Source organism: Janthinobacterium sp. GW821-FHT03A03 (assembly GCF_059421435.1).
Genome location: NZ_JBWKUZ010000004.1, coordinates 233,565 through 291,235, shown reverse-complemented (window position 1 = coordinate 291,235; position 57,671 = coordinate 233,565). Strand labels below are relative to the sequence as shown.

49 protein-coding genes, 1 pseudogene and 2 riboswitches (1 of these 52 only partly in view) are annotated in these 57,671 nt (G+C 59.4%); of the genes and pseudogenes, 40 read left to right on the top strand and 10 right to left on the bottom strand.

Going from position 1 to position 57,671, the window contains the following annotated elements:
* The 3 genes from gcvP to gcvT form a co-directional block, all read right to left on the bottom strand.
* On the bottom strand, nt 1-2,419 hold the 5' portion of the coding sequence (gene gcvP / locus AC07VI_RS12150) for an aminomethyl-transferring glycine dehydrogenase (RefSeq protein ID WP_086145249.1). 482 nt of this gene lie to the left of the window's left edge; only the first 2,419 of its 2,901 coding nucleotides appear in the window; its start codon is at nt 2,417-2,419; its stop codon lies beyond the left edge, outside the window.
* A gap of 118 nt (nt 2,420-2,537) precedes the next feature.
* Nucleotides 2,538-2,918 (bottom strand): glycine cleavage system protein GcvH, encoded by a 381-nt coding sequence (gene gcvH, locus AC07VI_RS12145; protein ID WP_086145248.1) that lies wholly within the window; start codon nt 2,916-2,918, stop codon nt 2,538-2,540.
* Between the two features lie 71 nt (nt 2,919-2,989).
* Nucleotides 2,990-4,111 (bottom strand): glycine cleavage system aminomethyltransferase GcvT, encoded by a 1,122-nt coding sequence (gene gcvT, locus AC07VI_RS12140; RefSeq protein WP_086145247.1) that lies wholly within the window; start codon nt 4,109-4,111, stop codon nt 2,990-2,992.
* Between the two features lie 73 nt (nt 4,112-4,184).
* Nucleotides 4,185-4,291: riboswitch (glycine riboswitch) on the bottom strand.
* Between the two features lie 28 nt (nt 4,292-4,319).
* Nucleotides 4,320-4,406, bottom strand: a riboswitch (glycine riboswitch).
* Between the two features lie 169 nt (nt 4,407-4,575).
* Here gcvT and AC07VI_RS12135 point away from each other — a divergent pair.
* The 7 genes from AC07VI_RS12135 (at nt 4,576) to def (ending at nt 14,654) form a co-directional block, all read left to right on the top strand.
* Nucleotides 4,576-5,148: an ATP-dependent Clp protease proteolytic subunit gene (locus AC07VI_RS12135; protein ID WP_226935576.1), complete on the top strand. Its 573-nt coding sequence runs from the start codon at nt 4,576-4,578 to the stop codon at nt 5,146-5,148.
* A gap of 162 nt (nt 5,149-5,310) precedes the next feature.
* Entirely contained in the window at nt 5,311-5,946 is a 636-nt protein-coding gene (locus AC07VI_RS12130) for a phosphatase PAP2 family protein (RefSeq protein WP_492993739.1), read from the top strand.
* A 190-nt stretch (nt 5,947-6,136) separates the two neighbouring features.
* Nucleotides 6,137-9,664, top strand: coding sequence for a chromosome segregation protein SMC (gene smc, locus AC07VI_RS12125; protein ID WP_086145244.1), 3,528 nt, complete (start codon nt 6,137-6,139; stop codon nt 9,662-9,664).
* Entirely contained in the window at nt 9,661-10,836 is a 1,176-nt protein-coding gene (locus AC07VI_RS12120; RefSeq protein ID WP_086145243.1) for a cell division protein ZipA C-terminal FtsZ-binding domain-containing protein, read from the top strand. The genes smc and AC07VI_RS12120 overlap by 4 nt, the downstream gene beginning before the upstream one ends.
* A 14-nt stretch (nt 10,837-10,850) precedes the next feature.
* On the top strand, nt 10,851-13,202 hold the full coding sequence (gene ligA / locus AC07VI_RS12115) for an NAD-dependent DNA ligase LigA (RefSeq protein ID WP_086145242.1): 2,352 nt from the start codon (nt 10,851-10,853) through the stop codon (nt 13,200-13,202).
* A 25-nt stretch (nt 13,203-13,227) separates the two neighbouring features.
* A complete protein-coding gene (galU, locus tag AC07VI_RS12110) occupies nt 13,228-14,121 on the top strand; it encodes a UTP--glucose-1-phosphate uridylyltransferase GalU (protein ID WP_086145241.1) in 894 nt (297 codons plus the stop codon).
* Entirely contained in the window at nt 14,118-14,654 is a 537-nt protein-coding gene (gene def, locus AC07VI_RS12105) for a peptide deformylase (protein WP_086145240.1), read from the top strand. Before galU ends, def begins: the two co-directional genes overlap by 4 nt.
* A 135-nt stretch (nt 14,655-14,789) precedes the next feature.
* Here def and AC07VI_RS12100 read toward each other — a convergent pair whose 3' ends face one another.
* The 4 genes from AC07VI_RS12100 to map form a co-directional block, all read right to left on the bottom strand.
* Entirely contained in the window at nt 14,790-15,554 is a 765-nt protein-coding gene (locus tag AC07VI_RS12100; RefSeq protein ID WP_086145239.1) for a flagellar brake protein, read from the bottom strand.
* 130 nt (nt 15,555-15,684) lie between these two features.
* Nucleotides 15,685-16,434, bottom strand: coding sequence for a pseudouridine synthase (locus tag AC07VI_RS12095; RefSeq protein ID WP_086145238.1), 750 nt, complete (start codon nt 16,432-16,434; stop codon nt 15,685-15,687).
* Between the two features lie 47 nt (nt 16,435-16,481).
* Complete coding sequence (locus tag AC07VI_RS12090; RefSeq protein WP_086145237.1) at nt 16,482-19,049, bottom strand: [protein-PII] uridylyltransferase; 2,568 nt, start codon at nt 19,047-19,049, stop codon at nt 16,482-16,484.
* A gap of 35 nt (nt 19,050-19,084) precedes the next feature.
* Nucleotides 19,085-19,897: a type I methionyl aminopeptidase gene (gene map, locus AC07VI_RS12085; RefSeq protein WP_086145262.1), complete on the bottom strand. Its 813-nt coding sequence runs from the start codon at nt 19,895-19,897 to the stop codon at nt 19,085-19,087.
* Between the two features lie 390 nt (nt 19,898-20,287).
* Between map and rpsB the strand changes: the two genes are divergently transcribed.
* From rpsB to AC07VI_RS12005, 16 genes are all read left to right on the top strand, one after another.
* The gene (rpsB, locus tag AC07VI_RS12080) at nt 20,288-21,040 is read left to right on the top strand and encodes a 30S ribosomal protein S2 (protein ID WP_086145236.1); all 753 of its coding nucleotides are present in this window, start codon (nt 20,288-20,290) and stop codon (nt 21,038-21,040) included.
* 158 nt (nt 21,041-21,198) lie between these two features.
* The gene (gene tsf, locus AC07VI_RS12075) at nt 21,199-22,110 is read left to right on the top strand and encodes a translation elongation factor Ts (RefSeq protein ID WP_086145235.1); all 912 of its coding nucleotides are present in this window, start codon (nt 21,199-21,201) and stop codon (nt 22,108-22,110) included.
* Between the two features lie 148 nt (nt 22,111-22,258).
* Nucleotides 22,259-22,975, top strand: coding sequence for a UMP kinase (pyrH, locus tag AC07VI_RS12070; protein WP_076569768.1), 717 nt, complete (start codon nt 22,259-22,261; stop codon nt 22,973-22,975).
* A 176-nt stretch (nt 22,976-23,151) separates the two neighbouring features.
* Nucleotides 23,152-23,712 (top strand): ribosome recycling factor, encoded by a 561-nt coding sequence (gene frr, locus AC07VI_RS12065; protein WP_076569771.1) that lies wholly within the window; start codon nt 23,152-23,154, stop codon nt 23,710-23,712.
* Nucleotides 23,713-23,811: 99 nt separating this feature from the next.
* The gene (gene uppS, locus AC07VI_RS12060; RefSeq protein ID WP_099420456.1) at nt 23,812-24,579 is read left to right on the top strand and encodes a polyprenyl diphosphate synthase; all 768 of its coding nucleotides are present in this window, start codon (nt 23,812-23,814) and stop codon (nt 24,577-24,579) included.
* A complete protein-coding gene (locus AC07VI_RS12055) occupies nt 24,579-25,412 on the top strand; it encodes a phosphatidate cytidylyltransferase (RefSeq protein WP_086145233.1) in 834 nt (277 codons plus the stop codon). The genes uppS and AC07VI_RS12055 overlap by 1 nt, the downstream gene beginning before the upstream one ends.
* A gap of 10 nt (nt 25,413-25,422) precedes the next feature.
* Complete coding sequence (gene ispC, locus AC07VI_RS12050; RefSeq protein WP_492993746.1) at nt 25,423-26,607, top strand: 1-deoxy-D-xylulose-5-phosphate reductoisomerase; 1,185 nt, start codon at nt 25,423-25,425, stop codon at nt 26,605-26,607.
* Nucleotides 26,604-27,965 carry an RIP metalloprotease RseP gene (gene rseP, locus AC07VI_RS12045; RefSeq protein ID WP_492993748.1) on the top strand — a complete coding sequence of 454 codons (1,362 nt, stop codon included), beginning with the start codon at nt 26,604-26,606 and terminating at the stop codon, nt 27,963-27,965. The genes ispC and rseP overlap by 4 nt, the downstream gene beginning before the upstream one ends.
* Nucleotides 27,966-28,047: 82 nt before the next feature.
* Entirely contained in the window at nt 28,048-30,384 is a 2,337-nt protein-coding gene (bamA, locus tag AC07VI_RS12040; RefSeq protein WP_086145230.1) for an outer membrane protein assembly factor BamA, read from the top strand.
* Between the two features lie 51 nt (nt 30,385-30,435).
* Nucleotides 30,436-30,954 (top strand): OmpH/Skp family outer membrane protein, encoded by a 519-nt coding sequence (locus AC07VI_RS12035; protein WP_076569785.1) that lies wholly within the window; start codon nt 30,436-30,438, stop codon nt 30,952-30,954.
* A gap of 151 nt (nt 30,955-31,105) precedes the next feature.
* Nucleotides 31,106-32,161: a UDP-3-O-(3-hydroxymyristoyl)glucosamine N-acyltransferase gene (lpxD, locus tag AC07VI_RS12030; protein WP_086145229.1), complete on the top strand. Its 1,056-nt coding sequence runs from the start codon at nt 31,106-31,108 to the stop codon at nt 32,159-32,161.
* Entirely contained in the window at nt 32,158-32,640 is a 483-nt protein-coding gene (gene fabZ / locus AC07VI_RS12025; RefSeq protein WP_086145228.1) for a 3-hydroxyacyl-ACP dehydratase FabZ, read from the top strand. The genes lpxD and fabZ overlap by 4 nt, the downstream gene beginning before the upstream one ends.
* Nucleotides 32,640-33,431: an acyl-ACP--UDP-N-acetylglucosamine O-acyltransferase gene (gene lpxA / locus AC07VI_RS12020; protein WP_086145227.1), complete on the top strand. Its 792-nt coding sequence runs from the start codon at nt 32,640-32,642 to the stop codon at nt 33,429-33,431. The genes fabZ and lpxA overlap by 1 nt, the downstream gene beginning before the upstream one ends.
* The gene (gene lpxB, locus AC07VI_RS12015) at nt 33,415-34,590 is read left to right on the top strand and encodes a lipid-A-disaccharide synthase (protein ID WP_099376068.1); all 1,176 of its coding nucleotides are present in this window, start codon (nt 33,415-33,417) and stop codon (nt 34,588-34,590) included. The genes lpxA and lpxB overlap by 17 nt, the downstream gene beginning before the upstream one ends.
* Nucleotides 34,591-34,634: 44 nt before the next feature.
* On the top strand, nt 34,635-35,273 hold the full coding sequence (rnhB, locus tag AC07VI_RS12010) for a ribonuclease HII (protein ID WP_086145225.1): 639 nt from the start codon (nt 34,635-34,637) through the stop codon (nt 35,271-35,273).
* The gene (locus AC07VI_RS12005; protein WP_086145224.1) at nt 35,270-36,052 is read left to right on the top strand and encodes a TrmH family RNA methyltransferase; all 783 of its coding nucleotides are present in this window, start codon (nt 35,270-35,272) and stop codon (nt 36,050-36,052) included. The genes rnhB and AC07VI_RS12005 overlap by 4 nt, the downstream gene beginning before the upstream one ends.
* A gap of 52 nt (nt 36,053-36,104) precedes the next feature.
* Here AC07VI_RS12005 and ppsR read toward each other — a convergent pair whose 3' ends face one another.
* Complete coding sequence (ppsR, locus tag AC07VI_RS12000) at nt 36,105-36,953, bottom strand: posphoenolpyruvate synthetase regulatory kinase/phosphorylase PpsR (protein ID WP_086145223.1); 849 nt, start codon at nt 36,951-36,953, stop codon at nt 36,105-36,107.
* 152 nt (nt 36,954-37,105) lie between these two features.
* On the opposite strand from ppsR, the gene ppsA reads away from it, so the two are divergent.
* The 6 genes from ppsA to AC07VI_RS11970 all read left to right on the top strand — a co-directional run bounded on the left by ppsA (nt 37,106) and on the right by AC07VI_RS11970 (nt 44,138).
* On the top strand, nt 37,106-39,535 hold the full coding sequence (gene ppsA, locus AC07VI_RS11995; RefSeq protein WP_492993753.1) for a phosphoenolpyruvate synthase: 2,430 nt from the start codon (nt 37,106-37,108) through the stop codon (nt 39,533-39,535).
* 169 nt (nt 39,536-39,704) lie between these two features.
* Nucleotides 39,705-40,202, top strand: a complete 498-nt coding sequence (locus AC07VI_RS11990) for a Dps family protein (RefSeq protein ID WP_086145221.1) — start codon at nt 39,705-39,707, stop codon at nt 40,200-40,202.
* Nucleotides 40,203-40,516: 314 nt separating this feature from the next.
* On the top strand, nt 40,517-40,933 hold the full coding sequence (locus AC07VI_RS11985) for an NfeD family protein (protein WP_099376084.1): 417 nt from the start codon (nt 40,517-40,519) through the stop codon (nt 40,931-40,933).
* Between the two features lie 15 nt (nt 40,934-40,948).
* A complete protein-coding gene (locus AC07VI_RS11980; protein WP_086145220.1) occupies nt 40,949-41,893 on the top strand; it encodes an SPFH domain-containing protein in 945 nt (314 codons plus the stop codon).
* A 627-nt stretch (nt 41,894-42,520) separates the two neighbouring features.
* Nucleotides 42,521-42,829 carry an H-NS histone family protein gene (locus AC07VI_RS11975; RefSeq protein ID WP_076569808.1) on the top strand — a complete coding sequence of 103 codons (309 nt, stop codon included), beginning with the start codon at nt 42,521-42,523 and terminating at the stop codon, nt 42,827-42,829.
* A gap of 340 nt (nt 42,830-43,169) precedes the next feature.
* Nucleotides 43,170-44,138, top strand: a complete 969-nt coding sequence (locus tag AC07VI_RS11970) for an IS1595 family transposase (RefSeq protein WP_492993756.1) — start codon at nt 43,170-43,172, stop codon at nt 44,136-44,138.
* 71 nt (nt 44,139-44,209) lie between these two features.
* Here AC07VI_RS11970 and smpB read toward each other — a convergent pair whose 3' ends face one another.
* Nucleotides 44,210-44,659 (bottom strand): SsrA-binding protein SmpB, encoded by a 450-nt coding sequence (gene smpB / locus AC07VI_RS11965; protein ID WP_492993758.1) that lies wholly within the window; start codon nt 44,657-44,659, stop codon nt 44,210-44,212.
* Between the two features lie 93 nt (nt 44,660-44,752).
* On the opposite strand from smpB, the gene AC07VI_RS11960 reads away from it, so the two are divergent.
* The 9 genes and pseudogenes from AC07VI_RS11960 (at nt 44,753) to AC07VI_RS11920 (ending at nt 53,232) form a co-directional block, all read left to right on the top strand.
* The gene (locus AC07VI_RS11960) at nt 44,753-45,184 is read left to right on the top strand and encodes a type II toxin-antitoxin system RatA family toxin (RefSeq protein ID WP_076569812.1); all 432 of its coding nucleotides are present in this window, start codon (nt 44,753-44,755) and stop codon (nt 45,182-45,184) included.
* Entirely contained in the window at nt 45,177-45,467 is a 291-nt protein-coding gene (locus tag AC07VI_RS11955) for an RnfH family protein (protein WP_086145218.1), read from the top strand. Before AC07VI_RS11960 ends, AC07VI_RS11955 begins: the two co-directional genes overlap by 8 nt.
* A 145-nt stretch (nt 45,468-45,612) precedes the next feature.
* Nucleotides 45,613-47,073, top strand: a complete 1,461-nt coding sequence (gene guaB / locus AC07VI_RS11950) for an IMP dehydrogenase (RefSeq protein WP_076573220.1) — start codon at nt 45,613-45,615, stop codon at nt 47,071-47,073.
* A 170-nt stretch (nt 47,074-47,243) separates the two neighbouring features.
* On the top strand, nt 47,244-48,854 hold the full coding sequence (gene guaA / locus AC07VI_RS11945) for a glutamine-hydrolyzing GMP synthase (RefSeq protein ID WP_071324006.1): 1,611 nt from the start codon (nt 47,244-47,246) through the stop codon (nt 48,852-48,854).
* 324 nt (nt 48,855-49,178) lie between these two features.
* Nucleotides 49,179-49,553, top strand: coding sequence for an Arm DNA-binding domain-containing protein (locus AC07VI_RS11940; protein ID WP_226935580.1), 375 nt, complete (start codon nt 49,179-49,181; stop codon nt 49,551-49,553).
* On the top strand, nt 49,513-50,196 hold the full coding sequence (locus AC07VI_RS11935; RefSeq protein WP_226935582.1) for a tyrosine-type recombinase/integrase: 684 nt from the start codon (nt 49,513-49,515) through the stop codon (nt 50,194-50,196). The genes AC07VI_RS11940 and AC07VI_RS11935 overlap by 41 nt, the downstream gene beginning before the upstream one ends.
* 51 nt (nt 50,197-50,247) lie before the next feature.
* Nucleotides 50,248-50,388, top strand: a pseudogene (locus tag AC07VI_RS11930) (transposase); the annotation flags it as partial.
* A 491-nt stretch (nt 50,389-50,879) separates the two neighbouring features.
* On the top strand, nt 50,880-52,466 hold the full coding sequence (locus AC07VI_RS11925) for a sensor domain-containing diguanylate cyclase (RefSeq protein ID WP_172404718.1): 1,587 nt from the start codon (nt 50,880-50,882) through the stop codon (nt 52,464-52,466).
* Between the two features lie 397 nt (nt 52,467-52,863).
* Entirely contained in the window at nt 52,864-53,232 is a 369-nt protein-coding gene (locus tag AC07VI_RS11920) for a cupin domain-containing protein (protein ID WP_086145217.1), read from the top strand.
* Between the two features lie 325 nt (nt 53,233-53,557).
* Here AC07VI_RS11920 and AC07VI_RS11915 read toward each other — a convergent pair whose 3' ends face one another.
* Nucleotides 53,558-53,920 carry a hypothetical protein gene (locus AC07VI_RS11915; protein WP_139842451.1) on the bottom strand — a complete coding sequence of 121 codons (363 nt, stop codon included), beginning with the start codon at nt 53,918-53,920 and terminating at the stop codon, nt 53,558-53,560.
* A gap of 1,379 nt (nt 53,921-55,299) precedes the next feature.
* Between AC07VI_RS11915 and AC07VI_RS11910 the strand changes: the two genes are divergently transcribed.
* Nucleotides 55,300-56,790 carry a PAS domain-containing sensor histidine kinase gene (locus AC07VI_RS11910; RefSeq protein WP_172404717.1) on the top strand — a complete coding sequence of 497 codons (1,491 nt, stop codon included), beginning with the start codon at nt 55,300-55,302 and terminating at the stop codon, nt 56,788-56,790.
* Nucleotides 56,787-57,446, top strand: coding sequence for a response regulator (locus AC07VI_RS11905; protein ID WP_086145213.1), 660 nt, complete (start codon nt 56,787-56,789; stop codon nt 57,444-57,446). Before AC07VI_RS11910 ends, AC07VI_RS11905 begins: the two co-directional genes overlap by 4 nt.
* Nucleotides 57,447-57,671: the final 225 nt, after the last annotated feature.

Genomic DNA, 57,671 nt, shown 5'->3' with positions numbered 1-57,671 from the left:
GCACCGGGTAGTGCGGCGCCAGGCGGCGCGCGATGTAGTTCGCCGCCAGGATCGCCGTCTCGGTCGCCGCCGTCAAGCCTTCCGCGCCCATCATGGCGATGTACATCCACGAAATCGGCAGGATGCTGGCCGAGCCGAATGGCGCGGCGCTGACGGCGCCGATGCCCGCCGCGTCGCGCTGGTAGCCCGACGAGCGCTGGTTCGGCAGGAATTTCGCCAGGTGGGCGCCCACGCCGATCGGGCCCACGCCCGGTCCGCCGCCGCCGTGCGGGATGCAGAAGGTTTTATGCAGGTTCAGGTGCGACACGTCGCCCCCAAAACTGCCGGGAGCGGCCACGCCGACCAGCGCATTCATGTTGGCGCCGTCGATGTAGACCTGGCCGCCGTGCGAGTGGATGATCTCGCACAGTTCCTGGATGCCTTCTTCAAACACGCCGTGGGTGGACGGGTAGGTGACCATCACGCAAGCCAGGTTGGCGCTGTGCTTTTCCGCTTTCGCCTTCAGGTCGGCCAGGTCCACGTTGCCGTTGGCGTCGCAGCTGGTGACGACCACCTGCATGCCGACCATGTTGGCCGATGCGGGATTGGTGCCGTGCGCCGACGAGGGAATCAGACAGATGTTGCGGTGGCCTTCGCCGCGCGACTCGTGATACGCCTTGATCACCAGCAGGCCCGCGTATTCGCCCTGCGAGCCGGCGTTCGGCTGCAGCGAGACGGCCGCGTAGCCTGTCAGCGCGCACAGCATCTCTTCCAGCTGCGAAATCATCTCGCGGTAGCCGACCGTTTGCGCGCTAGGTGCGAACGGGTGGATGTTCGAAAATTCCGGCCAGGTGACGGGAATCATTTCGCTCGTCGCGTTCAGCTTCATGGTGCACGAGCCGAGCGGGATCATGGTGCGGTCCAGCGCCAGGTCCTTGTCGGCCAGGCTGCGCAGGTAGCGCAGCATTTCGTGTTCCGAGTGGTAGCTGTTGAAGACGGGGTGGGTCAGGTAGGCGCTCTCGCGCGCCAGGTTGGCCGGCAGCGCGCTGGTCACATTTGCTTCAACGGCATCGAGGTCCGGCGCGGCAGGCGCGTTGGCGACGCCGTCGGCGAAGACGCTCCACAGCAGCGCGATATCGTCGCGCGTGGTGGTTTCGTCGAGCGACACGCCGACGTGGGTGGCGTCGATCTTGCGCAGGTTGACGCCGTGCTTCAGGGCCGCCGCGTGCAGTTTTTCCGCATCGCCGACGTTGACGGTCAGGGTGTCGAAGTAGCTGGCGTTGACGACCTTGTGGCCCAGGGTCTTCAGGTTGGCCGCCAGCACGCCCGTAAAGCGGTGCACGCGCTGGGCGATCTGCAGCAGGCCGGCAGGGCCGTGATAGACGGCGTACATCGAGGCCATCACGGCCAGCAGCACTTGCGCCGTGCAGATGTTCGACGTCGCTTTTTCGCGGCGGATATGCTGTTCGCGCGTTTGCAGGGCCAGGCGATAGGCCTTGTTGCCCTGCGCATCGACGGTCACGCCCACCAGGCGGCCCGACATATTGCGCTTGAATTCATCGCGCGTGGACAGGTAGCCTGCGTGCGGGCCGCCGAAACCAAGCGGCACGCCGAAGCGCTGGCTGTTGCCGACGACGACGTCGGCGCCCCATTCGCCCGGCGGCGTGAGCATGGTCAGGGCCAGCAGGTCGGCCGCGACGATGACCATGGCGCCATTCGCGTGCAGTTTTTCCACGCCGGCGCGGTAGTCGCGCACGACACCGTTCACGCCAGGGTATTGCAGCAGCACACCGAAGCAGGCGTCCAGCGACTCGATTTCAGCCGGATCGAAGGTGCGCACTTCGATGCCGATCGGCTGGGCGCGCGTCTGCACCACTTCCAGCGTTTGCGGCAGCACGTCATTGGCGACGTACAGCACGTTCGACTTCGACTTGCCCACGCGCTGGATCAGGGTCATCGCTTCGGCGGCGGCCGTGCCTTCGTCCAGCATCGAGGCGTTCGAGATGCCCATGCCGGTCAGGTCGGTGATCACTTGCTGGAAGTTCAGGATTGCTTCCAGGCGGCCTTGCGAAATCTCAGGCTGGTAAGGCGTGTACGCCGTGTACCAGGCGGGATTTTCAAAGATGTTGCGCAAAACGACACCAGGGGTAAACGTATTGTAGTAGCCTTGGCCGATCAGGGATTTGAGCACCTGGTTCTTGCCGGCGATGGCTTTCAGGCGCGACAGCGCTTCCTGTTCCGGCATCGGCTGCGAATACGCGCCCAGGGGCAGGGCGCCCTTGTTGCGGATGTTGCTTGGCACCAGGGCGTCGATCAGCGCGGCGCGCGATGGATAGCCGAGGGTCGCCAGCATGGCTTGCTGTTCGGTGGCGGAAGGGCCGATGTGGCGGGCGATGAAGGCATCGCGTGCTTCGAGTTGGGTCAGGCTGGTGCGGGTCATGATATAGAGGCCAAAAAAGACTGAAAAACCGGGATGCGGCGCGCGGGCGCGGCGGCGGGTTATAGCTACAAAATTAAATGCAAACGGGCCGCAATTGCGGCCCGTGAGTCAAACGCGATCAGGCGCTGGTGGTGGCGCCATAGGCGGCAGCGTCGAGCAAGCCGTCCAGGGCCGACACGTCTGCTGGCTTGATCTTGAACAGCCAGTTGGCGTAGGCGTCGGCATTGATCGACTCGGGCGAGTTGACCACGGCGTCGTTGACGGCCACGATTTCGCCGGCGATCGGCGCGTAGATGTCACTGGCGGCCTTGACCGATTCCACCACGGCGGCGTCGTCGCCGGCGCCGTAGCTGTTGCCCACGGTTGGCAGTTCGACGAAGACGATGTCGCCCAGGGCGTCCTGCGCGTACTCGGTGATGCCGACGGTGACGGTGCCGTCGCCTTCAAGGCGTACCCATTCGTGGGAAGCGGTGTACTTCAGGTCTGCAGGAATGTTCATGTGTGGCTCCAGATGGTAAGTGTTCGTTATTGATTATAGTTGTACGGTCTTGCGGGCGGCTCTATAAAACCTTACGCAGCCAGGATTTTACCGTTACGCACGAAAGGCAGCTTGACGACGGAAGCGGCCAGCTGCTTGCCGCGGATTTCCACGTGCACGGTGTCGCCCACTGCCACGCCGTTGGGCACGCGCGCCAGGGCAATCGCTTCCTGCATGGTCGGGCTGAAGGTGCCGCTGGTGATTTCGCCCGTGGCGTCGCTGCCGGCGATGATGACTTTTTGATGGGCGCGCAGCACGCCGCCTTTTTCGCGCAGGATCAGGCCGACGAATTGCGCGTTCTGGCCTTTCGCCAGCAGGGCTGCCTTGCCGATGAAGTCGCGCTCGCTGACCAGGTCGATGGTCCATGCCAGGCCCGCGTCGAGCGGGTTGACGGTCTCGTCCATGTCCTGTCCGTACAGGTTCATGCCCGCTTCCAGGCGCAGGGTGTCGCGCGCGCCCAGGCCGGCCGGCTTGACACCGGCGGCGATCAGGGCGTTCCACAGCGCTTCCACCCGGGTGGCCGATACGCCGATTTCAAAACCGTCTTCGCCCGTGTAGCCGGTGCGCGCCAGCATGACTTCGCCGAAGGCCGTGTCCTTGACGATGACGACGTTGAACGGCTTGATGGCTTCGGACGCGGCTTGTGTTTCCGGCAGCACTTGCCACACCTTGGCGCGCGCGTTCGGGCCTTGCACGGCCACCAGGGCCATCGGATCGTTGGCACTGCGGCGCTCGGTAATCGTCAAGCCGCTGTTGGCGGCTGTATTTTGCTGCTGCATCCAGGCCACGTCTTTTTCAGCCGTGCCCGCGTTGACGACGAGGCGGAACCAGTTTTCGTTGAAGAAGTAGACGATCAGGTCATCGATGACGGTACCTTCGGCATTCAACATGCACGAGTACAGCGCCTTGCCCGACACTTGCAGCTTGTCAACGTTGTTGGCCAGCAAGCCGCGCAAAAAGGCGCGCACGTTCGGGCCTTCGATATCGACCACGCACATATGGGACACGTCGAACATGCCGGCGTCGCCGCGCACGGCGTGGTGCTCTTCGATTTGCGAGCCATAGTTGACGGGCATGTCCCAGCCGCCGAAATCGACCATGCGGGCGCCGAGGGCACGGTGGGCGTTGTTGAGTGGGGTCGCTTTGAGCGTCATGGAATCCTCGGGACGAAGGTAAAGGGGAAGTTAACAGAACACACAGAGCCCAACACGGCTTTCCGGCGTGATCACTGACCCCCCTGTCCTTTGTACCTGAGAGATTACGGGGGCTTGCCCCGTGCGCCCCTTCGGTGGGCCGCCGGCGTAAAGCCGCGGCCGCTCTCCAGAGTTGAGCTGAAACATGTCGCCAAAGCAACAGCTTCAGTCCGCCTGATCGGTCCTTTTGCCTGAGAGTTTTTGGGTAGTGCCCCTTCGGCGGCAACGCTGGATTGCCCTCTCCCGATCAAGTGGAGGGAATATATGCCAGCAGGGTGTTTCTGTCAATCTGTAAAGACGTTGCCAAATTGCAGCAAAAGCCCCGGTTTGCGGGGCTGGCAAGGGGGCTGTTCCGCTGCAAAAGGGCGCCCGGCCGCGCAGGAATGCGCTATGATGAAATCCTGGCTTTCTTGCGGGTGCCTGCCATGAATACTACACAAAGCGAGACGCAAAACAACACCGAGCAGCATGGGTACTTCACCCTCTCCGGCGACGTCAACAGCGATATGGTGCGGCGCGTCTTCAATGCCGCCGCCGACATCTCGGAAGACAAGCTCACCACCGCGCACATTTTGATCCAGTCGAACGGCGGTTATGTCAGCGACGGCATCTGCCTGTACAATTTTCTCAGCAAGTTGCCGCTCGACATCATTACCTATAACGCGGGCGCCGTGGCCTCCATCGCCGTGACCCTGTTCCTGGCGGGGCGCCAGCGCCACGCCAGCGACACGGCCCGCTTCATGGTGCACAAATCGCATGCCACGGCCTCGCCCGGTTCGCGTCCCGATGCCCTGAGCATCATCGTCGAAGGCTTGCGCGCCGACGACATGCGCACGGAGCGCATCCTGCGCGGCCACGTCAGCCTGACGGACGAGCAGTGGCAGGTGCACGCGTATTCCGACCTGCACCTGACGGCCGACCAGGCGCTGGAGGTGGGCCTGATCGCATCGATCCGCGATTTTGCGCCGCCCAAGGGCAAGCGCCTGACGAATATCTGACGCGCCGCCCGTGCGGCTGCCGCGAGAATGTTTGCATGCGGCAATTTCAAAGATGAAAATTGTAATGGAATGTAATTCTTGCCCGTCGTTGACGAAAACCCGGGCGCAAGCGGGGCCAGTCGTGGCATAGTGCACGCTGATCATGAAATAAGTGCAGGCACGATGACTTGGTGGAATGGGATTTCTTTTGCGGCCGATATGGCCGTCATGGGGCCGGCGGGGGTGGCGATCGCCGTGTGGCTGCTGGTGTCGCGCCAGTGGAAGCTGGTGCTCAGATGGAGCCTGTGGTACGGCGGCGGCCTGGCCCTCGTGGTGCTGTCGAAGCTCGCCTTCATGAGCTGGGGCGTGGGCAGCAGCGCGCTCGACTTCACCGGCTTCAGCGGCCATGCCATGCGCGCCGGCGCCGTGTTTCCCGTCCTGATGTACGTCCTGCTGCAGCGGGCCGATGGCCGCTGGCGCCATGCCGGCGTGCTCGTCGGCGTGGCCTTTGCCGTGCTGGTGGCCATTTCCCGCGTGGTCGTGCATGCGCACAGCGTGTCGGAAGCCGCCAGCGGCTGCGTGCTGGGCCTGGCGGTGGCGCTGGGCTTCATGTGGCATGCCCGCGGCGCCGTCAATATCGCCGTCAGCCACGCGCTGGCGCTGGCCAGCCTGGCGCTGATGGTGGTGCTCAGCTTCAAGGCCGAGCCCATGCCGACCGAGCGATGGCTGCAGAAACTGGCCATGGTGCTGTCCGGCCACGAGCGTGTTTTTTCCCGCGCCGACTGGAAACTGGCGCAGGATGGCCGGCCAGCCCGGTGAAGCGCTGCCGGCTGGCGCCTGACACTGCTGTTTTTTGGCCAGAAAAGCATCAGGAAATGGTATGATGAACCACTTTTTCGTGGCGAGCGGCCAGGCTGCCGTCGCAATGGTGACCACGGTGACCATCAACTGAATATGAACCGGGTTCACCCGTCTCAACGGCCAGCATAGGCCAGGAACTCTAAAACACGTGCGTCTCTCTTCCATCAAGTTGTCGGGATTTAAGTCTTTTGTCGATCCCACCAATTTCCAGGTGCCAGGCCAGCTCGTGGGCGTGGTCGGACCTAACGGCTGCGGCAAGTCGAACATCATCGACGCCGTGCGCTGGGTGCTGGGCGAATCGAAAGCGTCGGAATTGCGCGGCGAATCGATGCAGGACGTCATTTTCAACGGCTCCACGCACCGCAAGCCCGCCGGACGCGCTTCCGTGGAACTGGTGTTCGACAACAACGACGGCAAGGCGTCCGGCCAGTGGGGCCAGTACGCCGAGATCGCCGTCAAGCGCACGCTGACGCGCGACGGCACCTCCACCTATTACATCAACGGCCAGCCCGTGCGCCGGCGCGACATCCAGGACATCTTCCTCGGCACGGGCCTCGGTCCGCGCGCCTACGCCATCATCGGCCAGGGCATGATTTCGCGCATCATCGAATCGCGCCCCGAAGAATTGCGCGTCTTCCTCGAAGAAGCAGCCGGCGTGTCGAAATACAAGGAACGCCGCCGCGAGACGGAAAACCGCTTGCAGGACACGCGCGAAAACCTGCTGCGCGTGGAAGATATCTTGCGCGAACTCAATGCCAACCTGGAAAAACTGGAAGCGCAGGCCGCTGTTGCCACGCGTTTCCACGCCTTGCAGGCGGACCAGGAAGAAAAGCAGAAACTGCTGTGGCTGTTGCGCAAGAACGAGGCGCAAAACGAGCAGACGCGCTATTTCCGCGAAGTGGAACAGGCGCAGACGGACCTGGAAGAACAGACGGCCAAGCTGCGCAACGTGGAGCTGACCCTCGAGCAGATGCGCCAGGCGCACTTTGCCGTGGGCGACCGCCTGCATACGGCGCAGGGCCATCTGTATCAGACGAATGCGGAAATCGGCAGCCTGGAAGCGCAGATCAAGTTCGTCATCGAATCGCGCGCGCGCCTGCAGGCCCAGCTGGCCACCCTGACGGCCCAGCGCGACCAGTGGAGCCGCCAGGGCGGCGAATACCAGGAACAGATCGAGGAGGCGGAATTCCACCTTGAAGAGCTGGCCGCCAAGGTTGAACAATCGCAAATGATGGCCGAACAGAAGGGCGAGCAATTGCCCGAGCTGGACGCCGCCTGGCGCGCCGCGCAAAACAGGAGCACGGAATCGCGGGCCAGGATTATGCAAGCCCAGCAGCAGCTGGAACTGGAATCGGCACACCAGCGCAATGCCTCCAACATCCTGGCCAGCCTGTTGACGCGCCGCGAGCGCCTGCAGCAGGAAAAGAACAGCCTGAGCCTGCCGGACAGCAGCCACCTGGAAAACCTGAAATTGCAGCTGGAAGAAAAGCAGCAGGCGCTGGAAGAACAGGGTTTTTATCTGGAAGAAGCGCTGGAGCAGCAGCCGAAGCTGGAGCAGGAGCGGGCCGAGGCGCAGGCGCAGGTCAATGCCGAAACGGCCGCCAACGCCCAGCTGGAAGCGCGTCTTTCCGCTTTGAAACAATTGCAGGAACGCGTGCAGACCCAGGGCAAGGTCCAGCCCTGGCTGAAAAAGCACGAGCTCGACACCTTGCCCCGCCTGTGGCAAAAGCTGCAGATCGAGGCGGGCTGGGAAGCGGCCATGGAATCGATCCTGCGCGAGCGCACGTCGGCCCTGCAACTGTCGAACATCGACTGGGCCAAGGCTTTCTTTGCGGACGCGCCGCCGGCCAAGCTGGCCCTGTATGCGCCGTCCACCGTGGCGCCGCTGCCCGTGCCGGAAGTGGCGGGCCTGAAGCCTTTCCTGAATTTGCTTAAACTCAACGATCCGGGCTTGCGCGGCTTGCTGCAGGACTGGCTGTACAACGCCTATGCCGTGGAAGACGCGGTCGAGGCGCTGGCCGAGCGCAGTAAATTGCCGCCGGGCGGCTATTTCGTCACGCGCGCGGGCCATGTGGTCACGGCCACCAGCGTGCGCTTCTATGCGGCCGATTCGGAGCAGGAGGGCATGCTGGGCCGCCAGCAGGAAATCGACAATATCGGCAAGCAGCTGCGCGCCCAGCAATTGCTGGCCGAAGAGGCGCGCGCCCGTTCCGTGCGGGCCGACGCGGCGGTGGCGAATTTGACGCGCAACCTGTCGGACTTGCGCTTGCGCATACAGCAGCTGACGTCTTCCGTGCATACTCTGCAACTGGACGTGGTGAAACTGTCGGAAGTGGAAGCGCGCTTCAACCAGCGCAGCACGCAGATCGGCGCCGACCTGGCGGAAATTGCCGCGCAGGAAGCCGAGCAGCAGCAGATCAAGGCCGAATCGGAAGAGAAATTCGAACAGCTGGACATGGAACTGGGCAACCTGCAGGAAGCGCACGAAGACGGCCACACGGATTTCCTGCAGAAGGAACAGCGTCTGGCCGAGGCGCGCGAAGCCTTGCGCGACCTGGAGCGGGCCGCCAAGGATACGGAATACGCGGAAAAAGCCCACCGCGCGAAGATCGAGGAATTGCGCCGTAATATCGCCACGGCCAGTACGCAGGCCCGGCAGGTGACGGAAAGCCTGGAAGCGGGCCAGCAGGAACTGGCCAGCCTGGAAAGCGGCGCGGCCGCCGACGGCCTGCAGGATCTGCTCGAGCGCCGCACCACGCAGGAACGGGCGCTGGCCGATGCGCGCCATGAGCTGGACCAGATCACGCAGCAGCTGCGGTTGTCCGAAGACGCGCGCACGCAGTCGGAACGCAGCCTGCAGCCGCAGCGCGACAAGATCATGGAAATGCAGCTCAAGGAGCAAGCCGCGCGCCTGAACCAGGAGCAGTTCGCCCAGCAATTGCTGGAGTCGGGCGCCGACGAGGCTGTCCTGACGGAAAAATTGCACCCGGACATGCGGCCATCGTATCTGCAGGGCGAAGTGACGCGCCTGACCAACGCCATCACGGCGCTGGGCGCCGTCAACCTGGCCGCGCTGGACGAGCTGGCGCAGGCGTCCGAGCGCAAGAATTTCCTCGACGCCCAGAATGCCGACCTGACGGAAGCGATCAATACGCTGGAAGACGCGATCCACAAGATCGACAAGGAAACGCGCGACTTGCTGCAAGACACGTTCGACAAGGTCAACCACCACTTTTCCGAGCTGTTCCCCATTTTGTTCGGCGGCGGCCAGGCCCGCTTGACCATGACGGGCGACGAGATTCTCGATTCCGGTGTACAAGTCATGGCGCAGCCGCCTGGCAAGAAAAATGCAACCATCCACCTGTTGTCCGGTGGAGAGAAGGCGCTGACCGCGACGGCATTGGTGTTTTCCATGTTCCGCCTGAATCCGGCGCCGTTCTGCCTGCTCGACGAAGTCGATGCACCGCTGGACGATTCGAACACGGAACGCTTCTGCCGCATGGTCAAGCGCATGTCCGACCAGACCCAATTCCTTTTCATTTCGCATAACAAGATTGCGATGGAAATGGCCCATCAATTGATCGGTGTGACGATGCAGGAGCAGGGCGTATCGCGCATCGTGGCGGTGGACATGGAGTCCGCCGCAAATTTTGCTACCGAGGCACAAGCAGCATGACAGATCTCCAAATTACCTTGTTCGGCGCCGGCGGCGTGTTTATCGTCGGTGTTTTCTCCTACAACAAATGGCAGGAATACAAGGCCAAGAAAAGCGTGGAGCGCGCATTTTCCACCGACCATGATGACGTGCTGATGCGCGATGGCGACGCCCCCGTGGCGGATGTCCAGGAACCTGTCTTGCGCCAGGAACCGCGCTTTGACGCGGCGCCCGCCGCCAAGGCCGAGCCGTCGTTCGGCGCGCCGCCGGCCACCGCCGTGCCCGATGCTCCCGTGCATGCGGAGCCGTCGCTGGCCGGCGCCGCCGAGCCGGCTCCTGCGCCCGCCGTGGCGCCTGCTGCCGAACCCGTGCAAGAAGTGAGCGCGGCCAGCGAACAGGCGACCAGCCTGGTCGACCCGCTGATCGATTGCCTGTTGCCTTTGTCGCTGGAAGCGCCCGTGCGCGGCGACAAGATCCTGCCCGTATTGCAAACCCTGCGCCTGGTGGGCAACAAGCCCGTGCACTTCATCGGCTTGCACGTGAATGGCGACTGGGAACCGATCACGCATGGCGGTGTCTACACCAGGATGCAGGGGGGCGTGCAGCTGGCCAGCCGCAGCACGGCCTTGAATGAACTCGAGTACTCGGAACTGGTCACGCGCTTGCGCGGCGTGGCCGACGACATCGGCGCCGAGCCGGAAGTGCCCGACATGATGGAAGTGATGGCCGAAGCGCGCAATCTGCACCGCTTCGTCGCCGGCCACGACGCCCAGCTGGGTGTGAACCTGCACACGAACGGCGCGCCGTGGGCCATTTCCACCTTGCTCGTTGCACTGGAGAAACAAGGCTTCGACGTGCGTCCCGACGGCCGCTTCGTCATGCCGGACGGCGACGGCGGCCATCTGTTCTCGCTGTCGACGAACGTTACCCTGGCCGAGGAAACGACGCCCCGCTTGACCTTGCTGCTGGACGTGCCTTGCGTGGCCCCCGCGCGCGACGGTTTTGGCGCCATGGTGGCCTGCGCCCGTGCGCTGGTGGGCCGCCTGGACGCGACCATCGTCGACGACTACAACCAGGCCCTGTCGGATGCGGCGCTGGCCGAGATCGCCGGCCAGGTGCAAGAGTTTTACCAGGAAATGGACGCGGCCGACATTCCGGCCGGTTCCACCCGCGCCCTGCGTTTATTTAGCTGAAGAATCCCGCAATAATGACTGATCCGACCAACCAGGATGCGCAAGCGCGCGTCCTGGCACTCACTGCCGAGCTGAACCGGCATCTGCACGCCTACCACGTGCTCGACAATCCCACCATCCCCGACGCCGAGTACGACAAGCTGTTTGCCGAGCTGCAGGCGCTGGAAGCGGCCCATCCCGAGTTGCTGCAACCGGATTCGCCCACCTTGCGCGTGGGCGCGGCGCCGCTGCCGCAATTCGAGCAAGTCACGCACGCGGTGCCGATGTTGTCGCTCAACAATGGTTTCACCGACGACGATATCGTCAACTTCGACCGCCGCGTGCGCGAGGGCCTGGAACTGGACGGGGAAGAGGTCGCTTATGCGGCCGAAGTGAAATTCGACGGCCTGGCCATCAACCTGCGCTATGAACATGGCCTGTTCATGCAGGCGGCCACGCGCGGCGACGGCGCCACGGGCGAGGACGTGACGGCAAATATCCGTACCATTGCCGGCATCCCTTTGCGCCTGCACGGCAAGCATGTGCCGGCGCTGCTGGACGTGCGCGGCGAAGTGATGATGTTCAAGGCCGACTTTGCCCGCCTGAACCAGCGCCAGCGTGATGCTGGCCAGAAAGAATTCGCCAATCCCCGCAATGCGGCGGCCGGCAGCCTGCGCCAGCTCGATTCGCGCATTACGGCGCAGCGCAAGCTGCGCTTCTATGCGTATGGCATCGGCGCCCTCGACGGCGCCGCCATGCCGGTGTCGCATTCGGCCTTGCTGGACTGGTACGAGACCTTGGGCATCCCCGTGTCGAAGGAGCGCAAGGTGGTGCAGGGCGCGCAGGGCTTGCTGGCCTACTATGCCGATATCGGCGCGCGCCGTCCGGCCTTGCCGTATGAAATCGACGGCGTCGTCTATAAAGTCAATGCGACGCAAGACCAGCAGCAACTGGGTTTTGTCTCGCGCGCACCGCGTTTTGCGCTGGCGCACAAGTTTCCCGCCGAAGAGGCGCTGACCGTGGTGCTGGGCATCGACATCCAGGTGGGCCGCACGGGCGCCATGACGCCCGTGGCGCGCCTGGCGCCCGTGTCCGTCGGCGGCGTGACGGTGACCAACGCCACCTTGCACAATGAGGATGAAGTGCTGCGCAAGGATGTGCGCGTGGGCGACACCGTCGTCGTGCGCCGCGCCGGCGACGTGATTCCCGAAGTGCTGTCCGTGGTGCTGGATAAGCGCCCTGAACCGGCCCCGTTGCCGTTCAGGATGCTGGAAAGCTGTCCCGTGTGCGGCTCGCACGTGGTGCGCGAAGAGGGCGAGGCCATCGCCCGCTGCTCCGGCGGCCTGTTCTGCTCGGCCCAGCGCAAGGAAGCGTTCCGCCACTTCGCGGGCCGCCGCATGATGGATATCGAGGGATTGGGGGAACGTTATATCGATACCCTGGTCGAACTCGAATACGTGCATGGCCTGGCCGACCTGTACGGCTTGACCCTGGACAAACTGCTGGAAATGAAGCTACGCGCCGACGAGCGCGATGGTTCCACGCCGGAAACAGTGCAACAAGGCAAGATTCCCACCAAGTGGGCGGAAAACCTGCTGGCAGGCATCGAGGCCAGCAAGCGTCCGCCGCTCGAGCGTTTCCTGTTCGCGCTGGGCATCCGCCACGTGGGCGAGTCGACGGCCAAGACCCTGGCCGAGTGGCTCGGCAGCCTGGACTATGTGCGCCGGGCGCCGGCGGCCTTGCTGCGCGTGCTGCCCGACATCGGCGGCACCGTCGCGGAATCGATTGCCGATTTCTTTGCCGAGGCAAAGAATCAGCAGGCGCTGCAAGCCTTGCTGGATGCCGGCGTCACGCCGCAGGGCGAACATGCGCCCAGCGCCAAGCTGCGCACGCAGCTGGAGCAAACCAGGCTGCTGGCGGCCATCGGCATCCCTAAGCTGACGGAGCCGCGCAGCAAGCAGCTGGTGGAGCGGGGCGTGACCCTGGCCAGCCTGGCGGCGCAAGGCGCCAGTTTCCACGCGGGCTTGCCCGCCGCCGTGGCTGAATCGCTGGCCCAATGGCTGGCCGATGAGAGCAATGTCAAGCTGCTTGCTCAACTGGACGCCCTGCGCAATGAATTACTGTCACAATTGCCGGAACAGCCAGCATCTGGCGGCAAACTGGACGGCAAGACCTTTGTCCTGACGGGCACCTTGCCCAATATGAGCCGCGACGAGGCTGCGGAGCTGATCGAGGCGGCCGGCGGCAAGGTCAGCGGTTCCGTGTCGAAGAAGACGGGCTATGTGGTGGCAGGATCGGACGCCGGCAGCAAGTTGCTCAAGGCCCAGGAACTGGGAGTGGCCATACTCGACGAGGCTGGTTTGCTGGCCTTGCTCGCGCAAGACTAATCATTAAAATATGACAGATAGACCCATGAAAAAAATCAAAAAAGCAGTCTTTCCCGTCGCCGGCCTGGGCAGTCGTTTCTTGCCCGCCACCAAGGCGCAACCGAAGGAAATGCTGCCCATCGTCGACAAGCCATTGATCCAGTACGCGGTGGAAGAGGCCGTGGCGGCGGGGATCACGGAAATGATCTTCATCACGGGCCGCAACAAGCGCGCTATCGAGGACCATTTCGACACGGCCTATGAGCTGGAAACGGAACTGGAGGCGGCCGGCAAGCGCCAGTTGCTGGAAATGGTGCAGAACGTCATCCCCAAGCACATCAATTGCATCTACATCCGCCAGTCCGCACCGCTGGGCCTGGGCCACGCCGTGCTGTGCGCCCGCCCCGTGATCGGCGACGAGCCGTTCGCCGTGCTGCTGGCCGACGACTTCATGGATGTGGAAGAGGGCGCGCGTCCCGTGCTGGCGCAGATGACCGACGTCTTCCAGTACGAGAATTGCTCGCTGCTGGCGGTGCAGGACGTGCCGCGCGCGGAAACCAAGCAATACGGCATCGTCAGCGCCCAGCATTATCAGCCTGACCTGGAGCTGGTCTCGGCCATCGTGGAAAAACCGGCGCCGGAAATGGCGCCGTCGACCCTGGCCGTGGTGGGCCGCTATGTGCTGAGCAGCCGTATCTTTGCGCATCTGGAAAACCTGGGCACGGGCGCCGGCGGCGAAATCCAGTTGACGGACGGCATCGCCGCCCTGATGCGCGAAGAGCGCGTGCTGGCCTACCGCTACAAGGGACAGCGCTACGACTGCGGCTCCAAGCTCGGTTACCTGAAGGCGACGACGGCGATGGGCATGAAGCATCCGGAAACGGGCGCTGCCTTTCGTGATTATCTGCAACAACTGCAATCTGTGCTGGACGCAAAATGACCGTACGCGACATTCTCAAGATGGGCGATCCGCGCCTGCTGCGCATGGCCGAACCCGTGCGCGAGTTCGACACGCCCGAATTGCACGCGCTGATCGCCGACATGTTCGACACCATGCACGCCGCCAACGGCGCGGGCCTGGCGGCGCCGCAGATCGGCGTCAACCTGCAGCTGGTGATCTATGGCTTCAAGCAGAATCTGCGCTATCCCGACGCGCCGCAAGTGCCGGAAACCGTGCTGATCAATCCTGTGCTGACGCCCTTGTCGGAACGCAAGGAAGAGGGCTTTGAAGGCTGCCTGTCCGTGCCGGGCCTGCGCGGCAGCGTGCCGCGCTGGAGCGAGCTGCACTATGAAGGCGTGGACCAGTTCGGCCAGTCCATCAGCCGCGACTGCGACGGTTTCCATGCGCGCGTGGTGCAGCATGAGGTGGACCATTTGCACGGCATCCTGTATCCGATGCGTATTGTTGATTTTACGCAATTCGGCTATACGGACGTCATGTTTCCTGATTTGGATCCAAGCGACGACGATTAATTGCTGCTTCACCTGGGGGCTGACCCGGCGGGTCAGAGTCCAAATGTTGCTGGCGGTAGCAGTGAATGAGTAGAAAAATGGCCGCGCAGCATCAGCTGGGCGGCCATTTTTTATGCCTGAAGCAAATCTGCAAAACTAACGCACCTTGCGGCTGCTGCCCAGGTTGTCGAGCAAGTTTTTCAATTCTTCGCGCATCGTGTCCGTCAGGTTCAGGAAGCGGCAGCCGATCTGTACCTGTTCACCGAGCAGGAAGGAGCGGAAGGTGCGCGACAAACGGATTTCCAGGTCGGCGATCATGACCTTGTCCGGCCCCAGCTCCAGCCGCACGCGCGACAGCTTGCGGCCCACGTACAGGCCTACCGTGTCGCGCGGGTGGGCACGCATGCCGATGCCGCCGGCGGAGAAATCATACAGCTGCAATTCGTACGGACGGCCTTCGAGCACGAAGGCAGCCAGGTAGTACACGCCCAGCGGCGTTTCCAGGCGCGTCGATTCGCGCCGCTCCAGCACCAGGCAATGGCTGGGGAAGTTCGTCAGGTAGACGTTGGGCCGCTCGGGATAGGCTTGCCATTCGCCGTTGATGGTGAATTGCAGCTTGGCGCTTTGTACCCAGGACACGAAGGTGGCGCCGCCTTCGGGCAAGGTGGCGCCTTCATTGAGTTCCAGCACGAATTGCGGCAAGTCGTCGTCGACGGACAGGATGCGCGCCATGATGACGTCGTCTCCGTCGGTGGGATAGATGGAAATGGCGTCGCCGTTATCAGCCAGGCTGCACAGGGTTTCACCGATATCCCACGGATCGCTCATGTGGTGCGGCTTGGTGCCGGGCTCCATCGGCTCGGCCACGTCGGCCAGGCTGGGCGCACCTTTGCGCAGGGGATTAGGAATGGGATCGTTCACGACGGCGTATCTCTTGTAATTTCTAATGGGGAATAGTGTATAGGTTCAGGGCAATATTTGCTAAACAAATTACAATAATTGCCTTTACCGCACTATTTTCCTTGCTTGCTGAAAACAGATCCTGGCAAGCTTAAAACTGCTCGTCCGCGCTCAGGTAGCGCCATTGGCCCGTCGGCAGGTCGCCCAGCTTGACCTTGCCGATGCGCACGCGCTTGAGACCCAGCACCTTCAGGCCGACGGCTTCGCACATGCGGCGGATCTGGCGTTTCTTGCCTTCGCGCAAAGTGAAACTCAGCTGGTCCTCATTCTGCCAGCGCACCTTGGCAGGCAGCAAGGGTTTGCCGTCCAGCCACAGACCGTGGTTGAGTTTTTTCAAGTCGCTGTCGGGCAGGGTGCCGCCCTTGGTGTAGCTGACGCGCACCAGGTATTCCTTGTCGATATCGGTATCGTGGCCGATCAGCTGCTTGGCCACGCGCCCATCCTGCGTCAGGACCAGCAAGCCGACGGAATCGATGTCCAGGCGGCCGGCGGCCACCAGGCTGCGCAGCTGGGTCGGGTGGAACTGTTCCGGGCTGCGGTCTTCCGCCCAGCGGTTTTCCGCCTTGATCAGGGCCACGGCGGGCGTGTAGCCGTCTTCGGCCTGGCCGCTGACGTAGCCGACGGGCTTGTTGATGAGCACGGTAACGCGCTTCGATTGTTCGGCCGCCGCCTGGCGTTCCACGGTGACTTTCTGGCTGGGGTAGACCTTGCTGCCCAGCTCAGACACCACTTTGCCATCTACGCGGACCCAGCCGCGCGCGATCCATTCGTCGGCTTCGCGGCGCGAGCACAGGCCCAGTTCGGACATGCGTTTGGACAAGCGTAATAATTCTTCGGTCATGGTCTGTGTTTCACTAAATCAATAAGGGGAGGCGCTGCGCGGAATGGTCATACCTTCAGCGCATCGAGTAAATCGGTTTCCAGCAAGATCTGGTTGCGGGCGTTGTTGAGCGAGGGGCCGTCGACGAGGAAGACGTCTTCGACCCGTTCGCCCAGGGTCATGATTTTGGCCGTGTGCAGGTTGATGCGGTACTTGGTCAGCACGTTGGCGATCGAGTACAGCAAGCCCGTGCGGTCGTTGGCGGCCACCGACAGCAGGTAATACTGGCCCTTTTCATCGGGCCGCAAGTCGACGGTCGGCTGGAAGGGGAAGGTGCGCGACAGGCGCGACAGCCGGCCCTTGCCTGGCGGCGGCAGCGGCGCTTGCGACTGCAGCAGCTCGCCCAGCTCATGCTCGATCAGGCTGATGATGTCGCGGTAGCTCTTGGCGAAGTTCTGTTCCGTGACGAGGAAGGTGTCGAGCGCATAGCCATTTTTCGTCGTATGGATCTTCGCGTCGAGGATGCTGAAGTTCTTGCGGTCGAAATAGCTGCAGATGCGCGCGAACAGGTCCGGCTGGTCGGGGATGTAGACGGCCACCTGCAAGCCTTCGCCGATGGGCGCCAGCCGGCATTTTACCACCGGCAACTTGCTGTCGAGCTTGTCGTACAGCGAGCGCGTCTGCCAGGCGATGTCGGAGGCGTCGTGGCGCAGGAAATACGCCACGTCCAGCTGCTGCCACAGCTTTAAATGGGCGTCCGGCGGCAGCCCGTACAGGCGCAGGGTGGCCAGCGCTTCCTGCTGGCGGTTCTTCAGTTCGCGGTCGGCCGTGTGCGGCTCGCCGCCCAGCACGCGCAGGGTGATCTTGTACAGGTCTTCCAGCAGCTTGCCCTTCCAGGCGTTCCACACTTTCGGGCTGGTGCCGCGGATGTCGGCCACTGTCAGCAGGTACAGCCCCGTCAGGTGGCGCTCGTCCTTGACCACTTTCGCAAAGGCGGCGATAACGTCCGGGTCGGACAGGTCCTGCTTTTGCGCCACTTGCGACATGGTCAGGTGATTTTCCACCAAGAAAGCCACGAGTTCCGTGTCTTCGCCGGACAGGCCGTGGTCCTGGCAGAACTGGGTGGCGTCGGCCACGCCCAGCTTCGAGTGGTCGCCGCCGCGGCCCTTGGCGATGTCGTGGAACAGGGCGGCCACGTACAGCAGCCACGATTGCGAGAAATCGGCCATCAACTGGCTGCAGAACGGGTATTCGTGCGCATGTTCGCTCATGGTGAAGCGGCGCATGTTGCGCACCACCATCAGAATATGCTGGTCGACCGTGTACACGTGGAACAGGTCGTGCTGCATCTGTCCCACGATGCGGCGGAAATTCGGCAGGTAGCGCCCGAGGATGCTCATCTCGTTCATGCGCCGCAGCGCGTGGATGATGCCCACGGGCGCCTGCATGATGCGCAGGAAGAGGGTGCGGTTGACGGGGTCCTGGCGGAAGGCCGCGTCGATCTTGAAGCGCTCGTGCCACAGGGCCCGCGTGGCGCGCGACGTCATGCCCTTCAGGGCCGGGCGCTCCGTCATCAGGACAAAAATTTCCAGCATGGCCGAAGGATATTGCTCAAACGTATCGTCGGTACTGATATCGATCAAGCCATTGACTTCATTGAAGCGCTCGTTGATGGGCACGGCCACATCGTCTTGCGGAAACAGCCGCGCCTCGATGTTTTGCAGCAAAATCGTGTTGAGCTGGGTTACGGTCTTGGCGGCCCAGTAATAGCGTTGCATGAGGAATTCGCTGGCGCGGCGCATGTGCGGTCCGCTGCCCGTCGCTTGCAAGCCCAGCGATTCGGCGATGGCCGTCTGCACGTCGAACACGAGGCGGTCTTCGCGCCGCCCTGCGTGCAGGTGCAGGCGCACGCGGATATCCTTGAATGCGCGCTCCTTTTCCATCAGCTGGCGCGCTTCCGTCAGGGTGATCAGGCCGCCCGTGGCCAGGGTGCGCCAGGAATTGGCCAGGCCGGCTGCCTTGGCCACCCACAGGATCACCTGCAGGTCGCGCAGGCCGCCCGGGCTTTCCTTGCAGTTCGGCTCCAGGCTGAAGGCCGTGTCTTCATACTTGGCGTGGCGCTGGCGCATCTCCGCCGTTTTTGCCTGGAAAAATGCCTGCGCGTCCATCGCCGCGTCATAGCGTTGCTGCAATTGCGCGAACAGCTCCGCGTTGCCGCAGACAAGGCGCGCTTCGAGCAGGCTCGTCTGCACAGTGATGTCGGCTTTCGATTCCACCATGCATTCGTCGACGGTGCGGATGCTGTGGCCGATTTCCAGGCCCAGGTCCCACAGCAGCTGCACCAGTTCCTCGAGCTTTTCCTGCGTGGCCGCATCGGGCGCCTGCTGCAGCAGGATCAGCAGGTCGACGTCGGAATACGGAAACAGTTCGCCGCGGCCGTAGCCGCCCACGCCCACCAGGGCCGTGCCGGGCGGCAGTCCCGCTTCCTGCCAGGCGCGCGCCAGCACGCCGTCGACGCTGTGGCGCAGGCTGCGCAGCAGTTTTTCAGGCTTGCCGTCGGCGTGGAAGGCGGCGATGACGACCTGGCGGTCGGCTTTCAGTTGCTGCTTCAGCTGTTCCCGAACTTGCTTTTTCATCTGGGCCCTGGGTGGCGTTGCGTGTAATTAAAGAATCAAGCCTTGTTCAGGATCAAGGCCGGTGGCGGCGGCATGCCGGGCGACACGGTCAGCACTTCATAGCCCGTTTCCGTCACCAGCACCGTGTGTTCCCACTGCGCCGACAGGCTGCGGTCCTTGGTCTTGATGGTCCAGCCGTCATTCATTTCGCGGATTTCGCGGCGGCCCGCGTTGATCATCGGTTCCACGGTAAAGATCATGCCCGCTTCCAGTCGCTCCAGGGTGCCAGGTTTGCCATAATGCAACACTTGTGGTTCTTCATGGAAGACCTTGCCGATGCCGTGGCCGCAGAATTCGCGCACCACGCTGTAGCCGGCTTTTTCCGCATGTTGCTGGATCGCATGGCCGATGTCGCCCAGGTGGGCGCCCGGCTTGATCTGGTCGATTCCCAGCCACATGCATTCATAGGTGATTTCCGACAGGCGCTTGGCCAGGATGGTCGGCGTGCCGACGAGGAACATGCGGCTGTTGTCGCCGTGGTAGCCATCCTTGATGACGGTGATGTCGAGGTTGACGGAATCGCCGCTTTTCAGGACCTTGTCGCCCGGAATGCCGTGGCAGATGACGTCGTTGACGGAGGTGCAGATGGCCTTGGGGTAAGGCGTGTAGCCCGGCGGGCAATAGTTCAGCGGCGCAGGGATGGTGCCCTGCACGTTGACCATGTATTCGTGGCACAGGCGGTCCAGTTCGCCCGTCGTGACGCCCGCCTTGACGAAGGGCGTGATGTAGTCGAGCACTTCAGCGCCGAGCTTGCCGGCTACGCGCATGCCTTCGATGTCGGCGGCGGAATTGATACGGATGGTGGACATGATGTAATTCGCAATCTGCAAGATATTCAAGTGAAAAGCACAGACGAATCTCAGCGTATGAGGAAAAGTCTGCAAATATGCCGAAATTATAAACGAGGCGCCCTGTATCCGCCGCCTCCATCCTGGGGCAGGCCGGCGATTTCTGCGGCAAACCACTTAATGGGCACGGCTTGCACCAGCGTGGTGCAATGCCGGCTTGCCCCATGCGCGCGATTTGTGCTGCGGACTTGATGCAATGGGCATTTCAGTGTAGAATCCCGGGTTGCTTGAATTCTCTTTTAAGCAATGTAGTAAAACAGTGTCTTTAATTTATATAAACACGCGAATCCGGTCGACAAGGGTGCCTGTATGGTGACTGATCGGATTCCAGACCCAACCCTGGAGTTAATAATGTCCGTAACAATGCGCGAAATGCTGGAAGCCGGTGTCCACTTTGGTCACCAAACCCGTTTTTGGAATCCAAAAATGGCACCGTTCATCTTCGGCCATCGCAACAAGATCCACATCATCAACCTGGAAAAAACCATGGCGATGTACCAGGACGCAATGAAGCACGTGCGTCAACTGGCTGCAAACCGTGGCACCATCCTGATGGTTGGCACCAAGCGCCAAGCTCGCGAAATCATCGCTGCTGAAGCACAGCGCGCTGGCGTGCCTTTCGTTGATCAACGTTGGTTGGGCGGCATGCTGACCAACTTCAAGACGATCAAAACCTCGATCAAGCGCCTGAAGGACATGGAAGCGATGGTCGAAGACGGTTCGATCGAGAAGCTGTCGAAAAAAGAAGCGCTGATGTTCTCCCGCGAAATGATCAAGCTGCAAAAATCGATCGGCGGCATCAAGGACATGGGCGGCGTTCCTGACGCAATCTTCGTTGTGGACGTCGGCTACCACAAGGGCGCGATCACCGAAGCGGCCAAGCTGGGTATCCCGGTCATCGGCGTTGTCGATACCAACCACTCCCCAGAAGGCGTGAACTTCGTGATCCCAGGTAACGATGACTCCTCGAAAGCCATCATGTTGTACGCTCGCGGTGTTGCTGATGCAATCATCGAAGGCCGTGCAGCTGCCGGTAACGAAGTTGTTGAAATGGTTAAAGCAGCCGCTGGCGACGAATTCGTCGAAGTTAACGAACAGGCTTAATGGCCAGGCTGTCGCAGGATAGCCGTTTGTAAGCACAGCAGTAAGGGAAAAGGGGTGGCAGCAGCTCCCCCTTTTTTTTAACAAAAAAACGATAGTGACCGCTGGCGAGGCATGCATGCCCGGCCGCGACTATCGACTCACCGAATCAGGAGAAACACATGGCAGCGATTACAGCAGCGATGGTAGGCGAATTGCGCGGCAAAACCGACGCACCAATGATGGAATGCAAAAAAGCACTGACCGAAGCCGATGGCGACATGGCGCGTGCGGAAGAGATCCTGCGCGTCAAACTGGGCGGCAAGGCATCGAAAGCATCGGCACGCATCACCGCTGAAGGCGTCGTGGCAACCTACATCGCCAACGGCGTAGGCGCCCTGGTCGAAGTGAACTCGGAAACCGACTTCGTTGCAAAAAACGACGATTTCCTGGCACTGGCCAACAACGCTGCCCGTCTGGTAGCGGAACACAACCCGGCTGACGTAGCTGCCCTGCTGGCCCTGCCACTCGACGGCAAGACCCTGGAAGACGTGCGCGCTGCCCTGATCGGCAAAATCGGCGAAAACATGACCATCCGCCGCTTCCAGCGTTTCGAAACCAGCGCCAAGCTGGCTTCGTACCTGCACGGCTCGCGCATTGGCGTGATCGTCGAATTCGACGGCGCCGATGAGCAAGTAGGCAAGGACGTGGCCATGCACATCGCTGCCATGAAGCCAGTGTCGCTGTCGTCGGAACAAGTTCCAGCGGAACTGATCGAAAAAGAGCGTTCGGTTGCACAACTGAAAGCTGAAGAAGACGCTGCCAAAGCGGCCGCCGAAGGCAAGCCAGCCCAATCGCCGGAAATCCTGGCCAAGCGCCTGGAAGGTTCCGTACAGAAATACCTGAAGGAAGTGTCCCTGCTGAACCAGGCTTTCGTGAAAAACGACAAGCTGTCGGTTGAGCAAATGCTGAAGGCGGCTAACACCAGCGTCAAAGGTTTCGCCATGTACGTAGTAGGCGAGGGCATTGAGAAGAAGCAAGACGACTTCGCAGCAGAAGTTGCAGCACAGATGGCTGCCTCCCAGGGAGCGTAAGTAAAGCGGGCCGAGAGGCCCGTTTTTTTGGCCCGCCCGCACCTGTCGTGCCGGGCGGCGGCATGGGCAGCTTCCTCCCGCCTATCCGGCGCTGCAAGGCGCTGCGCCATGTCATACTCGAATAACCTCATTTATGGAGCCCCAGCTCATGTCAAAACCAGCCTACAAGCGCGTCCTCCTCAAGTTGTCCGGCGAAGCCCTGATGGGTGATGATCCCTACGGCATCAACCGCGCCACGATCGAGCGCATGGTGGCCGATGTGGCCGAGGTGGCAAAGTTGGGTGTGGAACTGGCAATCGTGATTGGCGGCGGCAATATCTTCCGCGGCGTTGCGCCTGGCGCGCAAGGCATGGACCGTGCCACCGCCGACTACATGGGCATGCTTGCCACCGTGATGAACGCCCTGGCCCTGGCCGATGCCATGCGCCATGTCGGCATCACCGCGCGCGTCATGTCGGCCATCGGCATCGAGCAAGTGGTCGAGCCTTACGTCCGTCCGAAAGCCCTGCAATACCTGGAAGAAGGTAAAGTGGTGGTTTTCGCCGCCGGTACCGGCAATCCATTCTTCACCACCGACACGGCAGCCGCCCTGCGCGGTTCCGAGATCAGCGCCGAGATCGTCCTGAAGGCCACCAAGGTCGACGGCGTCTACACGGCCGATCCGAAGAAGGATCCGAACGCCACCCTGTTCCACACGATTACCTTCGACGACGCCATCGCCAAGCACCTGCAAGTGATGGACGCCACCGCATTCGCCCTGTGCCGCGACCAGAAACTGCCAATTAAAGTGTTTTCGATCACCAAGCCCGGCGCGCTGATGCGTGTGATTCTCGGTGAAGACGAAGGTACTTTGGTTCACGTCTAAATTAGTATTAGTAGTAATTTCAAGATTCATTAACATTAACAACGCCTGACAAAACCGTCGCGAGCGGAAGGAAGAGGTGGCCGAGACGCGCAACCGTACCGAAGTACGGTGAGCATCGCAAGCCGCCTGTGCCGACGCGCAGCAGGTTTTGGCAGGCGCTACCACAGGAGAGCAGCATGTCCTTAGCTGACGTTAAAAAGAATGCCCAGGAACGCATGGCGAAGTCGCTGGAAACACTGAAGGCCGATCTGGCCAAGGTGCGTACCGGCCGTGCCCATACGGGTATCCTGGACCACGTGATGGTCGAGTACTACGGTTCGCCGACGGCGCTGACCCAGGTGGCCAACGTGACCCTGATCGACGCGCGCACCATCGGCGTGCAGCCGTACGAAAAGAAGATGGCCAGCACCATCGAGAAAGCCATCCGCGACGCCGACCTGGGTCTGAACCCGTCGGCACAGGGCGACCTGATCCGCGTACCGACGCCGCCGCTGACGGAAGAGCGTCGCAAGGAAATGGTCAAGCTGGTCAAGAGCGAAGCGGAAGACGCGAAGATTGCTGTGCGTAACATTCGCCGCGATGCGAACGAGTCGCTGAAAAAACTGGTCAAGGAAAAAGCCTGTTCCGAGGACGACGAGCGCCGCTCGTCGGAAGAAGTGCAGAAGCTGACGGACAAGTTTATCGCCGACATCGACAAGATGGTGGTCGACAAAGAAAAAGAAGTGCTGACGGTCTAGTTTTCTGCCCCCTTGACGCTGCCCGGAAAAGCATGGCTTTTCCGGGCAGCGCTATTTGGCGCATAATAGTTATCTTTTATTTTTGGCATTAGTGTTTTCATGATCTATTCGAGTTCGACAACGGCAGTACCCGAGGTGGGCACGGTGCCGCGCCATGTGGCAATCATTATGGATGGCAATGGCCGCTGGGCAACCAAACGTTTCCTGCCCCGCGTGGCCGGCCACGTCAAGGGCGCCGACGCCGTGCGCGGTGTCGTCGAGACGTGTCTCGAACGCGGTGTCGAGTACCTGACCCTGTTTGCCTTCAGCTCGGAAAACTGGCGCCGCCCCGAAGAAGAGGTGTCGATGCTGATGCGCCTGTTCGTCACCATGCTGGAACGCGAAGTGGCCAAGATGCACGCCAATGACATCCGCCTGAAGGTGGTGGGCGATTTGTCGCGCTTTAATGAACAGTTGCAAACCCTGATCGCCGATGCCGAACGCAAGACGGCAGGCAATACGCGCCTGACGGTGACCATCTGCGCCAACTATGGCGGCCGCTGGGACATCATGCAGGCTGTCAATAAAATGAGCGCCGAGGCTGCCGCCAACGGCCAGCCTGCCGGCCATGCTTACACCGAAGAGCAACTGGCGCCCCACCTGGCCATGGCCTACGCGCCCGAGCCCGACCTGTTCATCCGCACGGGCGGCGAGCAGCGCATTTCCAATTTCCTGTTGTGGCAACTGGCGTACACTGAGCTGTTTTTCACCGAGACTTTCTGGCCCGACTTCAATGTCGACAGCCTCGACGCGGCAATCGCGTCTTACCAGCAGCGCGAACGGCGTTTTGGCCGTACCAGCGCGCAATTAACTGAAAAGACAAACTGATGCTGAAAACACGGATAATCACCGCCCTGGTCTTGTTGGCGGTCTTGCTGCCGGTTCTGTATCTGAATTATTTTCCCGCTTTCGCCGTGATCGTCACGGCGTTCTTCGGCGCCGCCGTCTGGGAAAGCTTCCGTATCTTCAAAAATCGCCAGGCGCTGCTGATCGCTGCCGTCTGGACCGCCGCCTTCGCGTATACTTTTTTTGTCGGCAATGGCATGGCGCAGCTCAATTTCTGGTTCGCCCTGTGCGTGGCCATCTGGCTGATCCGCTTCGTGCCGTCGCTGGCGACGGGCTTGCCACCGACGGAAGGCCTGGGCAATACCTTGCTCAGCCTGGTGTACCCGGTGACCATCGTCGGCTGCTTCGTCGCCATCATTGCCCTGTTCCTGCATAGCCCCCTGTATCTGCTGTCCGTGATGGCCCTGGTCTGGATCGCCGACATCGGCGCCTATTTCTCGGGCAAGGCCTTCGGCAAGCGCAAGCTGGCGCCAAGTATTTCCCCAGGTAAATCCTGGGAGGGCGCCATCGGCGGCGGCATCGCCGTACTGGTCATTGCCGCCATCACCATCGTGGCCGCGCCATCGCTGCCGGTGCTGCAGGATACCTTTGCCGTGCAGCTGCAATTGCGCCGCGGGTCGCTGGTGACCTTGCTGGTGTTGCTGGTGCTCGTCGCCGCCAGCATCGTGGGCGACCTGTTCGAATCCCAATTGAAGCGCCGCGCGGGCATCAAGGACAGCAGCAAGCTGCTGCCCGGCCACGGTGGCGTACTCGACCGTATCGATGCGTTGATCCCGGTCCTGCCATTTGCCGCCCTCGTGGCCAGTTGGCTTTAAGGAAACTTCCATGCAATACATCACCATCCTTGGCGCCACCGGCTCGATCGGCGTGTCTACGCTGGACGTGCTCGCGCGTCATCCTGAACAGTACAGCGTGTATGCGCTGAGCGCCCACAGCCGCGTGGCCGAACTGGCCGCCCAGTGCCTGCAATTTCGGCCACAGCGCGCCGTCGTCGCCACGGCCGCCGCCGCCCTTGAGCTGACGCGCTTGCTGCGCGGGCTGGGCGTGTCCACCGAAGTCGCGTATGGCGTGGAGGCCCTGTGCGCCATCGCCAGCGCCCCGCAAGTGACAGGCGTGATGGCGGCCATCGTCGGCGCGGCCGGCCTGGCGCCCACCCTGGCGGCGGCGCGCGCCGGCAAGAAAGTGCTGCTGGCCAATAAAGAGGCGCTGGTCATGTCCGGCCAGCTGTTCATGGACGCCGTGCACGACAATGGCGCCGTGCTGCTGCCGATCGACAGCGAGCACAATGCCATCTTCCAGTGCCTGCCGCATGGCTATGGCCGCGCACCTGGCGCCGCCGGCGTGGCGAAGGTCGTGCTGACGGCTTCCGGCGGTCCCTTCCTTACGCGCGACGTCGAAACGCTCGACCAGGTGACGCCGGACCAGGCATGCAAGCATCCGACCTGGGCCATGGGGCGCAAGATTTCCGTCGATTCGGCCACGATGATGAACAAGGGGCTGGAAGTGATCGAGGCGCACTGGCTGTTCGGCGCCCCGGCCGAGCAGATCGAGGTGCTGATCCACCCGCAAAGCGTGATCCATTCGATGGTGTCTTACATCGACGGTTCCGTGCTGGCCCAACTGGGCAATCCGGACATGCGCACGCCGATCGCGCATGCGCTGGCGTACCCTCAGCGTATCGCCTCCGGCGTGGCGCAGCTTGACCTGGCGCAAGTGGCCACCTTGCAGTTCGAACGTCCCGATTTCCGCCGTTTCCCCTGCCTGGCGCTGGCGTTTGACGCCTTGCGCGCGGGCGGCACGGCACCGGCCCTGCTGAACGCGGCCAATGAGGTGGCCGTGCAGGCGTTTCTTGACGCGCAGATCGGCTTCCGCCAGATCGATCAGGTCATCGCCCGCGTGATCGAGGCGGTGCCGCACGGCGCCGCCTCCAGCATCGAAGCGGTGATGGAGCAGGACCGCCTGGCCCGTGTGGCGGCACAGACGTACATCGCCGGCAGGCTGGCCGCATGACGCTCATTACCACCTTGCTGGCGTTTATCGTCGCGCTCGGGTCGCTGATCACCCTGCACGAGCTGGGCCACTATCTGGTGGCGCGCTGGTGCGGCGTGAAGGTGCTGCGTTTCTCCATCGGCATGGGCAAAGTGGTGTATTCGCGCAAGTTTGGCAAGGATCAAACGGAATGGGCGATTTCCGCGCTGCCGCTGGGCGGCTATGTAAGCATGCTCGACAGCCGCGCCCAGGACCTCAGTGACTTGCCGGAAAGCGAATTGCGCCGTGAATTCACGCGCCAGAGCGTGTGGCGCCGCATCGCCATCGTAGCCGCTGGCCCGCTGGCCAATTTCCTCGTCGCCATCGTGCTGTATGCGGGCCTGTTCATGTACGGCATCGAAGAGCCGTCCAGCAAGCTCGGTCCCGTTGCCGAACAGACCGCTGCCTATATGGCCGGCCTGCGCAGCGGCGACACCGTCGATGCCGTGAACGGCAAGCCCGTGGCCAGCTGGTCCGAGCTGCGCTGGCAACTGATCCAGGCCGCGCTCGACAAGCAGCCGGCCCGCATCGATGTGCGCCGCCCCGACCGCGGCGCGCAACAGGCCAGCTTGCCGACGGATAGCCTGACGGAAACGGACCTGGAAGGCGATGTGCTGGGCAAGCTGGGCCTGACCCTGGCCCGTTCCGCGCCCACCATGATGGAAATCCTGCCCGGTGGCGCCGCCGCGCGCGCCGGCCTGCAGAAGAACGACCAGATCCTGGCCATCGACGGCAAGTCCATGCACGACGTGGGCGCCATCATCGATACCCTGAGCCGGGCGCCGGGCCAGACCTTGCAGTTGCAACTGTTGCGTAATGGGCAAGGCCTGACCCTGTCCATCACGCCGGACGCCGTCCAGGCCAGCAGTGCACCGGGAGCTGTAACAGTTGGTAAGATCCAGGCAAAGCTGGGGCAGGTGCCGGATATGATCGTTGTGGCGTCCGGACCGTTTTCCGCTGTCGGCAAGGCTGCAGTCAAGGTCTGGGACACCAGTGCCATGAGCCTGAAAATGCTGGGTAAAATGATCACCGGCCAGGTTTCGCTGAAGAATGTGACGGGACCCATTACCATCGCCGACTACGCGGGCCAGACGGCGCGCATCGGCCTGGTAAGCTACCTGAGCTTCATCGCCTTCATCAGTATCAGTCTGGGCGTGATGAATTTGCTACCCATTCCTGTTCTGGATGGCGGGCATTTGCTGTATTATTCGCTGGAAGTTTTGACCGGACGCCCCGTGCCGGAACGCGTAGGCGAGGTTGCCCAGCGCCTGGGGATCGGTCTGTTGCTGACCTTGATGGTGCTTGCCGTCTTTAATGACGTATTGCGGCTGATCAATTAAGGCGATGGTTGATGCCTTTGAGTGAGTCGCACAAGCAATCTTTTGTGTATGTTGTCCATTGATTTACCATTGAATAACCCCAATGAAATTACATTCTGCTCGTTTTGCCTTGCCTTCCTTTCGCCGCAGCCTGATCGGCGCTGCCGTCATGGCCTTCTGTTCCGGCCACGCGCTGGCCGTCCAGCCGTTCACTGTCAAGGACATCCGGGTCGAAGGGATCCAGCGTACCGAAGCAGGCACCGTCTTTGCCTACCTGCCGGTGCGGGTCGGCGAGACGTTCTCCGACGAGAAGAGCGTTGCCGCCATCAAAGCCCTGTATGCGACGGGCATGTTCAAGGATGTGCGCCTGGAAGCCGATGGCGACGTCCTGGTGGTGCTGGTCGAGGAGCGCCCGGCCATCGCCAGCGTGGAGTTTACCGGTACCAAGGAATTTGAAAAGGACGTGCTGGTCAAGGCGTTGAAGGAAATCGGCGTCGGTGAAGCGAAGATTTTCGATAAGGCGTCCGTCGACCGCGCGGAACAGGAACTCAAGCGCCAGTACCTGTCGCATGGCCTGTACGGCGTGAAGATCACCACCACCGTCACGCCGATCGAGCGCAACCGCGTCAACGTGGTGTTCGCCGTCGACGAGGGCGACGTGGCCCGCATCAAGCAGATCAACATCGTCGGCAACAAGGCCTTCACGGACAAGGAGCTGCGCGAGCAGCTGGCCCTGAATACGGGCGGCTGGTTCAGCTGGTACACCAAGGCCGACCAGTATTCGAAGACCAAGCTGACGGGCGATATCGAATCGCTCAAGTCCTACTACCTGGACCGCGGCTACATCGAGATGCAGGTCGACTCGACCCAGGTGTCGATCACGCCTGATAAAAAAGACATTTACCTGACGATCAACATCACCGAAGGCGAGAAGTACAAGGTTTCCGGCACCAAGTTCGAAGGCGAGATGTTCGGCCGCGAAGAAGAGCTGAAGGCCCTGAACCTGATGCGCGAAGGCGAGATCTATTCGGGCGCGCGCCTGACGGCCACGAACAAGCGCATTCAGGACCGCCTTGCCACGTTCGGCTATGCGTTTGCCAACGTCAACGCCAATCCCGAGATCAACCGCGAAAAGCACGAAGTGGGGTTTACCTTCTTCATCGATCCGGGCAAGCGCGTCTACGTGCGCCACATGAATATCGCCGGCAACACCACTACGCGCGATGAAGTCATCCGTCGCGAATTCCGTCAGTTCGAATCGTCCTGGTATGACAGCAACAAGATCAAGCTGTCGCGCGACCGCGTCGACCGCCTCGGCTATTTCAAGGACGTGACCATCGACACGCCGGAAGCGCAGGGCACGACCGACCAGGTCGACGTCAACGTGACGGTGGTGGAAAAACCGACAGGTAACTTCCTGATCGGCGGCGCGTTCTCGCAATCGGAAAAATTCACATTGTCGGCCTCGATTTCGCAGGCCAACTTCGCCGGTAGCGGCAATACGGTGGGTATCGAGCTCAATACCAGCCATTACAGCCGCACCATTGCGTTTTCGCAAACCAATCCGTACTTCACGGACGACGGCATTTCGCGCAGCTTCGAAGTCTACCTGCGTACGACGGAACCGCCGGCGCTGAACATCGGCAGCTACAAGATCAAGCAGACCGGCGGCCGCGTGAGTTTCGGCGTGCCGTTCTCGGAAGTCGACACCGTCTTCTTCGGTATTGGCGCCGAGCGTTCGCGCATCGAGACCGATATCACCAGCCCGATCCGCTTCAAGCAGTACGTGATCGACAATGGCGGCCCGTCCGACGGCATCGGTTCGGCTACCACCAATTCCATTCCGCTGACGGCCGCATGGCAGCGCGACAGCCGTGACAGCGCCCTGACGCCATCGATCGGCCGCTACCAGCGCGTCAACCTGGAGGCGGACCTGATCGGCGACCAGAAGTACTTCCGTGCCATCTATGAGCACCAGTATTTCCGTCCGTTGTTCAGCAAGGTCACCCTGGCGCTGAAGGGCGAGATCGACTACGGCCATGGCATCGGCAAACACGTGTACCCGGTCTTCAAGAACTTCTACGGCGGCGGCATCGGTTCGGTGCGCGGCTACCTGAGTTCCTCGCTGGGCGCGGTCGAACCGAGCACCAACGATGCCCTGGGCGGCGCGTCGCGCCTGATCGGCAACGCGGAACTGCAGATGCCATTCCCCGGTTCGGGCAATGACCGCAGCCTGCGCTGGTTCGGTTTCCTCGATGGCGGTCAGGTCTACCAGGAAGGCGAAAAAATGCGTATTTCGCAATTGCGCTATTCTGCTGGCCTGGGGATCAGCTGGATTTCGCCGGTGGGCCCGCTCAAACTGAGTTATGCCAAACCGCTGAACGCCAAGCCGACGGACCGCCTGGAGCGCTTCCAGTTCCAGATGGGCACCGGTTTCTAACCGGCCCGCTGGAACCAGGCGCGAGCTTTTACTTTTTGACCATGGAGTATCATGAACACCGCATCCGCTACCCTGCCCAAGTCCCTTGCCATGATCGCATTGTGCTGGAGTTCGCTGTTGCCGGTGCAGGCGCAGGCTCAGGAGTCGAAGATCGCCTGGATCAGCAGCGAACGTATTTATAACGAATCGAGGCTGGCCAAGCTGGCCAGCGCCAAGCTGGCGGAGGAATTCCGCACGCGTGAAAAGGCCATGCAGGAACTGGCCGCCCGCTTCAAGGTGGCCAACGAGGCCCTGGAAAAGGACATGCCAACCCTGAGCGAGGCTGAGCGGGCCAAGCGCCAGCGCGAGTTTTTTGAGCTGGACAAGGAATTGCAGCGCCGCCAGCGCGAGTTCCGCGAAGACCTGAGTCAGCGCACGAACGAAGAGCGCAGCGCCATCGCGGAAAAGGCCAACACCATCATCCAGCAGATGGCCCATATCGAGGGATATGACATCGTGCTGCAGGAAGCCCTGTGGGCCAGCCCGCGCATCGACATCACCGACAAGGTGCTGAAGGCGCTGGACAAGTAATTGTAATAGTTTTTACGCCTGGCAGTGCCGTAGCGAGCGGATGTGAGTTGTGGTTGAGAAGCGGAGCTGTGCGCATGCACAGTGAGCATCGGAGACCGCAAATCGCGCCGCGCAGTAGGCAGTGGCAGGCGTTTTTATAAGGGTTTCATAGATGGGCACTCGACTAGGAGAATTGGTCGAACGCTTCGGCGGACAATTGGCGGGCGAGCCCAACCTGGAAGTTTCAGGGATCGCTCCGCTGGCTGACGCCGGCGCTTCGCACATCAGCTTTCTCAGCAATAGCAAGTTCCGCGCACAGGCGGCCCAGAGCGGCGCCGCTGCGCTGATCCTCACGCCGGCCGACGATGCGCTGATCGGCGCCGAGTATGCGGGCGCGCGCATCGTCACACCGAATCCCTATGTGTATTTCGCGCGCGCGGCGCAGTATTTCGCCGACCTGCATGAAATCAGGGCGCCGCTGGGCATCCATCCGAGCGCCTTTGTCGACGCCGGCGCGCAGGTCGATGCCAGCGCGTCCATCGGCGCCCATGCGGTGATCGAGGCGGGCGCCGTGATCGGCGCCGGCTGCGTGATCGGTCCTGGCTGCGTGGTGGGCCGCGACGCCGTCATCGGCGCCGGCACGCAGTTGTTCGCCAACGTGACCTTCCATGCGCGCTGCATGATCGGCCAGCGCGGCATCATCCATTCGGGCGCCGTGATCGGCACCGACGGATTCGGCTTCGCCAACGAGGGCGGCGTGTATATCAAGATTCCGCAGACGGGCAGGGTGGTGATCGGCGACGATGTCGATATCGGCGCCAATACCACCATCGACCGTGGCGCATTGGCCGACACCATCATCGAAGATGGTGTCAAGCTGGATAACCAGATCCAGATCGGCCACAACTGCCACATCGGCGCGCATACGGCGATGGCCGGCTGCGTCGGCGTGGCGGGCAGCGCCGTCATCGGCAAGTACTGCACCTTTGGCGGCGCCGCCATGGTGCTGGGCCACCTGACGATTGCCGACCGCGTCCATGTCGGTTCCGGCAGCATGGTCTCGCGCTCGATCGCGGAGCCGGGCCAGTACACGGGTTTCTACCCGCTGGCCAAGAACGCCGACTGGGAAAAGAGCGCCGCCATCGTGCGCAACCTGTCAAGCATGCGCGAAAAAATCCGCGCGCTTGAAAAAACAATTAAAACACTGACCACGCAAGACGAAAAATGACTACTGAAAACAAGACCCTCGACATCCTCGCCATCAAATCGCTGCTGCCGCACCGCTACCCGCTGCTGCTGGTCGACCGCGTGCTGGACTGGGAGGCGAACAAAACCATCACCGCCATCAAGAATGTGACGGTCAACGAAGAGTTCTTCCAGGGCCATTTCCCGCACAAGCCGGTCATGCCCGGCGTGCTGATGATCGAAGCGCTGGCGCAAACGGCGGCGCTGCTGTCGTTCCTGTCGATGGGCGTGAAGCCGGACGAGAACTCGGTGGTCTACTTTGTCGGCATCGACAATGCGCGCTTCAAGCGTCCTGTCGAACCGGGCGACCAGTTGAAGATGGACGTGGAAATCCTGCGCGTCTCGCGCGGCATCTGGAAATACAAGGCCGTCGGTACGGTCGACGGCAAGCTGGCCGTAGAAGGTGAACTGATGTGCACGATCCGCAGCGCGCAGGATGCGAGCCAGCCAGCGGGGCAGTAATGGCGGCCATCCACTCGACGGCAGTCATCGATCCGAAGGCCGAGCTGGACAGCTCGGTCGAGGTGGGCCCGTACTCCATCATCGGCCCGCACGTGCGCATCGGCGCCGGCACCAGGGTCGGCCCGCATGTGGTGATCGACGGCCATACGACGATAGGCGCGGACAACCACCTGTTCCAGTTTTCCTCCATCGGCGCGCAGCCGCAGGATAAAAAATGGTCTGGCGAGGCCACGCGCCTGGAAATTGGCGACCGCAACACCATCCGGGAGTTTTGCACCTTCAACACGGGAACCGTGCAAGGCGGCGGTGTGACGCGCCTGGGCAATGACAACTGGATTTCGGCGTATGTGCACCTGGCGCACGACTGCCTGGTGGGCAACAACACCATCTTTTCGAACAACGCCCAGCTGGCGGGCCACGTGGAAATCGGCGACTGGGTCATCATGAGCGGTTTCGCCAATGTGCACCAGTTCTGCAAGATCGGCGCGCATGCCTTTGTCGGCATGAGCACCAGCCTGACGCAGGACGTGCCGCCGTTCGTGCTCCTGAACGGCAATCCGGCGCAGGCCCATGGCGTCAATATCGAAGGCCTGAAACGCCGCGGCTTTACGCGCGAGCAGATCAACGGCATCCGCGCCGCGTATAAACTCATCTATCGCTCGGGACTGACCCTGGAAGAATCCAAGGCGGCCCTGTTCGAAGAAGAAGCGGCATCGTCGCCCGAGGTGGCGGAACACATTCGCGCCATGCGCGAATTTTTGGGCGTGGCGTCGCGTGGCATCGTCCGCTGACCAGTCCAGCGGCCTGTCGGTCGCCATCGTCGCCGGCGAGGTGTCGGGAGACCTGCTGGCCAGCCGGCTGCTGTCCGGCCTCGTGCCGCAGCTGCCCGGCGCTCGCTTCCACGGCATCGGCGGCGAGCACATGGCCAGGCAGGGCTTCGTGTCGGACTGGCCGCTCGACAAATTGACCGTGCGCGGCCTGTTCGAGATCATTCCCCGCTACCGCGAAATCAAGGGCATCCAGAATGCGCTGCGCGACCAGCTGCTGGCGGAGCGTCCCGCCGTCTTCATCGGCGCCGACTACCCGGGCTTTAACCTGGGACTCGAGCAGCAGCTGAAGGAAGGCGGCATCCCCACCGTGCACTACATCGGGCCGCAGATCTGGGCCTGGCGCGGCGGGCGCATCAAGAAAATCATCAAGGCCGTCTCGCACATGCTGGTGATCTTCCCGTTCGAGGAAGAGATCTACCGCAAGGCAGGCGTGCCCGTTACCTATGTCGGCCATCCGCTGGCCGAGATGATCCCCCTGCAGCCCGACGAAGCGGCCGCGCGCCGTGTCCTGGGCTTGCCCGAAGACGCCAACGTGGTGACCCTGATGCCGGGCAGCCGCATGGGCGAACTCAAATACAATACGGTGGCGTTCGTGGCCGCCTGCAAGCTGCTGCTGGCGCGCGACCGCTCGCTGCGCTTCGTCGCACCGATGGCCGGCGAAAAGCAGCGCCAGTACTTTTTGCAACTCATCCGTGAGGCGGGCTTGCAGGATGTCGAAATCCTGCTCACCGATGGCGGCTCGCACACTGCCATCTGCGCCGCCGATGCAGTACTGGTGGCGTCCGGCACGGCGTCGCTGGAGGTGGCGCTGTACAAGAAGCCCATGGTCATCGCCTACAAAATGATGCGCGCTTCGTGGGAAATCATGCGCCACATGGGCTACCAGCCGTGGATTGGTTTGCCGAACATCCTGGCGCGCGACTACCTGGTGCCCGAACTGCTGCAGAACGCGGCCAGTCCCGAAGCGCTGGCCGAGGCCATGTGGCGGCAGCTGAGCGACGTGCCGGGCCGCCTGCGCCTGGTGCAGCGTTTCACGGACATGCACCACAGCCTGCTGCGCGACAGCGCGCGAGAGAGCGCCAACGCCGTCATGCAGGTCATCGCCGCCAATGGCAAGTAATTCCCGATCACCGCTTCAACCGCAGTACCAACCAAAGATTCAACGTGAAAAATATCTATCCCGGCCTGTTTGACGACTTGCCATTCTCGCTCGATGAAATCATCTGCGGCGTCGACGAGGCAGGACGCGGTCCGCTGGCCGGCCCGGTCTTCGCCGCCGCCGTGATCCTCGACCCGAATCAGCCCATCGACGGCTTGCGCGACTCGAAAAAGCTCACCGAAGCCAAACGCGACCTGCTGGCGCCGCAGATCAAGGCCAAGGCCCTGGCCTGGGCCATCGCCGAAGCGTCGGAAGAGGAAATCGACCGCCTGAACATCCTGCAGGCGTCGATGCTGGCCATGCGCCGCGCCGTCGAGGCTTTGTCTACCGTGCCGACCCTGGCGCTGATCGACGGCAACCGCTGCCCCGTGATGCCAATACGCGGCATGGCCATCGTCGGCGGCGACGACAAGGTCGATTCGATTTCCGCGGCCTCGATCCTGGCCAAGACGGCGCGCGACGCGGCCCTGGTGCACCTGCACGCGGCCTATCCCGAGTACTGCTTTGACCAGCACAAGGGCTATGGCACCAAATTGCACCTGGAGCGGCTGCACCTGCACGGCGCCTCGCCCGTGCACCGCCGTTCGTTCGCGCCCGTGCGCAACGTCATTGCGCTGTTCGGCGCGCAGGAGGTGGTGGCATGAAGACGATCACTTCGCGCGACAATGCGCAATACAAGGATTTGCTGAAACTGGCGGGCAGTTCGCAGGCGCGCCGCAAGTCGGGCCGCACCCTGCTCGACGGCGTGCATCTGTGCCAGTCCTACCTGCAGCTGCGCGGCATGCCGGAACAATGCATCGTCAGCGAAAGCGCCCTGCAGAATGCGGAGGTGGCGGACATCGTCGGCCAGCTCGAAGCGCAGCGCGCGCACGTACTGGGCTTGCCCGACGCGCTGTACAACGCCGTCAGCCAGGTGGAGCACGGCGTGGGCGTGATGTTCCTCATCGAGACGCCGGAGCGGGCCGTCACGCAGCCGCTGAGCGTGTCGGCCGTGCTGCTCGATAACCTGCAAGACCCGGGCAACGTGGGCTCCATCCTGCGCAGCGCGGCGGCCGCCGGCATCACGCAGGTGTACTGCAGCGCCGGCACGGCCTTCTGCTGGTCGCCCAAGGTGCTGCGCGCAGCGATGGGCGCGCACTTCGTGCTCGATATCTTTGAAAACGTCGACCTGGCCGCACTGGTCGCCGGCGCCAAGGTGGCGACCCTCGCCACCAGCGGCTACGCCACGCAGCGCTTGTACGACGTCGACCTGCGCCAGCCAGTTGCCTGGCTGTTCGGCCACGAAGGGCAGGGCGTGGCCGACGATTTGCTGTCGATGGCGACGCACCAGGTGGTCATTCCCCATCTTGGCCAGATCGAATCGCTGAACGTGGCCGCCTGCGCCGCCGTCTGCTTCTTCGAGCAGGTGCGCCAGAACCAGTAGCAGGAAATGCAACGGGGCCTCAAGGGCCCCGTTTTTTGTCCGGCTGCCTGATTCAGTATTCGCGGCGGTTCGGTTTGATCTCCTGCAGGATCGTCGTGGAGATTTCCTCGATCGACTTGGTGGTCGACGACAGCCAGCGGATACCCTCGCGTTTCATCATTTTCTCCGCTTCGTTGACCTCATAGCGGCAATTTTCAATGGCCGCATACTTGCTTCCAGCACGTCTTTCGTTGCGTATTTCCGACAAACGTTCGGGCGTAATGCTTAATCCGAAAATTTTATTCTTAAATTCGTTCAGTGCCGTCGGCAGCTTTTCACGCTCGAAATCCTCGGGAATCAGCGGGTAATTGGCCGCTTTGATGCCGTACTGCATGGCCAGGTACAGGCTGGTCGGGGTCTTGCCAGAGCGGGAAACACCCACCAGAATGACATCGGCCGATGACAGGTTCTTGTGTGACTGCCCATCGTCATGGGCCAGCGAATAATTGATCGCCTCGATGCGGTTCTTGTATTCCTCGCTGTCGACGATGTTGTGCGAGCGGCCGATGGTGTGGGTGGACATCACGCCCAGCTCCTGCTCCAGCGGGGCGACGAAGGTCTGGATCAGGTCCATGTGCATGCCGCTGGACTTGCGGATCACGGCCGACAGGTCGTTTTTCACCAGGGTGGAGAAGATGATGGGACGCTGGCCGTCGGTGGCAAACGCTTCGTTGATCTTGCGCGCCGCCTCGTACGCCTTGTCCATGGTGTCGATAAAGGGCAGGCGAATCTGGCGGAAGCGCAGGTCGAACTGCGTCAGCACCGAATGGCCGAACGTCTCGGCGGTGATGCCGGTACCGTCAGAAACGAAGAAAACGGTGCGGGCCGCGGCGGGCAGAGGGGGGCGTGGTTCTTGTGTCATGGGTTTTCGGATCAAGATTGTGCGTCGTCAATTTGCGCCGCACAAGGTAAAATGGCTGTAACGGTATGATTGTGCTGCACGACGCCAAGAATAACAAGAAGACTGTCTGTGCGCCTCGCGTAAAGATTTCTATCATCAGTAAGGGTGTCATTATGACCAACGCAGTATCGCAGGAGAAAGACAAGGACGCGGTGTACGTCGCCTCGTTCGAGCATTTGCGCATGACGGATGTCGAATCCGTCGGCGGCAAGAACGCCTCCCTGGGCGAAATGATCAGCCAGCTGGCCGAAGCTGGCGTGCGCGTGCCCGGTGGCTTCGCCACCACGGCACAGGCATTCCGCGACTTCCTGTCGTATAGCGCCAACGGCGGCCTGCCGCTGGCCGAGCGCATTGCCCAGCGCCTGGAAGGCCTGGACATCGACGATGTGCGCGCGCTGGCGCAAGCCGGTGCCGAGATCCGTCAATGGATCGTGGAAACCCCGTTCCAGCCCCGCCTGGCGGCTGAAATCGACCAGTTCTACGCCAAGCTGGTGGCCGACTCCGATACCGAAATGTCGTTTGCCGTGCGTTCCTCGGCGACGGCGGAAGACTTGCCGGACGCATCTTTTGCTGGCCAGCAAGAAACTTTCCTGAACGTGGTCGGCATCGACAACGTGCTCGAAGCGATGAAACAGGTATTCGCGTCGCTGTACAACGACCGCGCCATTTCCTACCGCGTACACAAGGGTTTTACGCACGCTGAAGTGGCCTTGTCGGCCGGCGTGCAGCGCATGGTGCGTTCCGACCTGGGCGCCGCCGGCGTGATGTTTACCATCGATACGGAATCGGGCTTCAAGGACGTGGTGTTCGTCACTTCCAGCTATGGCCTCGGTGAAACCGTGGTGCAGGGCGCCGTCAACCCCGACGAATTCTATGTGCACAAGCCGATGCTGGAAAAAGGCAAGTCGCCTGTGATCCGCCGCAATATCGGCTCCAAACTGCTGAAGATGGAATTCACGAACGAAGCGAAAGCCGGCCGTTCCGTGAGAACCGTCGACGTGCCTGTCGAAATGCGCAACCGCTACTCGCTGAACGACAGCGAAGTGGTGGAACTGGCGAAATACGCCGTCATCATCGAAAACCACTATGGCCGTCCGATGGACATCGAGTGGGGCAAGGATGGCCGCGACGGCAAGCTGTACATCCTGCAGGCGCGTCCCGAGACCGTCAAGTCGCAGCAAAAGGCGACCGACGTGCAGGAACGCTTCAAGCTGAAGAGCACCGGCACCGTGCTGACGTCCGGCCGCGCCATCGGCCAGAAGATCGGCGCCGGCCCCGTGCGCGTGATTCACGACCCGGCCGACATGGAGCGCGTGCAGCCAGGCGACGTACTCGTTGCCGACATGACGGACCCGAACTGGGAACCGGTCATGAAGCGCGCTTCGGCCATCGTCACCAATCGCGGCGGCCGTACTTGCCACGCAGCAATTATTGCCCGTGAACTCGGCGTGCCTGCCGTCGTCGGCTGCGGCGACGCGACCGACGTGCTGAAAGATGGCACGTTTGTTACCGTCGTCTGCTCGGAAGGCGACGAAGGCAAGATCTACGACGGTCTGCTGGAAACGGAAGTGTCGGAAGTGTCGCGCGGCGAATTGCCGAAGCTCGACACCAAGATCATGCTCAATGTGGGCAATCCGCAACTGGCGTTCGACTTCCAGTCCGTGCCGAACGCCGGCGTGGGTCTGGCGCGCCTGGAATTCATCATCAATAACAATATTGGTGTGCATCCGCGCGCGATCCTCGAATACCCGAACATCGACGCCGACCTGAAAAAGGCCGTGGAATCCGTGGCGCGAGGTCACGCATCGCCGAAAGCGTTCTATATCGACAAGCTGGCCGAAGGCATCGCCACCATCGCCGCCGCGTTCTGGCCGAAGAAAGTCATCGTGCGCCTGTCCGACTTCAAGTCGAACGAGTACAAGAAGCTGATCGGCGGTTCGCGCTACGAGCCGGACGAGGAAAACCCGATGCTGGGCTTCCGCGGCGCGGCGCGCTACCTGTCGGCCGACTTCTCCGAAGCGTTCAACATGGAATGCGAGGCGATGAAACGCGTGCGCAATGACATGGGCCTGACAAACGTGGAAATCATGGTGCCATTCGTGCGCACCCTGGGCCAGGCCGAGAAAGTCATCGACCTGCTGGCGAAAAACGGCCTGAAGCGGGGCGAGAACGGCTTGCGCGTCATCATGATGTGCGAAGTGCCGTCGAACGCCATCCTGGCCGACCAGTTCCTCGACCATTTCGACGGCTTCTCGATCGGTTCGAACGATCTGACCCAGCTGACCCTGGGCCTGGACCGCGATTCCGGCATGGAATTGCTGGCCGCCGACTTCGACGAGCGCGATCCTGCCGTGAAAGCGCTGCTGGCCCTGGCCATCAAGGCTTGCCTGGCACGCGGCAAGTACATCGGCATTTGCGGCCAGGGTCCTTCCGACCATCCCGACTTTGCCGTCTGGCTGATGGAGCAGGGCATCGAATCGATGTCCTTGAATCCTGACTCGGTGATCGATACCTGGCAAAAGCTGGCTGCGCTGAAAGCGTAAGCATCTATCATTATTGCCCTCTGAAAACCCGCTGCCACTCACCTGGCAGCGGGTTTTTTTATGTGCCATCCTCGGTGTCAAGTCCCTGGCGGGCGGCGCACGCGGCTGAATGATGAGGTAGCGCAAGATCAGCTAAAATGATTCCACCAACACATTGACGGGAGTTCATATGGCAAGCAAGAAACCGACCAAAGCTGCAAAGATCGACATCGGCATTTCCGAAGCGGACCGTGCGAAGATCGCGGAAGGCCTGTCCGGCCTGCTGGCTGACAGCTACACCTTGTACCTGATGACCCACAATTTCCACTGGAACGTGAAGGGGCCGATGTTCAACACCCTGCACCTGATGTTCATGACGCAGTACACGGAGCAATGGGGCGCGCTGGATCTGATCGCCGAGCGCATCCGCGCCCTTGGCTATCCGGCACCGGGCACGTACAAGGAATTCGTCAAGCTGGCCTCGATCAAGGAAATCGACGGCGTGCCGCCAGCCCTGGAAATGGTCAGCCATCTGGTGTCGGCGCAAGAGGCAACTGCACGCACGGCGCGCCGTTTGTTCCCGCTGCTGGAAAAGGCCAACGATCAGCCAACGGCCGACCTGATCACGCAGCGCCTGGATTTGCATGAAAAGACAGCGTGGATGTTGCGCAGCCTGCTGGAAGAGTAAGAGCACCTGCCAGTACCTACTGCGCGTCGCGATTTGCCGCCGCCGATGCTCACTGCCTCGGCGGCCCCGTACTTCGCACAGTTCCGCTTCTCAGCCACAAATCACATCCGCTCGCTACGGTTTTGTCAGGTGTGAAACGTGCCGGGCCAGCGGGCTAATTCGCCCCCGGCTATTGACGTCATCCGGAATTGCGTTAGACTGCTTGTATATAGGTGTCTGGCAAGAATAATATCAGCTGGTATTTCGCATTAAACCCCGTCGCTTATATAGGCTGCGGGGTTTTTTATTTTCGGATTCAAATGGACGGAGGCATCATGGCTGAATGGGTGGGCTGGTTTGTGGCGGCAGGCGTGGTACTGATCCTGGAATTGTTCACGGGCACGTTTTATCTGCTGATGATCGCCATCGGTGTCGGCGCGGGCGGATTGGTGGCGCTGGCGGGCGGTAATGGCAGTTGGCAGGCCATGACGGCGGCCATTGTCGGCGTGGCTGCGACCCTGTTATTGCGGCGCAGCCGTTTCGGCAAGGCGGCGCGGCGCGATGCGGCCCAGGATCCGAATGTGAATCTCGATATCGGGCAAAGCGTGGCCGTGGCGCATTGGGTCGATGGCGTGGCGCGTGTCACGTATCGCGGTGCCTTGTGGGATGTGGAATTGATACCCGGCAGTGATACGCAGGCCGGTCATTACACCATACGTGCCGTGCGCGGCAGCCGTTTGATTGTTGGATAACCTGGAGAGTAGATTATGGAAGTAAACATCGGAAGCGTGTCGCTGATCTTGTTATTGCTGGCATTGGTATTTGTCTTCAAGACGGTCAATGTGGTGCCGCAGCAGCATGCCTGGGTAGTCGAGCGCCTGGGAAAATTCCACGCCGTATTGGGCCCCGGCCTGAATATCGTCGTGCCATTCGTCGACCGTATTGCTTACAAGCATGTGCTGAAGGAAATCCCGCTTGATGTGCCGCCACAGGTGTGCATTACGCGCGACAATACGCAATTGCAGGTCGACGGGATTCTGTATTTCCAGATTACCGACGCCATGCGCGCCTCGTATGGCTCGTCGAATTATATCGCCGCCATTACGCAGCTGGCGCAAACTACCTTGCGTTCCGTTATCGGTAAAATGGAGCTCGACAAGACATTTGAAGAGCGCGACCATATCAATACCGCCATCGTGAATGCCATTGATGAGTCTGCCGCCAATTGGGGCGTCAAGGTATTGCGCTATGAAATCAAGGATTTGACGCCGCCAAAGGAAATCCTGCATGCGATGCAGGCGCAAATCACTGCCGAACGGGAAAAGCGCGCGCTGATCGCCGCGTCGGAAGGACGCAAGCAGGAGCAGATCAATATTGCCAGCGGCGAACGTGAAGCGAACATCGCCCGTTCGGAGGGCGAGAAGCAGGCGTCCATCAATCGCGCCGAGGGGCAGGCCACCGCCATCGTGGCCCTGGCGCAGGCCAGTGCCGAAGCGTTGCGCCAGGTAGGGGCGGCGATTCGCGAGCCGGGCGGTGAAGATGCCGTTAATCTGAAGGTTGCCGAGCAGTATGTTGGTGCATTTGCACAATTGGCTAAAACGAATAATTCGATTATCGTGCCGGCCAATCTGGGCGATATGAGCGGCTTGATTGCGACGGCGATGCAGGTGGTGAAAAGCCAGAAGCCGAAAAGCGGGGTGGCCATTCCCTGAGGGCCAGACCTGACTAGTTATTCAGTAGTAAGTGACGCAGCAAGTGCCGCCCGCCCGATAGCGGGCGGTTTGCATTTGTATGGTGCGATAGGCAGCGGAGCGTGTCGGAAAATGCGGCTCATTTGACATATACAGGTTTCGTTATTTTATGCCGTGGTATGCTCCGCATGTTTGCATATTATGCCTGGCGTGCAGCACTGGTTTATGTTTTCGATTATAGTAGGCGCCGATGTACATGCGGCGGCATGTGATGAGCTGAATGTGTGCTGGTAGACATTCGATTTCAATGAATTACCGAGAAAAGGGAAGGATAGTATTGCTCCCATGCTTTTCGTGAATTGCCATTATTATGGCAATAAATTGCAATGAAACAAAAAGTGCTGCAAAATAAATGACACAGGGCGCCAAATTGAATCTTCTCCTGGTCCCTGCTGGCGGGCTTGCCGTCGCGGCAGTTGCAGCGTTTTTTGGGGACTGTACCGGCCCATGGCCATGTGAAACTGGGTTTTTTGATAAAAGAAGTGCAAAAAAACATTCAAATCTCAAGAAAAATTGCCTCAGCCGCGTTACAATTGGATAGAATTTAACTGTTCAGTTATATTTTTCAACTCACACAAAGGAAATATCATGGATCTGTCCAGCTTATCCCTGTCCGAACTGCGTACGCTGCAGGACGACATCAAGAAGCAAATGAAAAAGCGCGAGCAAGATGACCTGTCCAAAGCCCGTGAACAAATCCTCGCAATCGCTCAGAGCGTCGGTGTTTCCGTAAAAGATCTGGTTGGTACAGGCATACGCGCTAAAACCGGTACCGTCGCTGTGCGCTATCGCAATCCCGATGATCCGACACAGCAATGGACTGGCCGTGGCCGTCAGCCGAAATGGGTCAAAGAGTGGACCGATTCGGGCAAGTCGCGTGATCTGCTGAAGGTGTAATTCACCGTTCATTCGGATGCTTGTCCTGTGTGGTAGTACAGGTGTAGTACAAGGCAGCATGCAAGCATCCGGAACTTTCTTGGTTTATGGCTCTTTGCCCTTGCGGTCAGCCTGATTCATCTGCTGTTTATTTTATGGTATTTTCAACAATACCAGCCTTTCTCCTGTTTTTTCTTTTCCCTTCTCTGTTTCGTTTTCATCGCACTGTTTGTGGATTTTCCGCTTGCTGTCTGCAATCGGCAAAATAGTGGGGCTCTGTCCCCATTAAGTATGGGAAGTCCCGGATTTTTTCTCTGGCCCGGTTGTCTGACTGTCTATCTCAGCCAAACGGGAGCCTTCCATGCAGCCAGCCCAGTGGAAAATCTTCATCGCCCAGTTCGCCGCACTGAACCGTCGCCAGCGCCTGGAGGGCATCGTCCTGCTGCGCGGGGCCGCCTGGCAGGACGCCGCCGTGGCACTGGTCGAAAGCGTGGCCCGGCAGCGTCTGCACTGTCCGGATTGCAACAGCTGCCATGCTCACCGCCATGGCCACGCACACGGATTGCAGCGCTACCGCTGCGTGCCGTGCGGGCGCACATTCAATGCGCTAACCGGCACGCCGCTGGCCCGCCTGCGCCATAAATCGCGGTGGCTCGATTACGCCGATTGCCTGCTTGCATCCGATTCCGTGCGCCGGGCAGCCAGCCAACTGGGTGTGCACCGCAATACCGCCTTCCGCTGGCGCCACCGGTTTTTATCGTTGGCAAAAACGGACCGGCCGCATCGTCTGCACGGCATCGTCGAGGCCGATGAGCTGTACGTGCTGGAATCGGAAAAGGGCGCGCGGTATCTGGCACGTCCGGCCCGTCGCCGTGGCGGCCGTGCCCGCCAGCGTGGTATTTTCAGTGCGCCAGTGTGCATCGTTGTGGCGCGCGACCGCACGGGACAAACCCTGGCTTTCGTCGCGGGAAACGGCGTGCTGACGGGGGCGCAGCTGCATGGCTGTTTGCCGCCCGTTATCGACCAGGACGTCCTGCTGGTGACCGACGGCCATGTCGCCTACCGGGCTTTTTCCGGGGAGGCGGGGATCAGCCACCAGGCCGTCAACTTGCGCGCCGGCATACGCGTGCGGGGCGCCGTCCATGTGCAGAACGTCAATGCCTATCACCGCCGTTTGCGGGAATGGCTGGTCGTCTTTCACGGCGTGGCCACGCGCTACCTGCCGAATTACCTGGGGTGGCGCTGGATACTCGACGCGGGACGCATCCGCTCTGCAGAAACATTGCTGAAGGCAACGCTGGGAGCGTTCCCACACCTGACGGTGACATAGCCTAAAATAAAACCCGGCATATAGCCGGGCTGGTTGGTGTTGCCTTGCACGCCGCGTGTGTGGTGCTGCCTTTAGCGGCGATGCACCTTCATTGCCGCCTGGACTTCGCGTGCGCCATCGCGATCGCGCTCGGTAGCCCGTTTGTCGTGCTGTTTCTTGCCCTTGGCCAGGCCGATTTCGCACTTCACGCGGCCGCCCTTGTAGTGCAGGTTGAGCGGCACCAGCGTGTAGCCGGAGCGCTCCACCTTGCCGATGAGTTTATCCATTTCCGCACGGTGCAGCAGCAGCTTGCGCGTGCGCACGGCTTCCGGGTGGATGTGGGTGGAGGCGGTTGGCAGGGCGCTGATGTGCGCGCCGAACAGGAACAGCTCGTCGCCGCGGACGACAACGTAGGCTTCCTTGATTTGCACGCGGGCGTCGCGGATGGCTTTGACTTCCCAGCCTTCCAGCACGATGCCCGCTTCGTAGCGATCCTCGATGAAGTAGTCGTGGAAGGCTTTTCTGTTGTCTGCTATGGTCATGAGATGGTAAATGTGCGCGGGTCGGTTAAACTACTGTCTCGCGCAAGCGCGATAAAATCAAATGTATCCAACATCATAGCAAATGGTTCTTCAATGGCAGTAGTACATAAATCAGTTTTTCTTGGCTACAGCGCCGAACAAATGTTCGCGCTGGTGGCGGCGGTGGAGGATTATCCCAAATTCCTGCCCTGGTGCGGTGCGGTCGAAATACGCGAGCGGGGCGAGAACACGATCGTCGCCAGCGTGGGCATACATTACCACGGCGTGCGCCAAAGCTTCACCACGTCCAATGAGAACGTGCCTTTCAGCTCCATCAAGATGAAGCTGGTAGATGGTCCTTTCAAGACCCTCGACGGCGTGTGGACCTTCAAAGCCCTGCGCGAGGACGCCTGCAAGATCGAACTGGACCTGCATTACGAGTTTTCCAGCCGCGTGCTCGAGCAGATCATCGGCCCCGTGTTCGGCATGATCGCCAACAGCATGGTCGATTCCTTCTGCAAACGCGCGGAGACGGTGTATGGCTGAGGCAGACATCCAGGTGCAGGTATGTCATGCCTTGCCCGACAGCAGCTTCTTGCGCAGCTTGACGGTGCCTGCCGGTACGACCATTGGGCAGGCTGTGGAGCGCAGCGGTTTGCTGCAGGAGATGCCCGGGATTGACCTGGCTGCCAATGTGGTCGGCATCTACGGCAAGAGAAAGCCGCTCGATACCGTTTTGCGCGAGCATGACCGCGTGGAAGTGTACCGTCCCTTGCAGGCGGATCCGAAAGAAGCGCGCCGGCGCCGCGCAGGCAACAAGCCCGCCTGAACATGTGCGGGGCAGGGGGCTGGCAGCGCCTGCCAGCCGTGCCGGGCACGACATTTTTTTGTTATTTTCAAATATCTTTTCTATGCTGCAAGGACGGAGGGCGCTTTTTTCTGTATAATCTGCTTTTGCGCCAATAGGAAATGCTATGCGTCTACTTCAAAAAGCACTCACATTCGATGACGTGCTGCTCGTCCCAGCCTACTCCAACGTTCTGCCCGCCGATACGTCCCTCAAAACTCGCCTGACCCGCAATATCACCCTGAATATTCCCTTGCTGTCCGCAGCCATGGATACGGTGACGGAAGCCCGCCTGGCGATCGCGATGGCCCAGGAAGGCGGCATCGGCATCATCCACAAGAATTTGAATCCGAAGGACCAGGCGCGTGAAGTGGCCCGCGTGAAGCGTTTCGAAGCTGGCGTGCTGCGCGATCCGATCACGATTCCGCCGGACATGAAGATCCGCGACGTGATTGCCCTGACGGAACAATACGGCATCAGCGGTTTCCCTGTCGTCAAGGGTAAGGAAGTGGTCGGCATCATCACCAACCGCGACTTGCGTTTTGAACAGGAGCTCGACGCGGAAGCCTCCGCCAAGATGACGCCGCGCGACAAGCTCGTGTACGTCAAGGAAGGCGCCGACACAGTCGAAGCCAAGCGCCTGATGAACAAGCACCGCCTCGAGCGCGTGCTGGTCGTCAATGACGCTTTCGAATTGCGCGGCTTGATCACCGTCAAGGATATCCAGAAGTCGACTTCCCATCCGTTCGCGTCGAAGGACAGCCAGGGCAAATTGCTGGTCGGCGCTGCCGTCGGCGTCGGTGCCAAGGATGAAGAGCGTATCGACCTGCTGGTCGCCGCCGGTGTTGATGTGCTGGTGGTCGACACGGCCCATGGCCACTCGCAAGGCATCCTGGACCGCGTGAAGTGGATCAAGACCAAGTATCCGCAGGTGGAAGTGATTGGCGGCAACATCGCTACCGCCGCCGCCGCCAAGGCGCTGGTCGAATACGGCGCCGATGCGGTCAAGGTCGGCATCGGTCCTGGCTCGATCTGCACCACGCGTATCGTCGCCGGTGTGGGCGTGCCGCAAATCACGGCCATCTCGAATGTTGCCGAAGCACTGGAAGGCACGGGCGTGCCATGTATCGCCGACGGCGGTATCCGCTTCTCGGGCGATATCTCGAAAGCGCTGGCCGCTGGTGCCTCGACCGTCATGATGGGTTCCATGTTTGCCGGTACGGAAGAAGCGCCAGGCGAAGTGATCCTGTACCAGGGCCGCAGCTACAAGTCGTACCGCGGCATGGGCTCGCTGGGCGCGATGTCCGACGGCTCGGCTGACCGTTACTTCCAGGACGCCACCATGAAGGCCGACAAGTTTGTGCCTGAAGGTATCGAAGGCCGCGTGGCCTACAAGGGCAGCGTGCTGGCGATCATCTTCCAACTGGTGGGCGGCGTGCGTCAATCGATGGGTTACTGCGGTTGCGCCACCATCGACGAACTGCGCGAAAAGGCGGAATTCGTTGAAATCACCTCGGCCGGCATGCGCGAGTCGCATGTCCATGATGTGCAGATCACGAAAGAAGCGCCAAACTACCGCTCCGAGTAAGCGCAACAGGAAAAATTGCCCATGGCTGCGTTACAGTGCCTCGCCGTACTATTCGTACTGTCTTCGGCACTGCGCCTTGCCCTGAACAATTTTTCCGCTGCGCTATAGCGACAGACCAGACCGGCGCCCAGTGCGCCGGTTTTGTAATGACCTCAGATAAAGTCTCCATCATGCATTCTAAAATCCTCATTCTCGATTTCGGCTCCCAAGTCACCCAGCTGATCGCGCGCCGCGTGCGCGATTCCGGCGTGTTTTCCGAAGTCTTCCCGTATGACGTCAGCGACGAATTCGTGCGCAACTATGGCGCTGCCGGCGTGATCCTGTCGGGCAGCCACAACTCAACGCTGGAAGGCGATTCGCCGCGCGCGCCGCAAGCCGTGTTCGAGTTGGGCGTACCCGTGCTGGGCATCTGCTATGGCATGCAAACCATGGCTGCCCAGCTGGGCGGCAAGGTGGAAAACGGCCTGGTACGTGAATTCGGCTACGCCGAAGTGCGCGCCCGCAGCCACACCAAGTTGCTCAACGGTATTGCCGACTTCGTCACGGATGAAGGCCACGGCATGTTGAAAGTGTGGATGAGCCACGGCGACAAGGTACTGGACATGCCTCCGGGCTTCAAGTTGATGGGCAACACGCCCAGCTGCCCGATCGCCGCCATGGCGGACGAAGAGCGCCAGTTCTATGGCGTGCAATTCCACCCGGAAGTGACACACACGGTGCAGGGCAAGGCCATCATCGGCCGTTTCGTGCATGAAATCTGCGGTTGCAAGTCGGACTGGAACATGCCTGACTACATCAGCGAAGCGGTGGAAAAGATCCGCGCGCAAGTGGGTACGGATGAAGTCATTCTGGGCTTGTCCGGCGGCGTCGATTCGTCCGTCGCGGCAGCGCTGATCCATCGCGCCATCGGCGACCAACTGACCTGCGTCTTCGTCGACCACGGCCTGCTGCGCCTGGACGAGGGCAAGATGGTCATGGACATGTTCGCCAAGAACCTGGGTGTCAAGGTTATCCGCATCGACGCGGAAGACCAGTTCATGGGCCACCTGGCCGGCGTTGCTGATCCGGAACAAAAGCGCAAGATCATCGGCCGCGAATTCGTCGAAGTCTTCCAGGTGGAATCTGGCAAGCTGGTGAACGCCAAATGGCTGGCGCAGGGTACGATTTACCCCGATGTCATCGAATCGGCGGGCAAAGGCAAGAAAGGCCAGACCATCAAGAGCCATCACAACGTGGGCGGCTTGCCCGACACCATGAAGCTCAAACTGCTGGAGCCGCTGCGCGAATTGTTCAAGGACGAAGTGCGCAAACTCGGCGTGGCCCTGGGCTTGCCGCATGACATGGTCTACCGCCACCCATTCCCGGGTCCGGGCCTGGGCGTGCGCATCCTTGGTGAAGTCAAGAAAGAGTTCGCCGACCTGCTGCGTCGCGCCGACGCCATCTTCATCGAAGAGCTGCGCAATACGCCCTACGAATTCGTCGCCGGCCAGGCCGTCGATCCGGATGCGTTGCCGGCAAACTGGTACGAGGCGACGAGCCAGGCATTCGCCGTGTTCCTGCCGGTTAAATCGGTAGGCGTGATGGGCGACGGCCGCACCTATGAATACGTGGTGGCCCTGCGCGCCGTGCAGACACAAGACTTCATGACGGCCCACTGGGCGCACCTGCCGCACAGCTTGCTGGGCAAGGTTTCTAACCGCATCATCAATGAAGTGCGCGGCATCAACCGCGTCGTATACGATATCTCGGGCAAGCCGCCGGCGACCATCGAGTGGGAATAATCTCCCGTCCGGCACCGTAAGGTAATGCCGGGTCAATGCAACAGTTAAGCCCCTGATTTTTCAGGGGCTTTTTTTATTTTGTCTGGCAAACGCAAGCAACCGTCGACAGAGCCAAGCACGTTTTTTTGTGGGTATTTTTGCGGGTATTTTTCGTTTTAAGTGTTTGATTTTAAAGGAGTTTTAGCGTATTTTTTTACGCTCTTCATCGTGAAGGTGTCAGCAGCCCGAGATGGGATAACGATTTCACTTTTTTCGCACTAAGTGACTGATTGTTTGAAATGAATCGGCCGCCAGTACAGACTTGTGTAGGAGTGGGAGGTGACCATGTTGACCGATGCGAAACTGAAAAACCTGAAACCTGCTACGAAAGCCTATAAGGTGCCGGATCGTGACGGTCTGTATGCGACGGTCCTGCCCACTGGCACCATCTCGTTTCGCTATAACTACCGCGTCAATGGCCGCAGTGAAACCTTGGTGCTCGGACGGTACGGTGCTGGTGGCTTGAGCTTGCAGGAGGCAAGGGCGCGCCTGGAGCAAGCCAAGAAAGCGCAATCGGAAGGCAAGTCCCCGTCGCGCCTCAAAGCCAAATCGCGTACCCAACTGGCAGCGGGAGAACCATTCAGTGTTTGGGCCGAACCGTTGGCTATTAAAGTACAAAATGGCGGAGTCGACGCGGGATATGCGGCGCGCGGTGTATGAACGCGATCTGAAACGCCCATTTGGCAGTCTCCTGCTGCATGAGATTACGCACAACGAGTTGCGTTCCGTATGCGACGCCATCCTCGCACGTGGCGCTCCTGCGACGGCCGTGCATGCGCGCGATATCGTGAAACCGGTCTTTAAGTACGCAGAACAAAGAGGACAGAAGGTTGAAAACCCTGCGGATCTGGTCGCTCCTTCATCCATTGCCGTATTTGAGCCGCGCGACCGCGCGTTGGGTGCCGAAGAGATCGCGCTGTTCTACGAACATATCGAATACGTGCAGTGCGCGCCGACCTTGCGCCTGGCTTGCAAATTACTATTACTCACCATGGTGCGTAAGTCCGAACTGACGGATGCAACATGGACCGAGGTCAATTTTACCGATGCTCTATGGACCATTCCGGCCAGGCGGATGAAGCGCCGCAACCCCCACAACGTTTATTTGTCACGCCAGGCGCTCGATATGTTTGTCGCGCTACGCACCTGTGCTGGTACGTCGCCTTATATTTTGCCATCGCGATATGACCCTGATGTGCCGATGAATGGCGCTTCGCTCAATCGTATTCTGGTGTCTGTATGCGCCATGGCGCGAGACTGCGGGAAGCAGCTGGCCGACTTTTCGCCGCATGCAGTGGTTTAATGTACCCGGACACTGATTTAGGCGAGAATGCTCGCCATGGAGAGGTGTTTGATGAGCAAGCAAAGACGTACGTTTTCCCCTGAGTTCAAACAGCGGGCGGCATGCCTGGTACTGGATCAAGGATACAGCCATACGGAGGCAAGCCGTCCGGTGGGCATCGGCGAATCAGTGCTGCGCCGCTGGGTGAATCAGTGCTGCGCCGCTGGGTGCAGCAGCTTCAGTTGGAGCGGCAGGGCATCACGCCACATCCGGTTCTGTATCTGTTGCATACCGTTCAGCCGGAGTGCAATCACCAGGATGGGCAATAAGGCTATCAAACCGAAACCGAGGCCAAGGCAAGTTGTTATTTTGAGATGTCTAGATGACATAATTTCTCCTAAATTCCTTGATTCCTTCCCCTGATTGATGCGGATTTATCAGCAGGTACAAGTCGATCATATTGGTTGGAGAGGGGCGGAAAGTCTCACATAATCACTTTCAACAAATGCGCAACAAAAAAAATAAATCTGCGCTGTCTTTGATATTTAACATGGCGCACCAGAGGAATGACAACTCAAACTCAGGTAGAAAGCAGAGTCGATGCACACTATGTTTTCATTTTTAGTGGTTACTTTTCGTGATTATTCACAATAAGGAGTACGGTATTTAACACTGAAAACATCGGCAAAAAAATGGAGGGGGCTATGTCTGCTATCGATGGTTTGGCACAAGATTCAAGTAGTTTTAGCCTGCGGAGATTTTCACTAGTGCCCATGGCGATTGTATTCGTTGTTTTGGTTTGCCTTTCCATTCTTGTGGTTCAGCTAGGAATGATTTGGCGGGCAAGGAACGTCGAACTGGACCAGGCAGGTCAAGCCAGCTCAAACCTGGCACATGCAGTTGCACAGCATGCATATGACACGATCAAAGAAGCCGATACACTATTGGTTGGCTTGGTGGAGCGAATTGAAATAGATGGCGTATCTGAGATCGAGTTGAATCGCATTCACACTCTTCTGGTCACGCGAGTAACTGAGTTACCCCAACTGCATGGAATATTTGTTTATGATAAGAATGGCAATTGGTTGGTGAACTCCCAGAAAGTGTTGCTTAAAAATTTAAATAATTCTGATCGTGAATATTTTGAGCATCATCGAACGCACAGTGATCGCGGTCCATATATTGGTCCTCCTGTGCGCAGCAAATCGACGGGTGAGTGGATTATCACGGTATCTCGCAGAATTAACCTTCCAGATGGAAATTTTGGTGGCGTGGCACTTGCCACCATTAATATGAGATACTTCAGGTCATTTTATGATCTATTTTCTATAGGCGATAGAGGTGCAATTTTTATCGCCAATGAAAGAGGAATATTGCTATTAAGAAGGCCTTTCGATGCCAGTAAGTTGGGGCGAGATATCTCAAAGTTGCCATTATTCCATGACTATTTGCCGAAATCAGACAGCGGAACAGCAGTTATAAAATCCGGGCAAGATGGCGTTGTTCGGATAAATAGCTATCGAAGAATAGAGGAGTACCCATTAGTTGTCTCTGCCGCCCTGTCGCAGGATGAGATACTGGAAAATTGGTTCACCGATGCATGCATTCAAGTTTCTGCAGGAGGTGTATTGGTCTTGCTCATCGGATTTCTTGGGTATCGGATGGTCATGCAAATTGACTTGCGATCAAAAATTGCGGGAAAACTCGAGGAGAAAAGCAACGAGCTGGAAATATCACATGATATTCTGGCACATCTTGTCATGCAAGATGGACTGACGGGATTGGCGAATCGACGGTATTTTGACGAAGCATTGATAGAGGAATTTAATCGTGCACAGCGCGGGGAAAGTACTCTTGGATTGCTGATGATCGATGTTGATTTTTTTAAACAATACAATGATATCTACGGTCATGTCGCTGGCGACGAGTGCCTGAAGAAAATTGCCCATACGCTTACCATGGCCATGCGCCGAGCAGGCGATGTTGCTGCACGTTATGGCGGCGAAGAATTTGTGGTCTTACTACCAGGAACGGATCTTGCTGGCGTAATCGCTGTTGCTGAAAGTATTCGGCTTGCTGTCGAAGCTTTAGGCATCCCGCATAGCGGTAACCCACTTGATGTTGTAACAGTAAGTATCGGTGTGGAAGCATTTTCACCAATTCACCTGCAGAATGAGGCAGTTGAGTTGGTCGAGTCCGCCGATAAGGCACTGTACAAGGCCAAGGAGTCGGGGCGTAATAAAGTATGCCATCTTGAGCAGTCGGAGACGGTGTTTATTTTGGTGAATTGAATATTTCTTGAGCCGGGTGGGGAAGGGCGATATTTTATGGCTTGCCACTTTCAATAATTGTATTTAATTTCTTGATTCCACGAAGTAGATGGGGTATATGAATTTGAAGAAGATATTTATTGGATTAATATTGATGTGTTGATGTGTTGATGTGTTGATGTGTTGATGTGTTGATGTGTTGATGAATTGATGTCGATATTTTTGGTTGTTTTAAGTAAATGCAAAGAAATAGCATAGTTGCAAATTTTTATTGTTGAGTTATATTGAAACTGCCAACATGACATTTTGGTGTGGAAGTTGATCGTGATGTGTTCGGCTGCAGGGAGTACTGTTTCTCGGCGAATCATTTTTATTTGGCAATGTCATTCTTCCCAGTAATTAAAAGGAGGGTCAAGCTATGAGTGCAATGTTGGAAAAGAAATCTTGGGACAAACCGGACGAAGTCCGCCCATTCAAAGATGGAGCAGGTCAGATGGCTGTCTTCACGCTTGGCAACCAGACAATGGGGCGCGGCGAATTTGAACCCGGCTGGCGCTGGAGTCTGCACGTAAAACCGATAGCAGGTACTGATTCCTGCCAAGCAACTCATACCGGCATGGTACTCGAAGGACGAATGATCGTTAAAATGAACGATGGGTCTGAAATGGAGTATGGGCCTGGTGATGTTTTTTATATGCCACCAGGGCACGATGCCTGGGTAGTTGGCAGTCAGCGTTGCGTATTGTTTGATGTAACAGGCGTCGCAAAGTACGCCAAACCACAGTAGTGCTTGCTGGGTTCGCGTACCCGCTTCGCTACTCTGCGTCATTTGGAGGCATTCGCTGGCCCTGGAATACCTTCTTCCCCAAGAATCAGGGCCACTGTCTTTACGGCCTGAAGTTAGCCATCGAGGAAGTTGAGTTGTTTACTGATCGCTTGCTATTCCTCATGCCGGTCAAGAGGTAATGAAGGGACATGATTGCGTGCCGGAACCGTTTCAAGGCGGTTTCGACCGAGTCGGAAACACCACTTTCTGATTTCTTTTAATTCGAAATTTCCATATCCCCACCAAGTATCTGTCATCAGGACGATTTTCAATAGGAAATATTTGGCTAGTATGGAAATGGTGTGGCGGGAGAAAAGTTATTTTTCTCATTGCACTGGTTATACGGAAATTGCATGGTTGTTGCAAAAATGGCTTTCCTGCATGAATCATTGATGTAGATCATACGTTTGCAGTGACGTTGCGTACACCCAGCGATACAGTATTCATTCACCTGCAATACGGACGGCATGCGCTGATCCAATGTATTGCATCGCGCTGGTGATAACGCTATGTCATGAAAGGAATGTTCTCCATGCTTACGGATATCTGGGTAGTTCGGAACGGCAGTGATTATCTTTTGTTGCACGGCCATTTGCGATTGGCTACCACCTTGGTGGGGGAGGGCGCCGCCTATGTCGAGGTCAAGCATGAGGGACTCGTCAAAATCACACGCGGACCGGGGTGCTTCCAGGTCGATTCCTGCCATGGATTGCTACCGCTCAGTGTCACATTGGCCGATACTCATGGCTGCAGATAGATCCCGCGCATGACTGTGCTATTAAGATGCAGCAAACGAAAGATAGTTTCTCCGCCTGCAGCCGTGGATGAGTGACTTGAACGAGACCGGCGCATCCACGGGCAGGTCTGACTTGTTTTTGCCTATCGATGTCACTTGAGCATCGGGTACTCGGTGTTGCTATCGTTTTACGTTCCTTTTGATAGGAAGCACGCCTCAGTCAGTGGCTCCCCTGTAGCGGCCTTTTGTTGTATCTGGTACCTGGCCGCCCCTACAGAAGAGACAGCTTGTCAGCGCTGAGAGGTGCTGCCTCGGCTGCTCTGATGTCTACGTGCGCTGGTCCATCACCCAAAACTCGTGCGTAGAACGGCACGGCGACAGTCCGTATACCGGGATCTGATGCGTTTGCGATTCAGATACAGTTCAGTCTCAGGCGAGGCAATCTACCAGCACGGAAGGACGTTGTTGATGCATTTATGCATGCAATGTCCGGTTAGTGACTTGGTGTCTTTTTGGTAATTTTGCTGTTGTGGAAATTATTTTAAAAAATATTTTCAGTGAAAATTACAAGACGATTTGCGATAGATCAATACATGTATTTTTTTGCAAGTATCTAATGAGGTTGACTTGATCCATATCAAGACAGATATGCTGCATTTGACATATGGATATCAGCGCTATCGCAGAACTTCAATCTGATCTGTAAAAGTAATTGTGAAATATTTTGAAATAGATTTCATTCTCTTGGAAATTATTTTTATGTTAATTTTATCAATTGTTAAATAATTTTGTTCCCGATGGAAATTTATTGTGATATTTTAAGTATAGGTTAATCTGATTAAAGCATCAATTATTGTGTGTCGTCACTTTTATGTGGGAATTTGGAAAGTATTGAAGGGGGTAAATATTTGTTAGCCAAGGGAAAAATTTAAGGCAGATGGGAATATGATCGCTTAACTGTTGTATTTTTTTTTCAGTCTAAAATATATCACCTGATCTATCTTCATGTTATTGTTTGGTTAATTAAAATTTGATAATCCTCAACTTCGCGTCCTGATTGCCGGTCATCCAAGATGGCACCGGCATGTAGCGAAACATCATAGGGGAGACTTGTCAAATATATGAATAAATGGCGAAATAGATACTTGGCGACACCCTTTCAGATAGACCAGTATTGGAAAATACTACGTCAACAGGCTGAGCGGCAACTTAAACAGAGGCAGGGAGCACTTGGTTCGGCGGATCAGGCGTTGCTATCCACGAAGTTGCAAAAAGTGCATCATGAGTTGAGCGTGCAAAAGATCGAACTGGAAATGCAGAACGAAGATCTATGCCGCACCCAGGAAAAGCTGAGGAGTACCAGCGAGCTGTATTGCCATTTGTATGAGCAGGCTCCGGTTGGTTACATCAGTATGGATGCCACTGGTGTGATCATCCATTCGAACCTGACAGCCTCAAGTTTGTTAGCGGTCTCTCCGCAGACACTGCTGGGGCAGCCGTTCACGCGGTTCATCCTCGAGGATGACCAGGATATCTTTTATTTCTTGCGGCGGCGCCTGTTCGACGGTGATACGTCCTTTTCCTCTGTGCTACGAATGAGAAGGGAAGGCGCGGACCCGTTCTGGGCAATGCTGGAGGCCAAGGTTACGCAAAAGCACTTTGCGCCCGGCGTCGTCTTGTTGGTTTTGAACGATATCAATGAACGTACCGTGGCTGCCACGAAGTTGCGCACCAGCGAGGAACGTTTTCGCGGGGCGTTTGAAAACTCTTCTGTCGGCATGATTATGGCAGATATGCATGGCACCTGGATCAAGGTTAACCAGGCGCTGTGCGAGATGCTGGGCTACACCGAGCCGCAGCTTTTAACAATGGGATACGTTGGTCTGACGCATCCTGACGATCTGACTGCCAGCATAGAGCATGCGCAAAGCCTGTACCGCGGTGAGTTGTCTCATTATCGTATCGAGAAACGTTACTTGCACAGGGATGGCCATGCAGTGTGGACTGTACTGAGCGCTACTCTGCTGCGTGACGCATCTGGACGTGCCCAGCAGTATGTCGGTATGGTGGAGGATATCAGCAGCCGCAAGCTGGCATTGCGTGCGCTGGAACTATCGCATGAGAAACTGCGCAAGCTCGTTGCGCATCAAGAACATACCAAGGAGCAAGAGCGGATTCGAATCGCGCGGGAAATGCATGATGAATTAGGCAGTGTCTTGAGCGGTGTCAAGGCGCAGATATCGGTTGCCCTTTTTCAGGATCAACAGAATGGGGCGGCACTGCAGTCCAGGCTGACGGATGCCTGTACCTTGCTCGATACCGCAGCCGACACCGTGCGCAAGGTGATCACCGAATTACGGCCCAGTGTTCTTGATCAACTCGGTATATGGGCAGCACTCGAGTGGCATGCGGCAGAGGTAGCCTCGAGAGCAGGGCTGGTATGCCAGGTTTGTATTGATGCGGAAACGGCTTTGTTGGAGGACATCGATCCTGAGCGCAGCACGGCATTGTTTCGTATCTTGCAGGAGGCGTTGACCAACGTCTTACGTCACGCAAACGCGACGCAGGTCAATATTCGTATCCACCATGAACAGGGATCGATCACTCTGGAAGTAGAGGATGATGGCAAGGGGATTGACATGGATATCCTATCAACATCCAGCTCATGGGGGCTAACAGGCATGGCCGAACGAGCACGCTATTTTGGCGGCGATATCCGTTTCATTCCTCTCGAACATGGAACACTCGTTAGGTTGCGCTTGCCATTGCAGGTGGGCATATGACATCCCAGAAAATTCGCGTCTTGCTTGTGGATGACCATATTGTCGCTCGTAAAGGCATTCGTTTGATGCTTGGCATGGATGACGGTATAGATGTCGCGGGGGAGGCCGAGACTGCGCATGCTGCGCTCGATTTGCTGCAGTCGCAACCGTTCGACGTCGCGATCATCGATATCGGCTTGTCGGATCAAAATGGTTTGCAGTTGCTCAAACGCCTGCGGCGCGAGTGGCCACGTCTTGCTGTGCTGATGTTGTCCATGTATGCCGAGACAGTGTATGCAGTGCGGGCATTGCAGTATGGTGCAGCCGGTTACTTGACCAAGAACAGCAGTGCCGCAGTCCTGGTCGGGGCAGTATACAAGGCCGCGGCCGGGGGGAAATACATTACCCCGGCTGTGACGGAGAAGATTGCAAATATAATTAGCGGCAGCGCGCTGAGCTGCTATGAGAAGTTGTCGGACCGGGAGCTGGAGGTATTGCGTTTGCTGGCCGCAGGTGAAGATCTCGGCAGCATCGCGCAGATGTTGCATTTGAGTCCCAATACTATTGCTACCTATCGAACCCGATTGCTGGAAAAAACCGGTGCCAAGAATAATGTGCAACTTACCCGCTTTGCCATAGAAAATGGCATAGGCCCGTCAATTCTCGGCGATAGCTAGATGGGTAATGGATGCCATCCTTCACCTGGAATGGCGCCATCTGTCATGCCGCCCAAATGCGACTACGGTTGAGCATAACTGTATGAAGCGCTTGGCAATGCGTCATTTGCATGCTCATCCTGGGGCAGATTCAGATGTTAGGCCAGCGCGAAGGCGATACAGTGACTTGAAATGCAAGCTGTTGGCGGTATGCGTATCGGCGCACCGCGCTTGAAGGCAGGACGG

Excerpts from the sequence above, each read along its gene's own strand:
- gcvH (WP_086145248.1), bottom strand. The coding sequence starts at position 2,918 with ATGAACATTCCTGCAGACCTGAAGTACACCGCTTCCCACGAATGGGTA.
- gcvT (WP_086145247.1), bottom strand. The coding sequence starts at position 4,111 with ATGACGCTCAAAGCGACCCCACTCAACAACGCCCACCGTGCCCTCGGC.
- AC07VI_RS12135 (WP_226935576.1), top strand. The coding sequence starts at position 4,576 with ATGAATACTACACAAAGCGAGACGCAAAACAACACCGAGCAGCATGGG.
- AC07VI_RS12130 (WP_492993739.1), top strand. The coding sequence starts at position 5,311 with ATGACTTGGTGGAATGGGATTTCTTTTGCGGCCGATATGGCCGTCATG.
- AC07VI_RS12120 (WP_086145243.1), top strand. The coding sequence starts at position 9,661 with ATGACAGATCTCCAAATTACCTTGTTCGGCGCCGGCGGCGTGTTTATC.
- ligA (WP_086145242.1), top strand. The coding sequence starts at position 10,851 with ATGACTGATCCGACCAACCAGGATGCGCAAGCGCGCGTCCTGGCACTC.
- galU (WP_086145241.1), top strand. The coding sequence starts at position 13,228 with ATGAAAAAAATCAAAAAAGCAGTCTTTCCCGTCGCCGGCCTGGGCAGT.
- def (WP_086145240.1), top strand. The coding sequence starts at position 14,118 with ATGACCGTACGCGACATTCTCAAGATGGGCGATCCGCGCCTGCTGCGC.
- AC07VI_RS12095 (WP_086145238.1), bottom strand. The coding sequence starts at position 16,434 with ATGACCGAAGAATTATTACGCTTGTCCAAACGCATGTCCGAACTGGGC.
- AC07VI_RS12090 (WP_086145237.1), bottom strand. The coding sequence starts at position 19,049 with ATGAAAAAGCAAGTTCGGGAACAGCTGAAGCAGCAACTGAAAGCCGAC.
- map (WP_086145262.1), bottom strand. The coding sequence starts at position 19,897 with ATGTCCACCATCCGTATCAATTCCGCCGCCGACATCGAAGGCATGCGC.
- rpsB (WP_086145236.1), top strand. The coding sequence starts at position 20,288 with ATGTCCGTAACAATGCGCGAAATGCTGGAAGCCGGTGTCCACTTTGGT.
- tsf (WP_086145235.1), top strand. The coding sequence starts at position 21,199 with ATGGCAGCGATTACAGCAGCGATGGTAGGCGAATTGCGCGGCAAAACC.
- pyrH (WP_076569768.1), top strand. The coding sequence starts at position 22,259 with ATGTCAAAACCAGCCTACAAGCGCGTCCTCCTCAAGTTGTCCGGCGAA.
- frr (WP_076569771.1), top strand. The coding sequence starts at position 23,152 with ATGTCCTTAGCTGACGTTAAAAAGAATGCCCAGGAACGCATGGCGAAG.
- uppS (WP_099420456.1), top strand. The coding sequence starts at position 23,812 with ATGATCTATTCGAGTTCGACAACGGCAGTACCCGAGGTGGGCACGGTG.
- AC07VI_RS12055 (WP_086145233.1), top strand. The coding sequence starts at position 24,579 with ATGCTGAAAACACGGATAATCACCGCCCTGGTCTTGTTGGCGGTCTTG.
- ispC (WP_492993746.1), top strand. The coding sequence starts at position 25,423 with ATGCAATACATCACCATCCTTGGCGCCACCGGCTCGATCGGCGTGTCT.
- rseP (WP_492993748.1), top strand. The coding sequence starts at position 26,604 with ATGACGCTCATTACCACCTTGCTGGCGTTTATCGTCGCGCTCGGGTCG.
- bamA (WP_086145230.1), top strand. The coding sequence starts at position 28,048 with ATGAAATTACATTCTGCTCGTTTTGCCTTGCCTTCCTTTCGCCGCAGC.
- AC07VI_RS12035 (WP_076569785.1), top strand. The coding sequence starts at position 30,436 with ATGAACACCGCATCCGCTACCCTGCCCAAGTCCCTTGCCATGATCGCA.
- lpxD (WP_086145229.1), top strand. The coding sequence starts at position 31,106 with ATGGGCACTCGACTAGGAGAATTGGTCGAACGCTTCGGCGGACAATTG.
- fabZ (WP_086145228.1), top strand. The coding sequence starts at position 32,158 with ATGACTACTGAAAACAAGACCCTCGACATCCTCGCCATCAAATCGCTG.
- lpxA (WP_086145227.1), top strand. The coding sequence starts at position 32,640 with ATGGCGGCCATCCACTCGACGGCAGTCATCGATCCGAAGGCCGAGCTG.
- AC07VI_RS12005 (WP_086145224.1), top strand. The coding sequence starts at position 35,270 with ATGAAGACGATCACTTCGCGCGACAATGCGCAATACAAGGATTTGCTG.
- ppsR (WP_086145223.1), bottom strand. The coding sequence starts at position 36,953 with ATGACACAAGAACCACGCCCCCCTCTGCCCGCCGCGGCCCGCACCGTT.
- ppsA (WP_492993753.1), top strand. The coding sequence starts at position 37,106 with ATGACCAACGCAGTATCGCAGGAGAAAGACAAGGACGCGGTGTACGTC.
- AC07VI_RS11990 (WP_086145221.1), top strand. The coding sequence starts at position 39,705 with ATGGCAAGCAAGAAACCGACCAAAGCTGCAAAGATCGACATCGGCATT.
- AC07VI_RS11985 (WP_099376084.1), top strand. The coding sequence starts at position 40,517 with ATGGCTGAATGGGTGGGCTGGTTTGTGGCGGCAGGCGTGGTACTGATC.
- AC07VI_RS11980 (WP_086145220.1), top strand. The coding sequence starts at position 40,949 with ATGGAAGTAAACATCGGAAGCGTGTCGCTGATCTTGTTATTGCTGGCA.
- AC07VI_RS11975 (WP_076569808.1), top strand. The coding sequence starts at position 42,521 with ATGGATCTGTCCAGCTTATCCCTGTCCGAACTGCGTACGCTGCAGGAC.
- AC07VI_RS11970 (WP_492993756.1), top strand. The coding sequence starts at position 43,170 with ATGCAGCCAGCCCAGTGGAAAATCTTCATCGCCCAGTTCGCCGCACTG.
- smpB (WP_492993758.1), bottom strand. The coding sequence starts at position 44,659 with ATGACCATAGCAGACAACAGAAAAGCCTTCCACGACTACTTCATCGAG.
- AC07VI_RS11960 (WP_076569812.1), top strand. The coding sequence starts at position 44,753 with ATGGCAGTAGTACATAAATCAGTTTTTCTTGGCTACAGCGCCGAACAA.
- AC07VI_RS11955 (WP_086145218.1), top strand. The coding sequence starts at position 45,177 with ATGGCTGAGGCAGACATCCAGGTGCAGGTATGTCATGCCTTGCCCGAC.
- guaB (WP_076573220.1), top strand. The coding sequence starts at position 45,613 with ATGCGTCTACTTCAAAAAGCACTCACATTCGATGACGTGCTGCTCGTC.
- guaA (WP_071324006.1), top strand. The coding sequence starts at position 47,244 with ATGCATTCTAAAATCCTCATTCTCGATTTCGGCTCCCAAGTCACCCAG.
- AC07VI_RS11940 (WP_226935580.1), top strand. The coding sequence starts at position 49,179 with ATGTTGACCGATGCGAAACTGAAAAACCTGAAACCTGCTACGAAAGCC.
- AC07VI_RS11935 (WP_226935582.1), top strand. The coding sequence starts at position 49,513 with ATGGCGGAGTCGACGCGGGATATGCGGCGCGCGGTGTATGAACGCGAT.
- AC07VI_RS11925 (WP_172404718.1), top strand. The coding sequence starts at position 50,880 with ATGTCTGCTATCGATGGTTTGGCACAAGATTCAAGTAGTTTTAGCCTG.
- AC07VI_RS11920 (WP_086145217.1), top strand. The coding sequence starts at position 52,864 with ATGAGTGCAATGTTGGAAAAGAAATCTTGGGACAAACCGGACGAAGTC.
- AC07VI_RS11915 (WP_139842451.1), bottom strand. The coding sequence starts at position 53,920 with ATGCTTGACCTCGACATAGGCGGCGCCCTCCCCCACCAAGGTGGTAGC.
- AC07VI_RS11905 (WP_086145213.1), top strand. The coding sequence starts at position 56,787 with ATGACATCCCAGAAAATTCGCGTCTTGCTTGTGGATGACCATATTGTC.